Annotated in this window: 57 protein-coding genes (2 of these 57 running past the window's edge); 17 read left to right on the plus strand and 40 right to left on the minus strand. The window is 69.7% G+C overall.

What is annotated here, in order from left to right:
• Positions 1-532, minus strand: the 5' portion of a protein-coding gene (locus FHU39_RS14330; protein ID WP_183321284.1) for an SDR family NAD(P)-dependent oxidoreductase. The gene continues 212 nt to the left of window position 1, outside the view; only the first 532 of its 744 coding nucleotides appear in the window; it begins with the start codon at positions 530-532; the stop codon falls past the left edge of the window.
• 90 nt (positions 533-622) lie between these two features.
• On the opposite strand from FHU39_RS14330, the gene menE reads away from it, so the two are divergent.
• The gene (gene menE, locus FHU39_RS14335; protein WP_343065903.1) at positions 623-1,780 is read left to right on the plus strand and encodes an o-succinylbenzoate--CoA ligase; all 1,158 of its coding nucleotides are present in this window, start codon (positions 623-625) and stop codon (positions 1,778-1,780) included.
• A 38-nt stretch (positions 1,781-1,818) separates the two neighbouring features.
• Positions 1,819-2,700 (plus strand): 1,4-dihydroxy-2-naphthoate polyprenyltransferase, encoded by an 882-nt coding sequence (locus FHU39_RS14340; RefSeq protein ID WP_183321285.1) that lies wholly within the window; start codon positions 1,819-1,821, stop codon positions 2,698-2,700.
• A 142-nt stretch (positions 2,701-2,842) separates the two neighbouring features.
• Here FHU39_RS14340 and FHU39_RS14345 read toward each other — a convergent pair whose 3' ends face one another.
• A complete protein-coding gene (locus FHU39_RS14345; protein ID WP_183321286.1) occupies positions 2,843-4,099 on the minus strand; it encodes a S1C family serine protease in 1,257 nt (418 codons plus the stop codon).
• A 44-nt stretch (positions 4,100-4,143) separates the two neighbouring features.
• Positions 4,144-5,130: an EamA family transporter gene (locus FHU39_RS14350; RefSeq protein ID WP_246336578.1), complete on the minus strand. Its 987-nt coding sequence runs from the start codon at positions 5,128-5,130 to the stop codon at positions 4,144-4,146.
• Positions 5,131-5,147: 17 nt separating this feature from the next.
• Here FHU39_RS14350 and FHU39_RS14355 point away from each other — a divergent pair, with 17 nt between their 5' ends.
• On the plus strand, positions 5,148-6,053 hold the full coding sequence (locus tag FHU39_RS14355) for a LysR family transcriptional regulator (protein WP_183321287.1): 906 nt from the start codon (positions 5,148-5,150) through the stop codon (positions 6,051-6,053).
• A gap of 17 nt (positions 6,054-6,070) precedes the next feature.
• On the opposite strand, the gene FHU39_RS14360 is transcribed toward FHU39_RS14355, so the two are convergent.
• From FHU39_RS14360 to FHU39_RS14395, 8 genes are all read right to left on the minus strand, one after another.
• A complete protein-coding gene (locus tag FHU39_RS14360) occupies positions 6,071-6,319 on the minus strand; it encodes a DUF4229 domain-containing protein (protein ID WP_183321288.1) in 249 nt (82 codons plus the stop codon).
• Positions 6,319-7,353, minus strand: coding sequence for a c-type cytochrome biogenesis protein CcsB (gene ccsB, locus FHU39_RS14365; protein WP_183321289.1), 1,035 nt, complete (start codon positions 7,351-7,353; stop codon positions 6,319-6,321). Before ccsB ends, FHU39_RS14360 begins: the two co-directional genes overlap by 1 nt.
• Positions 7,350-9,026 (minus strand): cytochrome c biogenesis protein ResB, encoded by a 1,677-nt coding sequence (resB, locus tag FHU39_RS14370; protein ID WP_246336579.1) that lies wholly within the window; start codon positions 9,024-9,026, stop codon positions 7,350-7,352. Before resB ends, ccsB begins: the two co-directional genes overlap by 4 nt.
• Complete coding sequence (locus FHU39_RS14375) at positions 9,027-9,770, minus strand: cytochrome c biogenesis CcdA family protein (protein ID WP_183321290.1); 744 nt, start codon at positions 9,768-9,770, stop codon at positions 9,027-9,029.
• 10 nt (positions 9,771-9,780) lie between these two features.
• Complete coding sequence (locus FHU39_RS14380; RefSeq protein ID WP_183321291.1) at positions 9,781-10,377, minus strand: TlpA family protein disulfide reductase; 597 nt, start codon at positions 10,375-10,377, stop codon at positions 9,781-9,783.
• Positions 10,374-11,033: a histidine phosphatase family protein gene (locus tag FHU39_RS14385; protein WP_183321292.1), complete on the minus strand. Its 660-nt coding sequence runs from the start codon at positions 11,031-11,033 to the stop codon at positions 10,374-10,376. The genes FHU39_RS14380 and FHU39_RS14385 overlap by 4 nt, the downstream gene beginning before the upstream one ends.
• Before the next feature lie 66 nt (positions 11,034-11,099).
• Positions 11,100-12,431, minus strand: coding sequence for a glutamate-1-semialdehyde 2,1-aminomutase (gene hemL / locus FHU39_RS14390; protein WP_183321293.1), 1,332 nt, complete (start codon positions 12,429-12,431; stop codon positions 11,100-11,102).
• Positions 12,432-12,465: 34 nt separating this feature from the next.
• Positions 12,466-12,969, minus strand: a complete 504-nt coding sequence (locus FHU39_RS14395) for a MarR family transcriptional regulator (protein ID WP_183321294.1) — start codon at positions 12,967-12,969, stop codon at positions 12,466-12,468.
• Between the two features lie 131 nt (positions 12,970-13,100).
• On the opposite strand from FHU39_RS14395, the gene FHU39_RS14400 reads away from it, so the two are divergent.
• On the plus strand, positions 13,101-13,649 hold the full coding sequence (locus FHU39_RS14400) for a YceI family protein (RefSeq protein WP_183321295.1): 549 nt from the start codon (positions 13,101-13,103) through the stop codon (positions 13,647-13,649).
• 284 nt (positions 13,650-13,933) lie between these two features.
• Here FHU39_RS14400 and hemB read toward each other — a convergent pair whose 3' ends face one another.
• From hemB to FHU39_RS14480, 16 genes are all read right to left on the minus strand, one after another.
• Positions 13,934-14,992 (minus strand): porphobilinogen synthase, encoded by a 1,059-nt coding sequence (gene hemB / locus FHU39_RS14405; protein ID WP_183321296.1) that lies wholly within the window; start codon positions 14,990-14,992, stop codon positions 13,934-13,936.
• Positions 14,989-16,626, minus strand: coding sequence for a uroporphyrinogen-III synthase (locus tag FHU39_RS14410; RefSeq protein WP_183321297.1), 1,638 nt, complete (start codon positions 16,624-16,626; stop codon positions 14,989-14,991). The genes hemB and FHU39_RS14410 overlap by 4 nt, the downstream gene beginning before the upstream one ends.
• Positions 16,623-17,636 (minus strand): hydroxymethylbilane synthase, encoded by a 1,014-nt coding sequence (gene hemC / locus FHU39_RS14415; protein ID WP_183321298.1) that lies wholly within the window; start codon positions 17,634-17,636, stop codon positions 16,623-16,625. Before hemC ends, FHU39_RS14410 begins: the two co-directional genes overlap by 4 nt.
• Positions 17,633-18,931 carry a glutamyl-tRNA reductase gene (locus FHU39_RS14420; protein WP_183321299.1) on the minus strand — a complete coding sequence of 433 codons (1,299 nt, stop codon included), beginning with the start codon at positions 18,929-18,931 and terminating at the stop codon, positions 17,633-17,635. The genes hemC and FHU39_RS14420 overlap by 4 nt, the downstream gene beginning before the upstream one ends.
• Complete coding sequence (locus tag FHU39_RS14425) at positions 18,928-19,599, minus strand: redox-sensing transcriptional repressor Rex (RefSeq protein WP_183321300.1); 672 nt, start codon at positions 19,597-19,599, stop codon at positions 18,928-18,930. The genes FHU39_RS14420 and FHU39_RS14425 overlap by 4 nt, the downstream gene beginning before the upstream one ends.
• A 412-nt stretch (positions 19,600-20,011) precedes the next feature.
• Entirely contained in the window at positions 20,012-20,275 is a 264-nt protein-coding gene (locus tag FHU39_RS14430; protein ID WP_183321301.1) for a glutaredoxin family protein, read from the minus strand.
• 2 nt (positions 20,276-20,277) lie between these two features.
• Positions 20,278-21,672 carry a lysophospholipid acyltransferase family protein gene (locus tag FHU39_RS25000; RefSeq protein WP_343065904.1) on the minus strand — a complete coding sequence of 465 codons (1,395 nt, stop codon included), beginning with the start codon at positions 21,670-21,672 and terminating at the stop codon, positions 20,278-20,280.
• Positions 21,665-22,651 carry an NAD-dependent epimerase/dehydratase family protein gene (locus tag FHU39_RS14440; protein ID WP_183321303.1) on the minus strand — a complete coding sequence of 329 codons (987 nt, stop codon included), beginning with the start codon at positions 22,649-22,651 and terminating at the stop codon, positions 21,665-21,667. The genes FHU39_RS25000 and FHU39_RS14440 overlap by 8 nt, the downstream gene beginning before the upstream one ends.
• Before the next feature lie 116 nt (positions 22,652-22,767).
• Positions 22,768-22,866 (minus strand): 30S ribosomal protein bS22, encoded by a 99-nt coding sequence (locus FHU39_RS14445; RefSeq protein WP_082775156.1) that lies wholly within the window; start codon positions 22,864-22,866, stop codon positions 22,768-22,770.
• A 172-nt stretch (positions 22,867-23,038) separates the two neighbouring features.
• Positions 23,039-23,239 carry a helix-turn-helix domain-containing protein gene (locus FHU39_RS14450; RefSeq protein ID WP_183321304.1) on the minus strand — a complete coding sequence of 67 codons (201 nt, stop codon included), beginning with the start codon at positions 23,237-23,239 and terminating at the stop codon, positions 23,039-23,041.
• A gap of 757 nt (positions 23,240-23,996) precedes the next feature.
• Complete coding sequence (locus FHU39_RS14455; RefSeq protein WP_183321756.1) at positions 23,997-25,130, minus strand: acetoin utilization protein AcuC; 1,134 nt, start codon at positions 25,128-25,130, stop codon at positions 23,997-23,999.
• Between the two features lie 91 nt (positions 25,131-25,221).
• Entirely contained in the window at positions 25,222-25,755 is a 534-nt protein-coding gene (locus FHU39_RS14460; RefSeq protein ID WP_183321305.1) for a GNAT family N-acetyltransferase, read from the minus strand.
• A gap of 82 nt (positions 25,756-25,837) precedes the next feature.
• Positions 25,838-26,677, minus strand: a complete 840-nt coding sequence (gene proC, locus FHU39_RS14465) for a pyrroline-5-carboxylate reductase (protein WP_183321306.1) — start codon at positions 26,675-26,677, stop codon at positions 25,838-25,840.
• 5 nt (positions 26,678-26,682) lie between these two features.
• Positions 26,683-27,645 (minus strand): proline dehydrogenase family protein, encoded by a 963-nt coding sequence (locus tag FHU39_RS14470; protein WP_343065905.1) that lies wholly within the window; start codon positions 27,643-27,645, stop codon positions 26,683-26,685.
• An 82-nt stretch (positions 27,646-27,727) separates the two neighbouring features.
• Positions 27,728-28,540: a sugar phosphate isomerase/epimerase family protein gene (locus FHU39_RS14475; protein ID WP_183321307.1), complete on the minus strand. Its 813-nt coding sequence runs from the start codon at positions 28,538-28,540 to the stop codon at positions 27,728-27,730.
• Positions 28,540-29,466, minus strand: a complete 927-nt coding sequence (locus FHU39_RS14480) for a Ppx/GppA family phosphatase (RefSeq protein ID WP_183321308.1) — start codon at positions 29,464-29,466, stop codon at positions 28,540-28,542. Before FHU39_RS14480 ends, FHU39_RS14475 begins: the two co-directional genes overlap by 1 nt.
• A 64-nt stretch (positions 29,467-29,530) precedes the next feature.
• Between FHU39_RS14480 and FHU39_RS14485 the strand changes: the two genes are divergently transcribed.
• The 9 genes from FHU39_RS14485 (at position 29,531) to FHU39_RS14525 (ending at position 38,252) form a co-directional block, all read left to right on the plus strand.
• Positions 29,531-30,340, plus strand: a complete 810-nt coding sequence (locus tag FHU39_RS14485; protein ID WP_183321309.1) for a DUF3109 family protein — start codon at positions 29,531-29,533, stop codon at positions 30,338-30,340.
• A complete protein-coding gene (locus FHU39_RS14490) occupies positions 30,337-31,050 on the plus strand; it encodes a class I SAM-dependent methyltransferase (protein WP_343065906.1) in 714 nt (237 codons plus the stop codon). Before FHU39_RS14485 ends, FHU39_RS14490 begins: the two co-directional genes overlap by 4 nt.
• 265 nt (positions 31,051-31,315) lie before the next feature.
• Complete coding sequence (gene radA / locus FHU39_RS14495; RefSeq protein ID WP_183321310.1) at positions 31,316-32,701, plus strand: DNA repair protein RadA; 1,386 nt, start codon at positions 31,316-31,318, stop codon at positions 32,699-32,701.
• Between the two features lie 108 nt (positions 32,702-32,809).
• Positions 32,810-33,886: a DNA integrity scanning diadenylate cyclase DisA gene (disA, locus tag FHU39_RS14500; RefSeq protein WP_183321311.1), complete on the plus strand. Its 1,077-nt coding sequence runs from the start codon at positions 32,810-32,812 to the stop codon at positions 33,884-33,886.
• A 13-nt stretch (positions 33,887-33,899) separates the two neighbouring features.
• Positions 33,900-34,802, plus strand: coding sequence for an HhH-GPD family protein (locus FHU39_RS14505; RefSeq protein WP_183321312.1), 903 nt, complete (start codon positions 33,900-33,902; stop codon positions 34,800-34,802).
• Between the two features lie 49 nt (positions 34,803-34,851).
• The gene (locus tag FHU39_RS14510; protein WP_183321313.1) at positions 34,852-35,403 is read left to right on the plus strand and encodes a gluconokinase; all 552 of its coding nucleotides are present in this window, start codon (positions 34,852-34,854) and stop codon (positions 35,401-35,403) included.
• A gap of 47 nt (positions 35,404-35,450) precedes the next feature.
• A complete protein-coding gene (locus tag FHU39_RS14515; RefSeq protein WP_343065907.1) occupies positions 35,451-36,305 on the plus strand; it encodes an ABC transporter permease in 855 nt (284 codons plus the stop codon).
• Between the two features lie 118 nt (positions 36,306-36,423).
• The gene (locus FHU39_RS14520; protein WP_343065908.1) at positions 36,424-37,197 is read left to right on the plus strand and encodes an ABC transporter permease; all 774 of its coding nucleotides are present in this window, start codon (positions 36,424-36,426) and stop codon (positions 37,195-37,197) included.
• A 95-nt stretch (positions 37,198-37,292) separates the two neighbouring features.
• Entirely contained in the window at positions 37,293-38,252 is a 960-nt protein-coding gene (locus tag FHU39_RS14525; protein ID WP_183321315.1) for an ABC transporter ATP-binding protein, read from the plus strand.
• 214 nt (positions 38,253-38,466) lie between these two features.
• Here the strand turns inward: FHU39_RS14525 and FHU39_RS14530 are convergent, their stop codons facing one another.
• The 4 genes from FHU39_RS14530 to ku form a co-directional block, all read right to left on the minus strand.
• Positions 38,467-38,823, minus strand: coding sequence for a UBP-type zinc finger domain-containing protein (locus FHU39_RS14530; protein WP_183321316.1), 357 nt, complete (start codon positions 38,821-38,823; stop codon positions 38,467-38,469).
• A 156-nt stretch (positions 38,824-38,979) separates the two neighbouring features.
• A complete protein-coding gene (locus FHU39_RS14535; RefSeq protein ID WP_183321317.1) occupies positions 38,980-39,492 on the minus strand; it encodes an amino-acid N-acetyltransferase in 513 nt (170 codons plus the stop codon).
• Between the two features lie 201 nt (positions 39,493-39,693).
• The gene (locus FHU39_RS14540; RefSeq protein WP_183321318.1) at positions 39,694-42,219 is read right to left on the minus strand and encodes an ATP-dependent Clp protease ATP-binding subunit; all 2,526 of its coding nucleotides are present in this window, start codon (positions 42,217-42,219) and stop codon (positions 39,694-39,696) included.
• A gap of 220 nt (positions 42,220-42,439) precedes the next feature.
• Positions 42,440-43,414 (minus strand): non-homologous end joining protein Ku, encoded by a 975-nt coding sequence (gene ku / locus FHU39_RS14545; protein ID WP_183321319.1) that lies wholly within the window; start codon positions 43,412-43,414, stop codon positions 42,440-42,442.
• 46 nt (positions 43,415-43,460) lie between these two features.
• Here ku and ligD (FHU39_RS14550) point away from each other — a divergent pair, with 46 nt between their 5' ends.
• Together ligD (FHU39_RS14550) and ligD (FHU39_RS14555) are read left to right on the plus strand one after the other, a co-directional pair.
• Positions 43,461-44,477 (plus strand): non-homologous end-joining DNA ligase, encoded by a 1,017-nt coding sequence (gene ligD, locus FHU39_RS14550; protein ID WP_183321320.1) that lies wholly within the window; start codon positions 43,461-43,463, stop codon positions 44,475-44,477.
• Positions 44,470-45,381, plus strand: coding sequence for a non-homologous end-joining DNA ligase (gene ligD / locus FHU39_RS14555; protein ID WP_183321321.1), 912 nt, complete (start codon positions 44,470-44,472; stop codon positions 45,379-45,381). The genes ligD (FHU39_RS14550) and ligD (FHU39_RS14555) overlap by 8 nt, the downstream gene beginning before the upstream one ends.
• A 125-nt stretch (positions 45,382-45,506) precedes the next feature.
• On the opposite strand, the gene FHU39_RS14560 is transcribed toward ligD (FHU39_RS14555), so the two are convergent.
• The 5 genes from FHU39_RS14560 to FHU39_RS14580 all read right to left on the minus strand — a co-directional run bounded on the left by FHU39_RS14560 (position 45,507) and on the right by FHU39_RS14580 (position 48,732).
• On the minus strand, positions 45,507-45,833 hold the full coding sequence (locus FHU39_RS14560) for a histone-like nucleoid-structuring protein Lsr2 (RefSeq protein WP_183321322.1): 327 nt from the start codon (positions 45,831-45,833) through the stop codon (positions 45,507-45,509).
• 155 nt (positions 45,834-45,988) lie between these two features.
• Complete coding sequence (locus FHU39_RS14565; RefSeq protein ID WP_183321323.1) at positions 45,989-46,168, minus strand: hypothetical protein; 180 nt, start codon at positions 46,166-46,168, stop codon at positions 45,989-45,991.
• 52 nt (positions 46,169-46,220) lie between these two features.
• Positions 46,221-46,730, minus strand: a complete 510-nt coding sequence (locus tag FHU39_RS14570; RefSeq protein ID WP_183321324.1) for a methylated-DNA--[protein]-cysteine S-methyltransferase — start codon at positions 46,728-46,730, stop codon at positions 46,221-46,223.
• Complete coding sequence (locus FHU39_RS14575; protein ID WP_183321325.1) at positions 46,727-48,229, minus strand: AlkA N-terminal domain-containing protein; 1,503 nt, start codon at positions 48,227-48,229, stop codon at positions 46,727-46,729. The genes FHU39_RS14570 and FHU39_RS14575 overlap by 4 nt, the downstream gene beginning before the upstream one ends.
• Positions 48,202-48,732 carry a hypothetical protein gene (locus FHU39_RS14580; protein WP_183321326.1) on the minus strand — a complete coding sequence of 177 codons (531 nt, stop codon included), beginning with the start codon at positions 48,730-48,732 and terminating at the stop codon, positions 48,202-48,204. The genes FHU39_RS14575 and FHU39_RS14580 overlap by 28 nt, the downstream gene beginning before the upstream one ends.
• Between FHU39_RS14580 and FHU39_RS14585 the strand changes: the two genes are divergently transcribed.
• On the plus strand, positions 48,710-50,950 hold the full coding sequence (locus FHU39_RS14585) for a S53 family peptidase (RefSeq protein ID WP_183321327.1): 2,241 nt from the start codon (positions 48,710-48,712) through the stop codon (positions 50,948-50,950). The genes FHU39_RS14580 and FHU39_RS14585 overlap by 23 nt on opposite strands.
• Before the next feature lie 46 nt (positions 50,951-50,996).
• Here FHU39_RS14585 and panC read toward each other — a convergent pair whose 3' ends face one another.
• Both panC and FHU39_RS14595 read right to left on the minus strand, forming a co-directional pair.
• Complete coding sequence (panC, locus tag FHU39_RS14590) at positions 50,997-51,860, minus strand: pantoate--beta-alanine ligase (protein WP_183321328.1); 864 nt, start codon at positions 51,858-51,860, stop codon at positions 50,997-50,999.
• A gap of 114 nt (positions 51,861-51,974) precedes the next feature.
• Positions 51,975-52,865, minus strand: a complete 891-nt coding sequence (locus FHU39_RS14595; RefSeq protein WP_183321329.1) for a Rossmann-like and DUF2520 domain-containing protein — start codon at positions 52,863-52,865, stop codon at positions 51,975-51,977.
• 71 nt (positions 52,866-52,936) lie between these two features.
• Here FHU39_RS14595 and FHU39_RS14600 point away from each other — a divergent pair, with 71 nt between their 5' ends.
• Positions 52,937-53,884 carry an SAM-dependent methyltransferase gene (locus FHU39_RS14600; RefSeq protein ID WP_183321330.1) on the plus strand — a complete coding sequence of 316 codons (948 nt, stop codon included), beginning with the start codon at positions 52,937-52,939 and terminating at the stop codon, positions 53,882-53,884.
• Between the two features lie 6 nt (positions 53,885-53,890).
• Here FHU39_RS14600 and FHU39_RS14605 read toward each other — a convergent pair whose 3' ends face one another.
• Together FHU39_RS14605 and FHU39_RS14610 are read right to left on the minus strand one after the other, a co-directional pair.
• The gene (locus FHU39_RS14605) at positions 53,891-55,141 is read right to left on the minus strand and encodes a DUF8017 domain-containing protein (protein ID WP_183321331.1); all 1,251 of its coding nucleotides are present in this window, start codon (positions 55,139-55,141) and stop codon (positions 53,891-53,893) included.
• Positions 55,142-55,198: 57 nt separating this feature from the next.
• A protein-coding gene (locus tag FHU39_RS14610; RefSeq protein ID WP_183321332.1) for a DUF8017 domain-containing protein crosses the window boundary here: on the minus strand, positions 55,199-56,051 show its 3' portion. The gene runs 152 nt beyond the window's last position; the window shows 853 of its 1,005 coding nt (coding positions 153-1,005); the start codon falls outside the window, past its right edge; the stop codon is at positions 55,199-55,201.

Below are 56,051 nucleotides of genomic sequence, written 5' to 3' on the forward strand. Positions count from 1 at the left end.
CCACCAGTCCGGGGTCGATCTCGCAGACCCGCACCGGTTCCTCCACCAGCTCCAGCCGCAGCGACATCATCAGCATGCGGGCCGCAGCCTTCACCCCGCAGTAGCCCGCACCGCCTTCGTAGGCGACCAGCCCCGCGACGGATCCGACGGTGATGATCGTGCCGCGCCCCGCGATCAGCGCCGGCAGCAGTGCCTGGATGGTCGCGGCGACGCCGAGCACGTTGGTCTCGTACATCGTCCGCCACTCGTCCAGCGCGGCGTCGGCAACCGTCTCGGTGCCGATCGCGCCCCCTGCGTTGGCGACCAGGAGCTTCACCTCACCACCGGCGGCCGCCGCGAGTGCGGCGACGTCTTCGGCCCTGGTCACGTCACAGGTCACGGCGCGACCGTCGATCTCGGCCGCCAGCGCCTCGACCCGCTCGGTACGCCGCGCCGCGCACACCACCTCGAAACCCTCCGCAGCCAGCCTGCGGGCCGTCGCCCGGCCGATACCGCTGCTCGCCCCGGTCACCACTGCGATCGGCCGGCTCATCGGGTGTCTCCTTCGTCGCTGTCGGGTGTATGGCGCCCGCGGCGCCACGCCACACGATAGGACCGCGGGCGGAGTATCTACTCTGGGTGGGTGCCTGACCTGCAACCCTTCCGCGTGCGCGCCGCGGACCTGACCGGTTATCGCGATGCACTGGCGGCAGCACTGGACGGTGGGTCCGCCGTCGTTCCCTACACCGGCGATCACGCTCCCGAGCTCGACCCGACAGCACCGGTGCCGGACGGCCTCGCCCTCGTGGTGAGCACCTCCGGCTCGACCGGCACCCCGAAGCGAGCGATGCTCACCCGCGACGCCCTCGTCGCGAGCGCCGACGCCACCCACGAGCGGCTCGGTGGGCCCGGCCAGTGGCTGCTGCCGATGCCGGCGCAGCACATCGCGGGCACGCAAGTCCTGATCCGCAGCCTGCGCGCAGGGACGACCCCGGTCGCGCTCGAGAAGTTCGACGTGCGCGAATTCATCGACGCAGCAAGCAATCTCACTCACGAGCGCCGCTACACAGCACTCGTGCCGACGCAGCTGCACCGGCTGCTGGACGCCAGCGACGAGGCTCGCGCCGCAGTCGCCGGGTTCGACGGCATCCTGCTCGGCGGAGCCGCAGCAGATCCGGGGATGCTCGAGGACGCCGACCGGCTCGGCGCCACTGTGCTCACCACCTACGGCTCGAGCGAGACCGCCGGCGGCTGCGTCTACAGCGGGTCCCCCCTGGCCGGAACCACCGTCGAGATCGCCGAGGACGGACGGATCACCCTGTGCGGCAACACCATTGCGTCGGGCTACCTGGGTCGGCCGGAGCTCACCGCCACCACGTTCGCCCACCGCGAGAACGGCACCCGCACCTTCCGCACGGACGATCTGGGTGAATGGAGCGGCGGCCGCCTGCACGTGCTCGGCCGGGTCGACGACCTGATCAACACCGGTGGGGTCAAGGTGGCGCCGCGTGTCGTCGAGACCGCGGCGACACAACACCCGGACATCCTCGAGGCCGTCGCGCTCGGGGTGCCGGACGACGAGTGGGGGCAGGCGGTAGCGCTCGCCATACGAACCCGGAAGGGACTGCAGTTGCAGCAGATCCGGGAGGAACTGCGCGACCGGCTCCCGGCATACGCCCTCCCGCGACGGTTGCTGATCGTCGACGAGTTGCCGTTGCGCGGTCCGGGCAAGCCGGACCGCGCAGCGCTGGCGGCCCGCGACGGATGGCAGACTTTGGCTGCGCAACCAGTGGCCGACTGACGGCCGCCCTCTCCTCGAAAGTAGCTCGACGTACGCCCATGGCCACGCTCAACGAATGGATCGCCGGATCCCGCCCCCGCACCCTCCCGGTCGCCGTCGCACCCGTCGCGGCGGGCACGGGCGCGGCATACGCCCTCGGTGACGGCAACCCCGCCTATGCGCTGCTGGCGTTGCTCGTCTCGTTGCTGCTGCAGATCGGCGTGAACTTCGCCAACGACTACTCCGACGGCATCCGCGGCACCGACGAGGTCCGGGTGGGACCCGTCCGCCTGGTCGGCCAGGGTCTCGCCGAGCCGTCCAGCGTCAAACTCGCCGCGTTCACCTGCTTCGGCGCGGCGGCGGTGTGCGGTCTGGCGCTCGTCGCACTGTCCGGCACCTGGTGGCTGCTGGTCGCCGGAGTGCTCGCGATCATCGCCGCCTGGAAGTACACTGGCGGCGAACACCCCTACGGTTACATGGGACTCGGCGAAGTCTTCGTCTTCGTCTTCTTCGGGTTGGTCGCAACACTGGGTACGACGTACACCCAGGCGGGATCGGTCGATCTCAGCGCGGTCGCCGCATCCGTCGGCATCGGCGCCATCGCCTGCGCGATCCTGGTCGTCAACAACCTGCGTGACATCCCCGGCGACACCGAGTCCGGCAAACGCACCCTGGCGGTGCGTATCGGCGACGCGGCCACCCGGCAGCTGTTCACGGCGCTGTTCCTCGTGGCACTGGTCGCGGTCATCGTGGCCGGCATACAACGCCCGTGGGCGTTCATCGCACTGGTCGGCCTCGCACCCGCGGCCCAGTCGGCGCGCACGGTGGCCGGGGGCGCCAAGGGACGCGACCTGATCCCGCCGCTGGCCAGCACCGGTATGACGATCCTGCTGTACGGCGTGCTCTTCGGCCTCGGCCTCTTCCTGGACCACCAGCTCTGAGCGGACCGCTCACGCGGAATCGCCCACCGTCACCAGCATCACGAGTTGCGCCAAACTCGCGGTCCGCTGACGACAGTGGGCGATTCAAGGTTCGGGGAGCGCGGAAAAGGAGGAGGAAAACCGCGCACCCCGGGCTTGGGGGTCAGTTCTCGGGCGACGTTCCGAGCGTGACGGTGGCCGTGTGCGACTGACCCTGGGCGTCGACCCAGGTCACCGAGACCTTGTCTCCCGGGTACTTCGTCTCCAGCACGTCGGTCAGGGTGCTCGCCCCGGTGACGGTCTTGCCGTCGATCCCGGTGATCGTCGAACCCGAGGTGATGCCCGCGGCTGCCGCGGCACCACCCGAGGTCGTACCGACGACCGCGGCACCGGACGTCTGGGTGTCGCCGGACCCGTACCCGTAGCCGGTCGACGACTGGGTGCTGATCTCGACACCGAGGGCCGCGCGAGAGCCGATGTGGACGGTGGACGACTTGCTGCCCGCCTCGATCTGGTTGGCGATCTTCACCGCCGAGGAGATCGGTATGGCGTACCCGGTGACCGGAGACCCGGACGAAGCAGCCGTGTCGATCCCGATGACCTCACCGTCGGAGTCGACCAGCGGTCCGCCGGAGTAGCCGGGGACGATCTGCGCATCCGTCTGCAACAGGCCCTTCAGCGTCTCGGCGTCCGAGCCGCTGCCGTCGTCGGAGGCGGTGATCCGCTGGTTGGTGGCGGTGATCGAGCCGCTGGTCTTGTAGAGCGTGCCGAGGCCGCCGCCCTGGCCGACCGCGGTGACCTTCTCACCGAGGATCGCCTTGCCGGTGTCCAGCGACGCCGTCTTCAGGCCGCTGGCACCCTGCAACTGGATGACCGCGATGTCGTGCGTCTCGTCCGATCCGAGGACCTTCGCCGTGTAGGTCTCGCCGTTCGCCGCCTTGACACGGATCGAGGTGGAGCCCTCGACCACGTGGTAGTTGGTGAGCACGATCCCACCGGAGGTCAGCACGATGCCGGTGCCGGCACCTTCCCCGTTGGTCAGCACGGTGTCGACCATGACCACGCCGGGCCAGGACGAGACGGGCGTGCCGGAGACCTGGCTGCTGGAGGTCTGCGACCAGGGCCCGAAGCCGCCGCTGCCGTCGGAGCCGGACGACCCGCCCCCGCCGTAGGTGTCACCGCCGGATCCGGTGCTGCCCGAGCCGTTCGAGCCCGAGCCGTTCGAGCCGGACGACCCCGAGCTGCCCGAACCGGACCCGGACGAACCGGTCGACGGGCTGCTGCTGGGAATGGACACGGACGGCGCCGCACCGGAAACGGTGACGCGATCCGCGAACACGTGCTGCGTGGCGACGGCGCTGGCAGGGGCGACCACTGCGACGGCAAGTGCCGTGCTGACGGCTACGAGACGACCCTTCATGTCTTGGCTCCTCAAGTTCTTCGACTACGCCAAGACTCGCCCTGTCACTGATGCGTTACCGGGCAACCAGTTGTGGCCTTGCTGTGAACCGCCAACTCCGGTTGCGCCGGCGCGGGAGCCGATCCCGGTGCCCTGGAGGTGAGCAGCACACCGACGACGACCACCAGGGCGCCCACGAGTTCGACCGGCCCGGGCCGCTCACCGAGCACTGCCCAGGCGGTGCTGAGTCCCACGACCGGCACGAGCATGGAGTATGGCGCCACGGTGCTCGCCGGGTGCCGTGCCATCAGCCAGGTCCAGATACCGCTGCCCGCGACGCTGCCGAGCACGCAGGTGTAGATCAGGCCGGACCAGGCGACCCAGGCGTGCCCCGAGGTGGTGATCGAGTCGACGATCTGTCGCGGTCCCTCCACGAGCAGCGAGAGGCCGAGCATCGGCACCGGAAGCACCACGGTCATCCACAGCGTGAGGTGCAGCGGTTTGGGCGGGTTCGCCAGTCTGCTCGACAGGTTGCCGAACGCCCAGCCGAGACCGGCGCACAGGCTGAGCACGAACGGCCACCAGGTGGCCCCGCCGACACGCTGCGACCCGACGATGGCCAGCCCCGTGACCGCGACGACGACGCCGAGTGCCCGGGCCGGTGTGAGCCGCTCCCCCACGAGCACACCGAGCAGCACGGTGAACGGTGCCGAACACTGCAGCACCAGCGAGGCCAGGCCGGTCGGCAGACCCGCGTCCATCGCGCTGTAGAGGAAGGCGAACTGCAGCACGCCGAACCCGATGCCGTACCCCAGCAGGTAGCGCAGCGGCACCTGCGGGCGTGGCACGAACAGGACGGTCGGCACCGCGATCAGCGTCCAGCGCAGCGCCACGAGGAAGTATGGCGGGAACTGCTCCAGCGACGCGTGGATCGCCAGGAAGTTCACGCCCCAGAGGACGGCGACGAGCCCGGCGAGCAGGCGGTGACGGATCGGCATGGGTCGATCGTGCGCCCGAACACTCTTCAGGTCCAGCAAGAATTTGTGGATCATCTCGTTAGGATCCCTTCATGGAGTCAAGACATCTGACCCTGCTGCGCGAGCTGCGCGACCGCGGCAGCGTCGCCGCCGTCGCGGCCACGACCTGGCGCACCCCGTCCGCGGTATCGCAGCAGCTGCGCACGGCCGAACGTGATCTCGGCGTCCGTCTGGTCGAACCGGACGGTCGCGGGCTGCGGCTCACCGACGAGGGCCGTGTGCTGGCCGAGGCCGCCCTCGATGTCGAGACGGCGCTTGCGCGGGCCCAGGCTCGCCTCGACGAGTTCCGCGATCGGCTCGCCGGGGAGGTGCGGGTCGCGGCGCTGCCCAGCGCCATCGAATACCTCGCGCCACGGCTGCTGACCGGGCTGCGCGACGTGCCGATCGACGTGCGACTGGACGACGTCGACGTGGCCGAGGAGGACTTCGTCGGCCTCGCCGACGACTACGACGTCGTGATCGGGCACACCGTGCGCGCCGTGCCGCAGCGCCGGCGCGGCCTGGCGATCGAGGAAGTGGTGCGGGAGCCGCTCGACATCGTCATACCCGTCGATCACCGGTGGGCGACCCGGCGCAGCATCGCACCGGACGAGGCGATCGGCGAGCCGTGGGTGGCGACTCCGCCCGGGTATCCGTTCCGCCGGCTGCTGGAGCGCATCGAGCGCGCCGCGGGCCGGCCCGCCGAGGTGGTGCAGGAGGTGCGCGACAACCGGGTGGTGGAGGCGCTGGTCGCGGCGGGTGTCGGCATCGCATTGCTGCCGCGCTTCACCACCCGCCCGAACCCGGCGGTGCGGCTGCTGCGGTTGCGCGACGTCGACAGCGCACGGCTGGTGCTGGCGATGGCCCGGCGCGACCGGGCGGAGCGGGCGGCGGTGCGGCGCGTCATACAGGAGCTGATCGCGATCGGGGCCGGCCTGGGCGCCGGGTCCCGCGAGTAAGTGACGACAGTAGTGGGCTACTCGTCCTCGTCGAGGTCGTCGTCGTCCGCGTTGCGGAACGCCTCGACGCGCGCGCGGCGCTCGGACACCTTGCGGTCCACCTGCTCGGCGAACTGCTCACGCGCCCCGCTCAACGCGAAGAACGACACGACCAGCGAGATCAGCGCGGACAGGATGAGCAGCGCCCAGCTGCGGAAGCCGACGGCGAACAGGACGAGCAGTACGACCACGAAGATGAGCAGTCGCCAGATGGTGTAGCGGATCATCACATACCCGAGTAGGAGTGCATGCCGACGATGAAGACGTTGACGACGCAGAAGTTGAACAGGACGCAGCCGAAACCGGCCAGCGACAGGTAGGCGGCCTTCTTGCCGCTCCACCCGGCGGTCGCGCGGGCGTGCAGGTAGGCGGCGTAGACGACCCAGATGACCAGCGTCCAGACCTCCTTGGGATCCCAGCTCCAGTAGTGGCCCCAGGCCTTCTGCGCCCAGATGGCGCCGGCGATCAGGGTGAACGTCCACAGCGGGAAGGCGATGATCAGCAGCCCGTAGGTGGTGCGGTCCAGGACCTCCGAGCCGGGCACGGCGTCCATGAACGTGTACTTCGTGTCGTGGATGTCCTCGCGCCACTTCTGCACGAAGTACAGGATCGTGGTGGAGAAGGAGATGGTGAAGAACGCGACCGACAGGATCGCGACGGTGACGTGGATGGTCAGCCAGTAGTTCTTCAGCGACGGCATCAGCTCACTGGCGGCGGTGTAGAAGACCAGCGCGGCGAGCATCTCGGTCAGCAGCGTCGGACCGACCACGAAGATGCCGAGCGACCGGATGTCGCTCTTCAGGCTCCAGACCAGGAACGCGGTCATCACGAAGAACGCCCCGACGATGGCGAACTCGTACATGTTGCCCAGCGGCGGGCGCCCCACGGACGCCGCGCGGAAGACCACGCACGCGGTCAGCAGCAGCCAGCCGAGCCACGACAGGGACATACCGATGCCGGCCCACTGCCGCTTCTCCGGTGGTATGGCGCCCTCGGCCTGTGCCGTGCGCTCCAGGACGGTCGTGTGACCGCTTCCGTCGGCCGCCGCGGCCGCGCCGCTGCCCGACGCCAGCTGCGCCTCGCGCTCCTCCGCACGCGCCACCCGGCCCGGGTGACCGGCCAGGTCCAGCGCGAAGGACAGCATGGCCAGCGCCAGCACGACCGCCGAGGCGTAGAGGAAGTTGTTGGACAGGTTGGACAGTCCGACGTCGGTCGCGTGACCGCCGAAGGAGATGCTGGGCGTGGACGTGAAACTGATCATCGAGCCGGACCTGCCTGGGATGTGGGGGTTGTTCCTAGTCGTCCCTCGACGCCGTCGAGGAGGTTGTCGAGCGCGACCTGGAGACGCGGGTCCTCGCCCTTGGCGAGAGCCCCGGCCGTGATCAGACTACGCCCGTCGCCCGCGGAGCCTTCGGGGTCGTCGCCCCCGCCGGTGCTGACCTTGACGAAGATCCGGCGCCGACGCAGGGTCATCGACATGATGAGGCCGGCCAGCCCGATCAGTGCCGCGAGCAGCGCGGTGCCCTTGCCCGGGTCGTAACGGGCGGACAGGCCCGCCCAGCGCGGGATGGTCTTGCTCATCGAGATCGTGGTGCCGTCCGGCAGTTTGACGGTCTGCCCGGGCCGCACCACGGCGCTCCACGGCTTGTTCCCGTCCATGATCCGGGTCATCTTCGCAATGTTGAGCGTGTAGACCGACTGCGGCTGGCTGTCCGGGAAGAGCTGACCCTGGTAGGCGCCGAGCACCAGGGCCGGGTCGTCCAGGCCGGCGTAGGTCGAGATCGGCCCCTGGCTATTACTGAACGATGCGGTCGGCAGGAAGAACCCGTAGAAGCCCAGCTCCTTCGGCGACGCCGCCGGCACCTTGATCGCGCCGACCGACCGGTAGCCGTTGTCCTGCGGAAGGAACGGCGTCTCCTGGTGGTAGAGCACCTTCCCGGTCGGGCTCTTGACGGTGATCATCGGCGCGTAGCCGTTGCCGAGCAGGTAGACCGAGGTGCCGTCCAGCTTGACCGCGTCGTTGACCGCGAGCCGGCGGGTGGTCTTGGTCCCGTCCGGTGTCGCGCTGGTGGTCACCGTCGCGCGGAAGTCGCGCGGCTGGCCGTACTGCGGCGAACTCTTCGGGACGTTCTTCTCGAAGGTGACGTCGAGGTTGTCGACCTTCATGCTCCAGGGCTTGATCGCCTTGTCGGTGTCGACCCACGGGCCGAGGTCGAGGGTGTTGTAGCTGCCGACCGCGCTCACGAACGGTTCGCTGCCCTCGGGCACGATCACGTCGCCGCGCCAGCCCAGCAGGTGGTCGGCCGCGACCGCGAGGACGAGCACCAGCAGGCACAGGTGGAACAGCAGGTTGCCGGTCTCGCGCAACCGCCCGCCCTCTGCGGTGACCGCCTGCACGCCGTCGACCGGGTCGTCGACGCGGACGCGGTATCCCTTGCGCCGCAACGTTTCCCGCGCCGCCGTGACGACGTCCTCGGGTCGTGCGTCGATGTTGCGTTCCGCGGTGGCGGGCAACCGGGTGAGCCGTTTGGGCACCCGCGGCAACGGCGAGCGCAGCGCCTTCAGGTGTATGACGCAACGTGGCAGCACGCACCCGACGAGCGAGATCAGCAGCAGGATGTAGATGGCGGCGAACCAGGGGGCGCCATACACGTCGAACATCGACAACTTGTCCAGCCACGGCCCGATCGCTTTGTGGTCCTGCAGGTAGGTGGCGACGCGGGAGGCGTCGATGCTGCGCTGCGGGAAGATCGACCCGGGCACCGCGGCCACCGCGAGCAGCAGCAGCAGGAACAGCGCTGTGCGCATCGAGGTCAGCTGCCGCCACAGCCAGCGCAGCATGCCGACGACGCCGATCTTGGGCGCCAGCACCGGCTGCTTGCGGCCGGGCTTCGGGCGGGCCTTCTTGCCCGGCTTGGTGGTGGTTTCAGCCAATCAGATCACCGGAACAAACGTGTCGGAGCCGGTCAGCCGGATCTGGATCCAGGAGATCAGGTGCAACCACTGCCCCGACACCATGATCAGTCCCACGACCAGCATGAGGATGCCACCGACCAGTTGGATCGGCCGGTGGTGGTCACGCAGCCAGCGCGACCAGGACTCCGCGCGCGACCAGCCGGCCGCGATGAGCAGGAACGGGATGCCGAGCCCGAGGCAGTAGAACGCCGCAAGGGTCACCCCGCGCGATGCGCAGGAGTCACCGATCGGGTTGGCAAGATTGAGGATCGCGCCATACACGGGTCCGACGCAGGGGCTGGCGCTGAGGCCGAAGACCGCGCCCAGCAGCGGGGCGCCGACCAGCCCGGCGGACGGCTTCCACCGCACCGGGATGCCGCGCTGGCCGATGAAGCCGAGGTAGACCAGGGCCAGCAGGATCACGATGACACCGCTGACCCGGATCATCACGTCCTGGTGGAGGTACTTGAGGTTCAGCACCCAGCTGTATGCCGCGGCGACGCTGACCAGCACCACGGAGAAGCCGAGCACGAAGAGCAGCGCGCCGGTCACCAACCGGGTCTTGCGCCGCTCGTCGGTCAGCCCGGTGACGTAACCGAGGAAACCCGGCACCAGAGGGAGCACGCACGGCGACGCGAACGACACCACACCGGCAGCGACCGCCAGCACGACGGCGATCGGCAGGCTGCCCGTGGCAACCGTCTGCGCGGCGTTCGCGGTCATCGGAGTGCGGTCACCCCTTCGCGAGCACGTCGTCGACGAGCCCGGTGAGCGTGGCGGTGGTCGTCGGCCCGGAGACCCGGGCGGCGATGCGGTGCTGCTTGTCGAGGACGAGGGTGGACGGGGTCGCGGAGGCCTTGCCCTGCAGCGCGACCAGTGCCGCTCCCCCGTCGTCGCGCAGCGACGGGTAGGTGACACCGGCGGACTGCAGGTAGGCCGCTGCGGTCTGCGGGCCCTCCTGGCGGTCGACGCCGACCATCAGCACGCCCTTCTTCTTGAGCTTGACCCAGGCCTTCTCCAGGTCCGGGGTCTCGGACTTGCACGGCGGGCACCACGAACCCCAGACGTTCACGACGATGACCTTGCCCGGGTAGTTCCTGGTCGACCAGGCCGCGCCGTCCAGCAGCTTCCCGGACAGGACGACCGGCTTGCCGCGTTGGCCCGGCGCCAGCTGGGCGAGGGTGCCGTCACCGGCCAGGTAGTTCTTGTCGTCCCCCTGGTTGGCCTGTTTGGTGATCGAGTTGCCGTCGCTGCTGCAGGCAGCGAGGCCGAGGGTCGCCAGGCAGGTCAGCGCGAGCGCTGCCGCCATACCCCTCCTGCGCGCGGTCATTTCCGACCACTTCCCAACGCAGAGCCGGCCGCCTCGATGGCGTCGGGCAGCAGCTCCCGGGCGGGTTCGGCGTAGTCGATGCGGACGAACCGGTCGTCGTCGAACACCACGCTGGTCACGGACGCGAGCGTGCACTGCCGCCGGCGCGGGTCGTGCCACAGCCGCTTGCCCTCGAAGTGCAGGCGCGCGATCCAGACCGGCAGCTGGTGGCTGACGATGACGGCCTCGTGGCCCTCCGCCTGCGCGCGCGCATCCCGGGTCGCGGCGTCCATGCGCTCGGCGATCTCGGCATACGGCTCACCCCAGCTGGGCTTGAGCGGGTTGGTCAGCTTGCTCCAGAACCGCGGGTTGAGCAGTTGCTTGGGGTTCTTGCCGACGGTCAGGCCCTCGAAGTCGTTGCCCGCCTCGATCACCCGGTCGTCCAGCTCCACGGGCAGCTTGAGCGCCTCGGCGAGCGGTTCGACGGTCTCCTGGGCGCGCTCCAGCGGCGAGGAGACCAGGTGGGTGATGTCGCGGTCGGCGAGGTATGCCGCCGTCAGCTTGGCCATCTGCCGGCCGAGCTCGGACAGGTGGAAGCCCGGCATCCGGCCGTAGAGGACACCACCGGGGTTGTCCACCTCCCCGTGCCGGACCAGGTGCACGACGGTCTCAGTCACCGGTCACCGCCGGTCGGCTCACGGAAATCACGCTGGGAGTGTCGCATCGGTTTCTGTGTCGCCCTCTCAGGAGCCGGCCGCGGCCGCCGCGGCTGCCGGGAGCGCGGCCAGGACGTGCTCGACCGCGGCGTCGTCGTGGGACGCGCTGACGAACCACGCCTCGTACGAGCTCGGCGGCAGGTGCACACCCTGATCCAGCATCGAATGGAAGAACCGGCCGAACGCGGCGGTGTCCTGCGCCTTGGCGTCCTCGTAGTTGCGGACGGCGCCCTCGCGGAAGAAGACCGAGAACATCGAGCCGGCCCACTGGACGGTGTGCGGCACCCCGTGCGCGGTGAGGGCCGCGGAGGCGCCGTCGGCGATCGCGTGCGCGACGACGCCGATGCGGTCGTAGACCTCGGCGGTGCAGCCGCGCAGCGTCGCCAGCCCGGCCGCGGTCGCGACCGGGTTCCCGGACAGGGTGCCCGCCTGGTAGACGGGCCCGTCCGGCGCGAGGTTGGCCAGCAGGTCGGCCCGGCCGCCGAAGGCCGCGGCGGGGAAGCCACCGCCCATGACCTTGCCGAAGGTGAACAGGTCGGGGGCGCCGCCCTCGGGCTCCCCCTCCAGGCCGTACCAGCCGGCGGCGGAGCAGCGGAAGCCGGTCATCACCTCGTCGGAGATCAGCAGCGCACCGTGCTCCTTGGTGATCCGGCGCAGGGCGCTGGTGAAACCGGGTGCGGGCGGGACGACACCCATGTTGCCCGGGGACGCCTCGGTGATCACGCAGGCGATCTCGTCGCCGTGCTCGGCGAACGCGGCCTCGACGGCTGCGACGTCGTTGTAGGGCAGCACGATCGTCTCGTGCGCGGCCGAGGCGGGGACGCCGGCGGAGTCCGGCAGCGCGAAGGTGGCCACCCCGGAACCGGCCGCGGCCAGCAGCGGGTCGACGTGGCCGTGGTAGCAGCCGGCGAACTTCACCACGGTGCTGCGGCCGGTCGCGCCACGCGCCAGCCGCAGGGCGGACATCGTCGCCTCGGTGCCGCTGTTGACCAGCCGCACCTGCTCCAGCGGCGCGACGCGGGAGACGATCTCCTCGGCGAGGGCCACTTCGTTCTCGCTCGGCGTGCCGAAGCTGAAGCCCTGGGTCGCGGCCTGCTGCACGGCGGCCAGCACGTCGGGGTGGGCGTGGCCGAGGATCATCGGACCCCAGGAGCAGATCAGGTCGACGTAGCGGTTGCCATCGACGTCGGTCAGCCACGGACCCTTCGCGGAGGCGATGAAGCGGGGTGTGCCGCCGACCGCGCGGAAGGCGCGGACCGGCGAGTTGACGCCACCCGGGGTGACCGCCCGGGCGCGCTGCAGCAGCGCCGCCGACGCCTCGTCGTGAACAGTCGGGTGCTCGGTGGGCGTGCTCGTCATACCGCCATTGTCTCAGGCGGCCGAGCGCGATCTCCTACGGGTTGTAGTGGACTCCGAGGAGGTGGTCGCGGACGCTGCTCATGGCCTCGCCGAGCGAGGCGAACAGCTGCGGGTCCATCTGCCGGATCAGGTGGTTCTGGACGCTCGCGACGTGCACGCGGGCGGCGTCCTGGACGGCGGCCCAGCCCTCGTCGGTCAGCTTGAGTTCGATCCCCCGGCCGTCGTCGACCGCCTTGCGCCGCTCGACCCAGCCGCGCCGTTCCAGCCGGGTGGCCGAGTGGGTGACGCGGCTGCGCGACTGGACGGTGAGGTCGGCGAGTCGGCTCATCCGCATCACGTGGCCGGGCGCCTCGGACAGCATCGACAGCAGTTCGTACTCCGCGAGGGACATCCCGGCCCGCTGCAGCTCCGCGTCGAGCACGAACTCCAGCAGCCGGCTGCCGCGCAGGTAGGCGCGCCAGGCCGCCTGCTCGTCATCGGTCAGCCACGACGCGTCGGTCTGCGGCGTCGCGGCTTCGGGTACGGCGGGCTCGGGCACGGTCACAGCATAGGTGGCCGGATTTCTTCGCGCACCGAGGGAATAATTGAAATATCAATCATTGTTGGACATGATGGCTACCGACACGGCGGCCACGCCATACCACCAGATCGTCCTCCCGAAGGAGCGCAATGAGCACCACGACCACCACCCTCGATGGCCTGAGCACCGGCACCTGGAACATCGACCCCGCACACAGCGCCCTGGGCTTCCAGGTGCGCCACATGATGGTGAGCAAGGTCCGCGGCAAGTTCGACGAGTTCACCGCGACCCTCACCGTCGGCGAGTCCCTCGAGGACTCCAGCGTGGCGGCCGAGGTCACGATGGCCTCGATCAACACCGGTGTCGCCGACCGCGACAACCACCTGCGCACCAACGACTTCTTCGAGGTCGAGACCTACCCCACCATGACCTTCAGGTCCACCAAGCTCACCCCGACCGAGCTGACCGGTGACCTGACGATCAAGAATGTCACCAAGCCCGTCACCTTCGACGTGGAGCTCGGCGGCATCGGCCCCGACCCGTACGGCAACACCCGCGCCGGGTTCGAGGCCACCCTCGAGATCAACCGCAAGGAGTTCGGCGTCGACATCGAGATGCCGCTGCAGGGTGGCGGCGTCGTCGTCGGCGACAAGGTCAAGATCACCCTCGACCTGGAGTTCGTGAAGGCGCAGGCCTGAGCGAGTCCGGCTGCTGCGCGGCCACGGCCCGCAGCGGTGACGAGTCACCCGCTGCGGCGTCGCCCGTGGCGTCCAACGACGCTGCGGCAGTTGCCCGTAGCCTCCGACTACCGCTGAGGCGCTCCAGCCCTTAGCCTCTATCCGCGAGCGGAACCTGACAGACCCCCGAGTGTCAGGTTCCGCTCGTCTTTGCCGACAGGCCCACAAACACACTGACAGGCCCACTAGATCGAGCGGAGATCGCTCGATCTAGTGGGCCTGTCGATCGTTTGTGAGCCTGTCGGTCAGACGCCGTGCAGGCGCTGGGCGACCTCGGTGGCGTAGTAGGTCAGCACGGCCTGGGCGCCGGCCCGCTTGATCGAGGTCAGCATCTCCAGCACCATCGCGTCGCGATCGATCCACCCGTTGGCGGCGGCCGCCTCGATCATCGCCATCTCGCCGCTGATCTGATAGGCCACGACCGGCACATCGCTCATCTCACGGACGTCGCGCACGATGTCCAGGTAGGGCAGCGCCGGTTTGACCATGACCAGGTCGGCGCCCTCGTCCAGATCGAGCTGCACCTCACGCAACGCCTCGGTGCGGTTGGCGCTGTCCTGCTGGTAGGTGCGCCGGTCGCCCTGCAGGGTGGACTCCACTGCCTCACGGAACGGCCCGTATGCCGCGGAGGCGTATTTCGCGGCATACGCGAGGATCCCGACATCGGTGTGACTGGCGTCGTCCAGGGCCCGGCGGATCACCGCGACCTGACCGTCCATCATCCCGGACGGGCCGACCAGATGCGCGCCCGCTTCCGCCTGGGCGACGCCCATGTCGGCATACCGCTCGAGCGTCGCGTCGTTGTCGACCCGACCCTGCGCGTCGAGCACACCGCAGTGCCCGTGCGAGGTGAACTCGTCCAGGCACAGGTCCGACATCAGCACCGTGTCGTCGCCGAGTTCGTCCCGCAGGCGGGATAGCGCGACGTTCAGGATGCCGTCGGGATCGGTTCCGCCGGAACCGATCTCGTCGCGCTTCTCCGGCACGCCGAAGATCATCAGCCCGCCGACGCCGGCGTCGACCGCCTCGCGGGCCGCCTTCACCAGCGAGTCGAGCGTGTGCTGCTGGACACCCGGCATGGACTGCAGCGCGATCGGGTCCTGCGCGCCCTCCTTGACGAACATCGGCAGGATCAGATCGGCCGGGTGCAGCCGGGTCTCGGCGACCAGCCGGCGCATCGCCGGGGTGGTCCGCAGGCGGCGGGGACGGGGGGAACCCGCGGGCAGTGCCCACGGGTTCCCGATCGCCGCGCGGTGCCGGGCGGCCGCCCTGGTCTGCGCGGTGTCGCCGCTGCTGTCGATCATCGAGACGCCTTGGCCTTGCGCCGCGACGAAGCCTTCCGTTCGCTCGGGCGACGGACCGGTTCGCCGGCCTCCTGCGCCGACAGCGCGAGGCTGCGGCCGTAGTCGGCGAGCGCGTCGACCAGTGCCTCGGCGTTCGGCTCGGCGGCCAGCACGTCGACCCGCAGGCCGTGCTCCTCGGCGGTCTTGGCGGTCGCCGGGCCGATACACGCGATCACCGTGGTGGCGTGCGGCTTGCCGGCGATGCCGACCAGGTTGCGCACCGTCGAGCTGGAGGTGAAGCACACCGCGTCGAACTTGCCGGTCTTGATCGCCTCGCGCACCTCGGGCGCCGGCGGGGCGGCGCGGACGGTCCGGTATGCCGTGACGTCGTCGACCTCCCAGCCCATGTCCTGCAACCCGGCGACGAGCGTGTCGGTCGCGATGTCGGCGCGCGGCAGGAAGACCCGGTTGATCGGGTCGAGCAGCTCGTCGAACGGCGGCCAGTCCTCCAGCAGCCCCTTGGCGGACTGCTCGTTGCTCGGCACCAGGTCGGGCTCCAGGCCCCAGACGCGCAGCGCCTCGGCGGTGACTCCGCCGACCGCGGCGATCTTCAGACCGGCGAACGCCCTTGCGTCCAGGCCGAATTCGATGAACTTCTCGCGCACCGCACGTACGGCGTTCGCCGAGGTGAAGCCGATCCATTCGTAGCGGCCGGTCACCAGACCCTTGATGGCGCGTTCCATCTGCTGCGGGGTCCGTGGCGGTTCGACGCTGATCGTCGGGACGACGTCGCTGGACGCGCCGTGTGACGCGAGCCGGTCGGTCATCGTGCCCGACTGCTCCTTGGTGCGCGGCACCAGGACGTTCCAGCCGAACAGCGGCTTGGTCTCCCACCAGGACAGCTGGTCGCGCAGGCCGACCACCGAACCGACGACGCCGACGACCGGGTTGGTCAGCGGGTGGCCCTTGAGCGCGGCGCTCACCTCACCCAGCGTGGTGACCCGGGTCTGCTGCCGGATGGTGGTGCCGTCGGTGCTCAGCGCCACCGGAGTCTCCGGGTCGCGGCCGGCGGCGGCCAGCTTGGCGAGGCCGACGGGAACGGTCTCGGCGGTGCCGAGCACCACGGCGGTGGCGTCCTTGGCGACGGCGCTGCTCCAGTCGGTCCGTTCGTCGGCCGCGGACAGCACGTGCACGGTGCGGGCACCGCTGCCGACCAGCGGGATGCCGGCGTATGACGGCACGGCGGTCACCGCGCTCACGCCCGGCACGATCTCGAAGGCGATACCCGCCTTGTGACAGGCGAGTGACTCCTCCGCCAGACCGTTGAAGGTCGCCGGGTCGCCGTCCATCAGCCGGACGACGAGCGCCTGGGTGCCGTCGGTGCGGGCGGCGGCCTTCGCGGTGCGGACCACCAGCTTGGCCCTGGACGCCGTGGTCAGCTTCTGCCCGGTCTCACCGTGCCCGGCGTCGACGATCTCGACGTCGGGGCGGGTGAACGCCGCGACGAAGTCCTCACGGGCGATCTGGTCGATGATGACCACGTCCGCAGCCTCGAGCAGCCTCGCCGCCCTGACGGTGACGAGGGACGGGTCCCCCGGGCCTGATCCGATGAATGCGACCTGGGGCAGTGTCTTGGGTGTTCTGGTTGTACTCACGTGTTCACGCTCCGCGGCGCTGGGGGGTGGTTGTCGGTGACGGGATCTGCGCCCCTTGGTAAGTGCCCGCCGGGTGCCGGATCCGGTGGGCTGTCACTCGACGCAAAGGCTTCGGCAGCCCCGTCGTCGAGCAGTAGTTGTGCGACGTCGTGACCGAGTCGCTCGGCATCCTCGAACGGGCCGGTCTTGGACCGGCGCAGGTCGAAGCTGCCGTCGGTGCGGCCGACGAACGCCCGCAACGAGATCTCCAGGCCGCCGTCGACGTCCTCGCTGACCTCGGCGAGCGCTCCCAGTGGTGCCGAGCAGCCCGCTTCGAGCCGGGCGAGCACGGCGCGCTCCGCGGCGACGGCGGCGCGGGTGTCGGGGTCGTCCAGCTGCTGTATTACGTCGTGCAACGCGGCGTCGTCCGCGCGGATTTCGAGGGCGAGGGCGCCCTGGCCGGGTGCCGGCAGCATCTGCAGGGGGTCGATGGCCTCGGTGACCTCGTCGAGGCGGCCGAGCCGCGCCAGGCCGGCGCGGGCCAGCACCACCGCGTCGACCTCGCCGCTGCGCACCAGGCCGATGCGTGAGTCGACGTTGCCGCGGATGTCGCGGAAGGTCAGCCCGAGACCGAGGGCCGCCAGCTGCGCGACGCGGCGCGGCGAGCCGGTGCCGACGACCGCGCCCTGCGGCAACTCGCCCAGGGTGAGGCCGTCACGCGCGACCAGGACGTCACGTGCGTCCTCGCGCGGCGGTATGGCGGCAATCGTCAGACCACCGGCCGGTGCGGTCGGTAGGTCCTTGAGCGAGTGCACGGTGAGGTCTATCCGGTTGTCGCGCAGGGCGTTCCGGATCGCGGTGGCGAAGACCCCGGTGCCGCCGAGCTGGCTCAGCGAGGCGCGGTTGGTGTCCCCTTCGGTGACGATCTCCACGATCTTGACCTCGTGGCCGAGCGCACGCAGCCGGTCGGCGATCAGGCCGGTCTGCGTCAACGCCAGCTTGCTGCGGCGGCTGCCGACACGAATCCTCATCGGCCACCTCCAGCGGCTTCGCCGTGGGGAATCTGGGAGACGCGCGACTCGTGCGGGTTCAGGTCGAAGAGGGTCCGCAGCAGCGCGGCGTAGTCCTGGCCGCCCTGCTCCTCCCCCGCGAGCTGCTTGATGCGGACGGTCGGCGTGTGCAGGATCTTCTCGACCACGCGGTGCACGGTCATCTGGACCTGTGCCTCGTCGTGCTCGGACAGCTCGACCCGCTGGGCGAGTCGGGTCAGTTCGGCGGCGACGACGTCGGCGGCGCGGGCGCGCAGCTCGGCAACCGCGGGTGCGACGGCTGCGGCACGGCGCGCGACGAGGAATTCGGCGACCTCCGCGCTGACCAGGTCGTGCGCGGCGGCCAGTTGGGTCTTCTCGGCGTCGTCCGTGACGGAGGCGTTGAGGTCCTCCAGCGAGATGAGGGTGATGCCGGGCAGGTCGGCGAGTGCCGGGTCGATGTCCCGCGGCAGGGCGAGATCGACCAGCAGGGTGGCCTTCTCGGATGTGTCGACGTTGTCCAGGTCGAGGACGTGGCCGACGGCGCCGGTGCAGGAGATCACCAGGTCGGCCTCCGCGACGGCGGCGGTCAGCTGCGTCCAGTCCCCCGCGACACCGCCGGTCGCCTCCGCGAGCCGGGCGGCCTTGGCGGGGGTGCGGTTGATGATCGTGAGGTTGCCGACCCCCGCACGCGCCAGGGTGTGCGCGGCCAGCCCGCTCATCGCGCCCGCCCCGACGACGAGGGCGCGTTGCGCACTGAGCTCGCCGAGGGTGGACTGCGCGAGGTCGAGGGAGCGCTCGACGAGGGACCGGCTGACCGAGTCGATGTCGGTCTCGGTGTGCACCCGCTTGCCGACCCGCAGTGCGTGCTGCATGAGCGCGGACAGGGACGGGTCGAGGTGGTCGCCCTCCTGGGCGGCGCGCAGGGCGTCCCGCAACTGGCCGAGGATCTGCGCCTCTCCGACGGCGACGGAGTCGAGACCCGACGCGACCTGGAAGGCGTGTGCGACCGCACGGTCCTCGAAGTGGACGTAGAGGTGCTCGCGCAGCTGCGGCACGGCCAGTCCGGTTGCGACGGCAAGGGATTCGGTGATGCCGGTGACCGCACCGTGGAACGTCTCCACGTCGGCGTAGATCTCGACCCGGTTGCAGGTGGACACCACGACCGTGGCGTTGACGTGCTCGTTGCGCTCGAGGGCGACCTCGAAGTCGTCGATCCGGTCGGCGCTGAGGGCCACCTGCTCGAGGAGTTCGACGCCGCTGGTGCGGTGCGACATACCGATCACGATCAGGCTCATCGAGCGTCACCCCACTTGCCGAACTCGTCGTCCCGGCCACGCTGTTCGTGGAAGGCGAGGATCTGCAGCTCGGTGGCCAGGTCGACCTTGCGGACCTCGACCCCGGGCGGGACGGTGATCATGCACGGCGCGAAGTTGAGGATGGATCGGACACCGAGTGCGATCGCCTGGTCGGCGGCCTGTTGCGCGGCGTGCGGCGGGGTCGCCAGCACCGCGATGATGCTCTCGGGCGCCTGCTGGGCCAGCTCGGCGAAGTCGATCACCTGCAGTCCGGCGATCTCGGTGCCGATGATCGCCGGGTCCTCGTCGACCAGCCAGCGGACGCTGAAGCCGCGGGTCGCGAAGCCGCCGTAGGCCGCGAGCGCGTGACCCAGGTTGCCCATCCCGATGATCGCGACGGACCAGTCGTGGTGCAGGCCGAGTTCGCGGGAGATCTCCTCCGAGAGGCGCTCGACGTCGTAGCCGACACCGCGCACGCCATACGATCCGAGGTGGGAGAGGTCCTTGCGCAGTCCCGCGGAGCGGACGCCGGCCGCCTCGGCGAGTTCTTCGGAGGAGACGACCTCGACGCCCCGGGAGTCCAGGGCCGCCAGAGCACGCAGGTAGAGCGGTAGCCGAGCCACGGTGGCTTCGGGAATCTCCCGACGGGCGGCCGATGCGGTGCTCACTGGCGCTTCGACTCCTCATGCGTCTCGGGCAGGCGTATACCAAACGCCGGCCACAGAGGATCAATGACCCCCTGACTCTAGGTCTTTGTGAACGCGGGCACAAAGTCGCAAATTCCCGGCAAAAGTGCTAGGCGGGGGTCGGGTCGTGCCGCGAGAGCCGCTCGTGATAGCGGAACTCCGCACGGCACAACGATTTCGGCCGTGTTCGGGCAGCCGCGGCGCCGGACCGCACCCGGTCGTCATCTACCGTCGAGTAGCCGTTCGCGCCGCCCGTCCCGCAGGTCCCCCGCACCCATTTCGCCGAGAGGCTCACAAACGACCGACAGGACACGTAAATTCGCGACTCCGAGGCCGTGCATGGGCGGTTTTCTGGGCCCCTCGGTGCGTTGCTGAGCCTGTCGGCATGGTGGGGTCAGCGTTTGCCGAAGATCCCGCGCCGGGCGAGCGCCTTGCGCAGCCGCTGCTCGTCGACCCGCCAGTAGTCGTGCTGCTTGCCGTCGACCAGGGTCACCGGGATCTGTTCGGCGTATGTCGCGAGCAGCTCGGGCTCCTCCAGGATGTTGCGCTCGGTGAAGCTCTCCCCGGTGTCCGCGCAGACCCGCTCGATCACCGCACGCGCCTGGTCGCACAGGTGGCAGTCGGGCTTGCCGATGAGGGTGATGCGCGGGGTCGTCATACCTAGAAGAAGACCGAACGACGTTGCAGCAACAGCGAATAGAGCGACTGCTGGATCGTTTCGCGGACCTGGTCGGTGAGGTCGAAGACCAGCATCGGGTCGTCGGCGGCGGCCGCACCGTAGGAGTCCGTCGCGATCGGCTCGCCGAACTCGATGATCCACTTGCTGGGCAACGGGATCAGCCCGGCCAGCCCGAACAGCGGGAACAGCGGGGTGATCGGGAAGTAGGGGAAGCCGAGCAACCGGGCCAGGCCCTTGAGGTTGCCGATCATCGGGAAGATCTCCTCCGCGCCGACGATCGAGCACGGGATGATCGGGACCTCGGCGCGCAGCGCAGCCGCGACGAACCCGCCGCGCCCGAAACGCTGCAGCTTGTAACGCTCGGCGAACGGCTTGCCGACGCCCTTGAACCCCTCGGGGAAGACGGCGACCAGCTCACGCTGGGCGAACAGCCGCTCGATGTCCGGGTTGGATGCCAACGTGGTGCCCGCCTTGCGGCTGAACTCACCGATCAGCGGCGACTCGAAGACCAGGTCGGCACCGAGCATGCGCACGTGCCGGTGCCTGGGGTGTTCGTCGTGAATGGCGACCTGGGTCATCAGCCCGTCGACCGGCAGCGTGCCGGAGTGGTTGGCCACGACCAGCGCCGGCCCGTCGTCCGGGATGTTCTCGACGCCACGCACCTCGACACGGAACCAGCGCTTGTAGAGCGGGCGCAGGATCGGCAGCCAGACCTTCTCGGTGAACTCGGGGTCGAACCCGAAGTCGTCGATCTCGTAGTCGCCGGTCAGCCGGCGACGCACGAACGCCAGCGCCGCGGCGATCCGCTGCTCGAGGTCCTCGCCCTCGATGCCGACCATCGAACCCGCCTTGCGCAGCGCCTCGATCAGCAGGTTGACCAGGCCCTCGAAGTCGCCCGGCCGCAGCGCGGGTGTTGCGGTGTTCTGCTCCGGGGCCTCCGGCGGGTCGGGCACCACCCGCAACGGCGAGGTCGCCGCGTCATACGCCGGTCGGTCCGGGCGGCGACCCGCACTGTGTCGTGCCGCCGCGCCGATGCTGCGGCGGGAGGGGCGTCCCGCCGGGGTTGTCGGTGCCTCGGCCGTCGTACGGCGCTCCGGCGTACGGCGCTCCGGCGTCGCGGTGGGGGGCTGCTCGGGTGCCTTCGTGGCCGCGGCCTTCTTCGGCGCGGGCTTCTTCGCGGTGGCCTTCTTGGTGGTGGCCTTCTTGGTGGCCTTCTTCGCCGCAGACTTCGCAGCGGGGGTCTTCTGGGTCGTCGACTTCGCGGCCGGGGCCTTCCGGGCTGCAGCGGCCTTCTTGGCCGGTGCGGACTTGGCAGCGGTCCGCTTGCGTGTCGTGCCGCCGGTCTCGCCGGTGCCGGTCGGCTGCTCCTCAGACACGTGCTTCTCCCAGGTTGGCGGTGGCCGAACGGGCGGCCCCGAAGATCTCCCGGAACGCATCGCGGGTGGTGTGCTCCGGCTCGAAACCGAGCAGCTCGCGCATCCGGGTGGTGTCCATGCCGCGGCCGAACTGCAGGAACTGCATCTGCTCGGCGTCGAACGATCCCGCGCCGCCGAGCAACCCACTCAGCTGTTGCATCAGGCCGCCGGTCTTCGGAAGCACCCGCAGCACCGGTTTGCCGGCGATCCGGGCAGCCTGCCGCACCGTCAGCAGGCCGGGGCAGGCAACGTTGACGGTGCCGGACAGGCCCTCGGCGTGCGCGGCGCGCTGCAGCACCGCGACGGCGTCGTCGATGTGCAGGACCTGGAAGCGTCCGTCATACCCGAGCGGGACGGGCAGCACCGGCAGCGAGAAGTACTCCGAGAACGTCGTGCGCAGGCCGGGGCCGACGAGGTTCGCCATCCGCATCAGGGTGACGTCGATGTCGGGGCGACGGCGGGCCAGCCCGCGCACGTAGGTCTCGACCTCGACCGAGTCCCGGCCGAAGCCGCCGGTCGGGTTGCGGCGGGCACTCATGTCCTCGGTGAACATCGCCGGGTCGCGCGGGGAGGAGCCGTAGATGGCCGACGAGGACTTCACGATCAACCGCTGCACGGAGTCGGCCTTCTGGCACGCAGCGAGCAGCTGCATGGTGCCGATGACGTTGATCTCCTTCTGCAGGGTGCGTCCGCCGGCCTGCTTGGGGGTCATGATCACGCCCAGGTGCAGGACGGTGTCGACCTTCTCCTGGGCCAGGATCTTGCCCATGATCGGGTTGCGGATGTCGGCCCGGATGAAGTCGGCGCGACCCAGACTGTGCAGCGGCGGCACCGTGTCGACCGCGATCACCCGGTCGAGGGTGGGGTCCGCGGCGAGCGCGCGGCACGTCATACCACCGACCAGCCGGGACACACCGGTGACCAGGACAACCCGACCCACATGCCCTCCTCGACGCCGATTCACCTGCAGCACGATCCTAATCACCCCGCTCAGGGGTATGACGAAGCCCCGGTGCCGCGATCCTGCGGTCCGGGGCTCGTAGCGGTCGTCGCGCCTTACTTCTTGTTGCGGCGCTGGTGACGCGTCTTGCGAAGCAGCTTGCGGTGCTTCTTCTTGGCCATCCGCTTACGGCGCTTCTTGACGACTGAACCCATGCGTACGCTCTTCCTGAAAATCGCTGATGTGGAACCGGTGGGCTGCGCCCCATCCGGCACGCGAAGCCTTGACGTTGACCCCGCCCGGAGGTGGGACACGATCGACGTCCAAGGCTACGCCATTGCCCCGACGGCCGACGAATCGAGTCGGCCGCGGGCCCTCCCCTCTCGGTCAGGCAGTGCCCATGTAGGACTGGCTGAGGTATTCGGTGACGGCGTCCTCACGGACCCGGAAGGACCGCCCGACGCGCACCGCCGGCAGCTCACCGGAGTGCACCAACCGGTAAACCGTCATCTTCGACACCCGCATGATGGCGGCTACCTCGGCGACGGTCATAAATGTGACGTCGCCTGGCTGACGCTCTTCGGCCATGGCTTGTGCCAACCCTTCTCCCACGACGGTTTCACCCCCTGCGGCCGGCTGGAACCGGTCGACACAGGTGTACTGCTGGGCAACTTTAGGGGGTCGAGGCGCTGTCTGGAAAGTCCGAGACGATGAAATGTCCACCTGACACGCCGATACGGGTGAGAAAAATGTTGCGTATGGCGCGCTGTGCCGCATGTTCCGGGCGGTGCGGGTGGGACCAGATTTTCCTGGGGTTCGGGGCCTGTGGGGCGTCGCGGGCGGGCGTTGGTCGCCCCAGTGGGGACTCCGGTGCGCCGCCGGCCGCAAAACCGGGCATACGTCGCCCCAGTGGGGACTCCGGCACGCCCCGGGCCGCATACCCGCGCGTAGGTCGACACCGGGGGGACTCCGGCACGCTCCGGACGCCATACCCGCGCATACGTCACCCCAGTGGGGACTCCGGCACAGCCTCGGACGCCATACCCGCGCATATGTCGACACCGGGGGGACTCCCGCACGCCGCCGGCCGCCATACCCGCGCATATGTCGACACCGGGGGGACTCCCGCACGCCGCCGGCCGCAAAACCGGGCATACGTCGCCCCAGTGGAGACTCCGGCACGCTCCGGACGCCATACCCGCGCATACGTCACCCCAGTGGAGACTCCGGCACGCTCCGGACGCCATACCCGCGCATATGTCGACACTGGGGGACTCCGGCACGCCCCGAGGTCGCCCCAGTGGGGACTCCGACGCGCGCCAGGCCGGGCCACCCCAGAGCACCGTCAGTCGAACCAGACGTCCAGTCCGTGCAGGGGGAAGACCGCGGTCCGGGTGGCCAGCACCGACTGGTCGATGGCGTCGTCGGGGTCGACACCCGACTCCCAGGAACGCCACCAGACATGACCGTTCTCGGCCTGCCCGTCGCCCATCCGCGGCGGACCCGGCCGGTCGAAGGTGCGTTGCACGTGCTCTCGCCATACGGCGGGCAGTTCCGTGTCCAGGTCGATCGGCCGGTGCGCGGCGATCGCGGTCAGGTGGGTCCAGGCGCGCGGCACGACGTCGATCAGCTCGTAACCCCCGCCGCCGAGCGCCAGCCACTTGCCCCCGGTCACCTCGTGCGCCAGATCGTGCAACGCTGCGTAGGCGGTGCGTTGCGCGTCGACCGACAGCGCCATGTGCGCGAGGGGGTCGGCGTAGTGGGAGTCGCAGCCCTGCTGGGTCACCAGCACCTGCGGCCGGAACTGCCGCACCAGTGGTGGTACGACCGCGTGCAGGGCGCGCAGCCACGCGCCGTCCCGGGTGCCGGGCGGCAGCGCGATGTTGACCGCGGTCCCCTCCGCGTCCGGGCCGCCGATGTCACCCGGGAAACCGGTGCCGGGGAACAGGACCCGCCCGGTCTCGTGGATGGAGATCGTGAGCACGCGGGGGTCGTTCCAGAAGACACGTTCGACGCCGTCGCCGTGATGCACGTCCACGTCGACGTAGACGATCCGCTCGGCCCCGTTGTCCAGCAGCCACTGGATGCCCAGCGCCGCGTCGTTGTAGATGCAGAACCCGGACGCGCTGCCCGGCATCGCGTGATGCAGGCCGCCGCAGAAATTGACGCCGTGGTCGATCTCGTCACGCCACAGGTCCTGCGCGAGCCCGACCGTCGAGCCCGCGATCAGCGCCGACACGTCGTGCATGCCCTCGAACGCGGGGTCGTCCTCCGTCCCGAGCCCGTATGCCGTGTCGGCCGAAGCCGGATCCGCCGAGGCGGCACGCACCGCGTCGACGTAGTCGGCGGTGTGCACCCAGGACAGGAAGTCGTCGACGTCATCCGGCATGGACGGCTCCACGACCTGCACGCCGGGAACATCGAAAACGCCGAGTTCCCGGCACAATCGGGCCGTCAGGTCGAGCCGGATCGGGTTCATCGGGTGCTGGGGACCGAAGTTGTAACCGGTCAGGGCCTCGCCCCACACGACTCGCACGCGGGGTGCGTCGGCGGCCACCAGCGTCAGCCGATCAGAGAACCGAGCTCGGCACCGCGCCCGGGTCGTCCCCGAGCGGGTAGATCATCGCCATCTCGTCCTCGGGGTCGTCCTCGGTCGAGTTGTGCATCGCGCGGCGGCCATCGGTCGGCCGGAAGCCGTAACTGGACGCGAACGCGACGGCACGGCCGTTGTCGGTGCCGACCCAGTAGAGGACGAAGCCGTAGCGGTCCTCGCGGGCCTGCCGCACACCGGCGTCCACCAGCTTCCAGGCGACACCCTTGCCGCGCAGGTCGGGGCTGACCCACAGGCCGAACAGCTCGCTGACCTTGTCGTCGCCCTCCGGGACCCGCCCGACGGAGACGACGCCGACGATCTGGTCGCCGTCCTGGGCCACCAGCCGACGGGAACGCTTCACCCGGGCCTGCCAGAGTTCTTCGTCGAAGGCCTCCTCCTGCGCCGCCGTCGCAGCAAAGGCGTCGGGTGATTCACGCAGAGCAGCCAGTCGAACGTCGCGGTAAACCTGCCATTCCTCTTCCCCGAGGGCGCGCACCGTGATGTCAGTCATGGGCACAACTCTCGCATGTATCGATGCGCCGTGGTCATCAGGTGCGGTGAACTCGCAGCTGCCGACGGAAAAACGATCGGCTTCACAACTGCCCGGACGCCAGTTCCGCGGAGCGTCGTGCCGCGGCTTCCATCGCGGTCAGGAACGCCGCGCGGACACCGTGGTCGTCCAGTTGCCGCAGCGCCGCGACCGTGGTGCCTCCGGGGCTGGACACCCGCTCGCGCAACAGCACGGGGTGGTCCTGCGTCTCGGCCAGCATGGTCGCCGCGCCATACATGGTCTGGACGGCGAGCTCGGTCGCGGTCGTCCGTGGCAGGCCGAGCAGCACACCCGCCTCGACCATCGCGTCCACCACGTAGAAGACGTATGCCGGGCCGCTGCCGCTGACCGCGGTGACCGCATCGAGCTGGCTCTCCGGGACGGCGACGACCTTGCCGCAGGTGCGCATCAACTCCTGGGCCTGCTGCACGTCGCCGTGCGACGCGTGGGTGCCGGCGCTGACCGCGGTGATCCCCTCACCGACCAGGGCCGGGGTGTTGGGCATGGCGCGGACCACGGCGGTGCCCTCCGGCAGCCGCTGTTCCAGGTATGCCGCGGTGATGCCGGCGGCGATGGACACCACCAGAGCGCCGGGCCGCAGGTGGGCGCCGATCTCGTCGAGCAGCTCGGCCATGCTCTGCGGCTTCACCGCCAGCAGGACGGTGTCGGCGGCCGCGACCGCCTCGGCCGCGGGTGCGGCTGTGGCGCCATACTTCTCGGCGATCTGCGCGGCACGCTCCTCGTCCCGGTCGGAGACGACGAACCGCAGCACCCGGCCGTCCCGGACGAGCCCGGACAGCAGTGCCTCCCCCATCATGCCGACACCGAGGAACGCGATCCGGCGCGCATCGGGTTCTGCTGGGGCTCCACTGGTTTCGGACATCTGAGTCATCCTTTCGTCGTACCGGAGCGGAACAGGAACCTGGTGTCGGCGGGGCGCTCGGCTATCCGGTGCATGGCGTAGCGGTACCACCGCGAGCGATCGCCGTACGGGACGTAGACACGCACCGTGACGCCGGCGCGGGCGAGACGCAGCTGCTCCTCGGGTCGGATGCCGAAAAACATTTGCACCTCGAAAGATTCGGGCGACCGCAGCTCCTTGTCGGCGATCGAACGGGCGATGTCGACGAGGTCCGCGTCATGCGTGGCCAGCATCGGGTGGCCCTCACCCTCCAGCAGGATCTTGGCGCAGCGCACGTAGGACAGGCGCACTTCCTGTTTACCCTGATAGGCAACGGATCCCGGCTGCGACACAGCCGATCCCTTGCACAGCCGGACGCGGCTCCCGGGGGTCGCGAGGTCACGACAGTCGGCCTCGGTGCGACGCAGGTCGGCCAGCAACACGGCACCGACCCAGGGGAAGTCCGCCCGCAGGTCACGCACCACCTCCAGCGTCGCGTCGACGACGGTGCGGTGCTCCATGTCGACGGTGACCGTGGTGCCGGCGGCAGCGGCCGCCTCGCAGATCTGCCGGGCGTTGTCGAGCGCGATCTTCTCGCCGTCCTCGGGCAGCCCGCGGCCGAGCGCGCTGAGCTTGATGCTGAGTTCGGCGGCTCCGCCGTCCGTCGCGCCCGCCTCCCGCAGCGCCGTCAGCATCGCCAGGTGGGCGTCCCGGTTACGGCTCGCCTGTGCGACGTCGACGGTCTCCTCACCGAGGTGGCTCAACGTCGCCAGTCGCCCGGTTGCCAGCAACCCGGTGGCGGCACCGACCCCGGCCACGACATCCTCCCCTGCGACGAGGCGCAGCAGCGCCGAGCGGCTGACCGGCGTGCGCTCGACCGCACGCCGCACGGAATCGCTGCGGCCCAGACCGAGCAGTCCTTGTCGCAGCGCCGCGCTGGGGTCGATCACGGCAGTGGTCTCCTTCGGGTGTTCCGCTTGGTCGATGACGACCTGAGCGTATGGCGGAAGCCGTCGACCGTGTCCGGCGGCCTCAGCCGGTCGGGAACGGCGCCGCGAAGTGCAGCCGGGCGAACGCCAGCGCCTCGGCCAGGTCGAGCTCGCGCTGTGCCCGCGACAGCTTGCGGGTGCCGACCTCCAGCACGACGTCGCCGGTGTAACCCCGTCCGGCCAGCGACTCCAGCACCTGGGCGCACGGCTGGTGTCCGCGCCCCGGGACGAGGTGCTCGTCCTTGAACGACCCCGAACCGTCGGCGAGGTGCAGGTGCGCGAGCCGGTCGCCGAGCGCCTCGACCATGCCCATCGCGTCGGATCCGGCGGTCGCGGTGTGGGACAGGTCCAGCGTCACGTGCTCGTAGCCCAGGTCCACCGGGTCCCAGCCGGGCAGGTACGCCTGCATCTCCCGGCCGCGGGCGCGCCACGGGAACATGTTCTCCACCGCGATGCGCACCCCCGTGCGTTCGTTCCGCTCGGCGATGCCCTCGACGAACTCGGCGGCATACTCCCGCTGCCAGCGGAACGGCGGGTGCACCACGACCGTCTCCGCGCCCACCTCCTCGGCGAGCGCCACCGAATTGTCGACCTTGGGCCACGGCTCCGGTCCCCAAATACGTTGTGTCAGCAGCAAGGTCGGCGCGTGGATCGAGACGATCGGGATGCCGTAGTGGTCCATGAGCTTGCGCAGCGCCCCGGCCTCCTGGCTCACCGGGTCGGTCCACACCATGACCTCCACCCCGTCGTAGCCGAGCCGCTCGGCCATCGCGAAACCGTCGACGATGCCCAGCGGATAGACCGACGAGGTGGACAGTGCGATGCGACCCTCCGGGAGGGTCAATCGCGCGGCCATCAGGTGTCCAGCCAGTCCAGGCGCCGGAGTATGACGCCCTCACGGAGCGCCCAGGGACACAGGTCGAGCCGGTCCACCCCGAGCAGCTCCATGGCGCCGTGCACGACCATCGCGCCGGCGAGCAGCTGCCGCGCACGGCTCACCGACACCCCCGGCAACTCGGCGCGCTGCGCGGCCGTCATACCGGCCAGCCGGGGCACCAGGTCCCCCAGCGCATCCCGCTCCAGCACCCGCTCGACCCGTGGGCCGTCCGCGCGGGGTGCTGCACCGAGCACCCTGGCGAGCGACCGGATCGTCTTGCTGGTGCCGACCACCCGGTCCGGCTCCCCGACCTTGTGCAGCTCGCGGATCACCCGCGCGATGTCGGAGCGGATCTGCTTGCGCAGCACCTTCAGGTCCGCGGCTCCGGGCGGGTCACCCGCCAGGTCACGGGTCAGCCGCCCGGCACCCAGCGGCAGACTCAGGGCGACGTCCGGCTCCTCGTCGATGCCCGCGGCGAACTCCAGCGACCCGCCGCCGATGTCGACCACCAGCAGCCGGCCGGCGGACCAGCCGAACCAGCGCCGCACCGCCAGGAAGGTCAGCCGCGACTCGTCCGGGCCTTCCAGGACCTCGAGTTTGACGTTCGTAGCGTCGTGGACCTGGGCCAGGACCGCGTCCCCGTTGGGCGCCTCCCGGATCGCGCTGGTCGCGAAGGTCAGCAGGTCCTGGCAGCCCTGGTCGTCGGCGATGGTGAGGCATTCGCGCACGAAGCTGGTCAGCTGCTCGACGCCCTCGGCCGAGATCGAGCCGTCGTCGGTGGTGTGCTCGGACAGCCGCAACTCGCGCTTGTGGGACATCGCAGGCAGGGGATGCGCGCCACGGTGCGCGTCGACGACGAGGAGATGCACAGTGTTGGATCCCACGTCGATCACGCCGAGCCGCATGGGTTCACGCTATCCGACGACCGTGCGTCGACCCGACCGGAGCACCGCGACCTACGATGTGCGCGTGGTCGAGACAGCACTGGAGATCCCCCGCACCTGGGTGGAGTTCGACAACCCGGACGACGCCGAGGAGCGCTTCCGGTGTGACCTCACCTGGCTGACGTCGTCCTGGACCTGCATCTTCGGCGCGGGCTGCCAGGGCATCTACGCCGACGCCCCGGACGTGGGCTGCTGCACCCTCGGTGCGCACTTCTCCGACAAGGACGACCTGAAGAACGTCAGGGCCGCGGTGCGCGAACTCGGGCCCGACGAGTGGCAGTACTACGACGAGGGTCACTCCAAGGACGGCTGGCGGGAGAAGGAGGACGGCGACTGGAAGACCCGCGTCGTCGACGGTGCGTGCATCTTCCACAATCGCCCGGGGTTCCCGGCCGGGGCCGGTTGCGCGCTGCACCAGCACGCGCTGCTGACCGGGATCGCGCCGCACACGGTGAAGCCGGACGTGTGCTGGCAGCTGCCGATCCGCCGGACCTACCGCACCGTGGAACTGCCGGACGAGACGTCATACCTGGAGATCTCCATCGGCGAGTACGACCGGCGCGGATGGGGACCGGGCGGCCACGACCTCGACTGGTACTGCTCCGGCAATCCCGAGGCGCACGTCGGGAGTTCGCCGGTCTACGTGTCCAACGAAGGCGAGCTGCGGCACCTCATGGGCGACAACGCGTATGACGAGCTGGCCCGCCACTGCGAAGCGCACCTGCTGCAGGCGACGGCCCTGCGGGAGGCCGGCCCGGCCGGCCGGAGACTGTTGCCGCTGTTCGTCCACCCGGCGACGCTGCTGGCCGAGGACGACGCACGGAAATCGCAGTGACGGAAGGGGGTTCGGCGCAGGACGCGATTCCGTCGCCGAACATCTGGTACCACCCGACGTCCTACGAGATCGAGAACCGCGGCGCCGACCCGGACGGCGCCATCTGGGCCGCCATGCGTCGGGTGCGCGACTGGGGCGGCGCCGACGTGCTCGACATCGGCTGCGGCAGCGGCTTCCACCTGCCGTTCTTCGCGCGCTCGGCCCGGTCTGTCGTCGGCGTCGAACCCTATGAGCCGTTGGTGGGTATGGCGCGGCGGCGCGTGCAGGAAAGCGGCCTGTCCGACACGATCGACGTGCGGTCCGGCGGCGCGGAATCCCTGCCGTTGCAACCGGATTCGATCGACGTCGCACATGCCCGGTGGGCGTACTTCTTCGGCGCCGGCTGCGAACCGGGTCTTGCCGAGCTCGAGCGGGTGATGCGACCGGGCGGCGTCGCGTTCGTGATCGACAACGACGCGTCCCGGTCCACCTTCGGCGGCTGGTTCCGGCAGGCGCTGCCGTCATACGACCCGGTCGGCGTGGAGCGGTTCTGGCGGCGGGTGGGTTTCACCTCCGAGCCGGTGATGATGCGGTGGGAGTTCGCGACGCGTCCCGACTTCGAGGCGGTGGTGCGGATCGAGTTCACCCCCGGGCAGGCCGACCGGATCCTCGCCGAGCACCCCGGGACCGGCGTCGACTACGCGGTCTTCGTGCGCCACCGCCGCTACTGACGTCCCCGCCGGCGCCGGCCGAGTCCACGACCCCACGTCCCCGCCGGCGCCGGCGCCGGCCGAGTCCACGACCCCAGGTTCTCGCCGGCGTCCACCTCCCCGGGGACGCACCTTCTCCCGAGAGGCCCAGTTAGCGCCGAGAGGCCCAGCAATACGCCCCCATTTCCGCTCGTTCGGGCGTGAATTACTGAGCCTTTCGCGACTTTGTGGGCCTGTCGGCGAGTGGGGCCGGGGTGTGTCGGAGGCGCCGTCTATCGTCCGGGGTATGGCGAGCAGCACCCGCAAGAAGGCACCCGCACCGACCTACCGCTGCACCGAGTGCGGGTGGCAGGCGATCAAGTGGGTCGGCCGCTGCGGGGAGTGCCAGGCGTGGGGCACCGTCACCGAGGTCGGACAGCAGCAGGTGCGCACCGCGCCGGCTACCACCATCGAGCGCCCCGCCCGGCCGATCGGCGAGGTCGACGCGACCCGGGCGCAGGCCCGGCCGACGGGTGTCGGCGAGTTCGACCGCGTGCTCGGCGGCGGGCTGGTCACCGGCGGCGTCGTGCTGGTGGCCGGCGAGCCCGGCATCGGCAAATCCACGCTCCTGCTGGACGTGGCCGCGCGCTCCGCCCGCGACGGGCAGACCGTGCTCTACGTCAGCGGCGAGGAGTCGGCGGCCCAGGTCCGGCTGCGCGGCGAGCGCATCGAGGCACTCGCGCGCGACCTCTACCTGGCCAGCGAGACCGACCTGGCCACCGTGCTGGCGCAGATCGACAAACTGCACCCCGACCTGCTGATCGTCGACTCGGTGCAGACCATCGCCTCCGCCGAGGTCGACGGCGCGCCCGGCAACGTCAGCCAGGTCCGCGAGGTCGCGGCGGCGATCATCCAGGTCGCCAAGCGCGAGGGCATCGGCACCCTGCTGGTCGGGCACGTCACCAAGGACGGCTCGATCGCCGGCCCGCGGGTGCTGGAGCACCTGGTCGACGTCGTGGTGCAGTTCGAGGGCGAGCGGCACTCCCGGCTGCGGCTGGTCCGCGCGATCAAGAACCGCTACGGCCCTACCGACGAGGTCGGCTGCTTCGACCTGACCGAGATGGGCATCACCGGGCTGCCCGACCCGAGCGGACTGTTCCTGTCCCGCATGGACGAGCCGGTCCCGGGCACCTGCGTCACCGTCACCCTGGAGGGCCGCCGCCCGCTGGTCACCGAGGTCCAGGCCCTGCTCGTGCCTGGCAACGGCGGGTCGGCGCGCCGCACCACCAACGGCGTCGACAGTTCCCGCACCGCGATGATCCTGGCCGTGCTCGACCGGCGCGCCGGTGTGCGGCTGCGCGACGACGACTGCTACGTCTCGACGGTCGGCGGCGCGAAGCTGTCCGAGCCGGCCGCCGACCTCGCGATCGCGCTCGCCCTGGCGTCTGCCAAGGACGGCTGTCCCCTGCCGCCCGGGACCCTCGCGGTCGGCGAGGTCGGCCTGGCCGGTGACGTCCGTGCCGTCGGCGGCGTGCCGCGCCGGCTCGCCGAAGCCGCGCGGATCGGTTTCAAACGGGCCATCGTGCCGGCCGGCTCGATGGGCACCGAGACCGCTCCCGACGGCATGCGCGTCCTCGAGGTGCGCGACGTCCACGCTGCGACCCGGGCGATCGCGATGCGCGTCGCGCGCTGACGCGGCACGTCATACCGCACCGACCCGGTTCGAACACATAGCCTTCGGACAGGCGGACCGCCGCGCGTTGCGGTCCGCGCGGTCATCGCCCCCACTTAGACTGACCGCGTGACCCGCACCCCCGAAGTCGTCCTCCGCGAAACCCTCGCCGCCGTCGCGCCGGGCACCGACCTGCGTGACGCCCTCGAGCGGATCCTGCGCGGCCGCACGGGTGCGCTGATCGTCATCGGCCACGACTCGGTCGTCGAAGCCATGTCATCCGGCGGCTTCCCGATCGACATCGAGTTCACCGCCACCCGGTTGCGCGAACTGGCCAAGATGGACGGCGCGATCGTCGTCAACAGCGACGTCACCCGCATCCTGCGCGCCGCGACCCAGCTGGTGCCCGACCCGAGCATCGAGACCAAGGAGTCCGGCACCCGGCACCGCACGGCCGAACGGGTCGCCAAACAGACCGGTTTCCCGGTCATCTCGGTCAGCCAGTCCATGCAGATCATCGCGTTGTATGTCGAAGGTGTGCGCCACGTGATCGAGGGCTCCAACGCGATCATGTCCCGCGCCAACCAGGCGCTGCAGACCCTGGAGCGTTACAAGGCCCGCCTGGACGAGGTAACCGGCACCCTGTCCGCGCTGGAGATCGAGGACCTGGTCACCGTGCGTGACGTCGCCAGCGTGCTGCAACGGCTGGAGATGGTGCGCCGGATCAGCGAGGAGATCAGCGAGTACGTCGTCGAACTCGGCACCGACGGCCGGCTCATCTCACTGCAGCTCGACGAGCTCGTCGGCGGCCTGACCGACGACCGCGAACTGGTCGTGCGCGACTACGTGGGCGCGGCCCGGGCGGACATGACCGTCGAGGAGGCGCTCACCCGGCTGGGCGACATGAGCTCCACCGAGCTGCTCGACCTGGCCGCCGGCGCCCGCGCCGCCGGCTTCTCGGTGGTCGGCGACCTGCTCGACCTGTCGGTGAGCCCGCGCGGCTATCGCTTGCTCACCAAGGTGCCGCGCCTGCCCGGCACCATCGTCGAGCGGCTGGTCGACCACTTCGGCACCCTGCAGAAGCTGCTCGCGGCCGACTTCGACGACCTGATGGCTGTCGAGGGCGTCGGTGAGAGCCGGGCCCGCGCCGTGCGTGAGGGCCTGTCACGTCTCGCCGAGAGCAGCATCCTCGAACGCTACGTCTGAACCGAACCCCCGCATGAGCGACGTCGAGATACTCCACTCCCGCATCCTCACCTGGTATGCCGCCAACGCACGCCACCTGCCCTGGCGCATCCCGGCCAGCGAATGGCCGTGGCCGGGCGTCGACCGGCCCTGGGCGGTGCTGGTCTCCGAGGTCATGCTCCAGCAGACACCGGTCGCCCGGGTCGAGCCGGTGTGGCACCGCTGGATGGACCTGTGGCCGACACCGGCGGCGCTGGCCGCGGCCGCTCCTGGGGACGCCGTCCGCGAGTGGGGCCGGCTCGGCTACCCCCGGCGTGCGTTGCGGCTGCATGCTGCGGCCACCGCGATCACCCGCGACCACCGTGGCGCCATACCTGCGGATCTGCTGCAGTTGCAAGCACTTCCGGGCATCGGCAGCTACACGGCGGCGGCGGTCGGCGCGTTCGCCTTCGGCATCCGGTCGGCCGTGGTCGACGTGAACGTGCGGCGGGCCGAAGCGCGGCTGGTGACCGGCGCCCAGCACCCGGCGCCGAGCCTGACCGCCGCGGAGACCCGGCTGGCGAACGAGCTGCTCCCCCGGGACAACGCCGACGCAGCAACCTGGAACGTCGCGGTGATGGAGCTGGGTGCCCTGGTGTGCAAGGCGTCCACGCCCGCCTGCGGCGAATGCCCGGTGCAGGCGCAGTGTGCCTGGGTGCTCGCCGGCCGGCCCGCGCACGACGGACCACGGCGCACCCCGCAGAAGTGGCACGGCACCGACCGGCAGGTGCGCGGCAAGCTGCTGCAGGTGCTCCGGGACGCCTCCGCGCCCGTCCCGCGGGCGGCGCTCGACGTGGTCTGGCACGACGAGGGTCAGCGCGATCGCTGCCTCGCGTCGCTGGTCGAGGACGGCCTCGTGGAACCGTTGCCGCGGGAGTTGTTCCGCCTGCCGATATGAGCGGACGTTCGCCCGACGAAACAGCCCACGGCACGGTTAGAGTGACCGCATGACTGAGCACCCCGCGGTGAGTGCCGCCGACCGGCCCCAGTTCCTCATCGTGATGGGGGTTTCCGGCTCCGGCAAGACGACTCTCGCCGAAGGGATCGCCGCGCGGATGGGCTGGTTGTATGCCGAGGGCGACGACTTCCACTCCCAGGCCAACGTCGACAAGATGGCCTCCGGCACCCCGCTCACCGACGAGGACCGGTGGCCGTGGCTGCGTGCCATCGGCACCTGGATCGACGAGCACGAGCGCGACGGACGCAGCGCAGTGGTGACGTGCTCGGCGCTGCGGCGCGTCTACCGGGACCTGCTGCGCGAAGGCCGCGAGCACATCCGGTTCGTCTACCTGGAGATCCCCGAGGAGATCCTGCGCGACCGACTCTCCCACCGCACCGGCCACTACATGCCGCCGTCGTTACTGCCGTCCCAGCTGGCGACCCTCGAGCCGCTGGAGCCGGACGAGCCGGGTGTTGTCGTGCACGCGCACGACAATCCGGAGGACTCGGTGCGCGAGGCCCTCGACAAGCTCGGCCTGACCGCCGCGGTGACCGACTGACATATCCCGTTGCCGCGCCTCGGGACGGCTGGTAAGTTCTTGCGTTTGTGCGCGCGGCCGGTCTTGAATCCCCATCACTCCTGCGCCGCGCCCGTGCAGGGGGTGCGGCCCGCGCCTACCTGCGCCTCTTCGTCGCCGGTTTCCGGGAGCAGGCCGCTTACCAGCTGGCGATGTTCGGCGGGCTCGTCGCCAACGTCACCTTCGGCTTCCTGAAGGTCGCCATGCTGTTCGCCACCGTGCGTGCGGCAGGTGGCACGGTCCAGGGTTACGACATCGGCGCCATGAGCGCCTACATCTGGATCTCGCAGGGGATGCTCGGATCGATCAACCTCAACGGCCGCATCGACCTCGCCGACCGCATCAAGACCGGGGACGTCGCGGTCGACTTCCTGCGTCCGATCAACGTCCAACTGGCAACAGTTGCAACCGAAGCCGGTAAGGCCGTCTTTGCGCTGATCCCGCGTGGGGTGCCGAGCGTGGCGATCGGCGCCCTGGTGGTCGGTATGTCGGCGCCGGGCACGGCGGCGCCATACCTGTTGGGGGCGGTGAGCCTGCTCATCGGCATCACCGTGTCGTTCTCGACCGTCTACCTGGTTGCCGTCGTTGGCTTTTGGCTGATCGAGACGCGCGGGATCCAGATCTTCTACATGGTGATCTCGGGCTTCTTCGCCGGCCTCTACGTGCCGATCTCGCTCTTCCCGACCTGGTTGCTGGTGGTCGCGCAGGCGACGCCGTTCCCGTCGATGATGATGTACCCGATCGACGTGCTGACCGGCCGGGTCACCGGTGCCGCGTCCTACGGGCTGGTCTGCGCGCAGCTGGGCTGGCTGGCCGTGACGCTGCTCGCCGGTCATCTGCTCACCGTCGCCGGCCGCCGCAAGCTGGAGGTGCAGGGCGGATGATCCGTACCCCACGAAGTTTCTCCTCCGCCCCGGTCCCCCGAACACTTCGCGGGGGCCCCGAATGAGAAATCCAGCCGAAACTGTCAGCGCACCAAGTCAATTCGCCGGTTACCGTGCAGTGCTGGCATCCCGGATCCGGTCCCAGCGCAGCTACCGCAGCAACTTCGCCTTCGACCTGGCCAGCTCCGGATTCGTCGGGCTGATCGAGCTTGCCGAAGTGTGGCTGCTGTTCCACCAGGTGACCGTGCTGGGTGGCCTCACCTTCCAGCAGGTGCTGCTCGTCTTCGGCATCGCGGACCTGTGCAACGCGGTGGCGGACCTCTTCGTCGGGCACTGCGACACCCTGCCGACATACGTGCGGGCCGGCACGCTCGACGTGTTCTACCTACGTCCGCAACCGCTCCTGCTGCAACTGATGACCAGCGACATCTCGCTGCGCCGACTCACCCGCGCGGGCGTCGCCCTGGCGTCCCTGCTGATCGGCCTGTCGATCAACGACATCCACTGGTCGGTCGGCGCGGTCGGCCTGCTCGTCCTGACCATCGTCTCAGCGGTCGCGATCTTCGCGGCGATGTACGTCTGGGCCGCCGGGGTGCAGTTCTTCCTGATCCAGGGCGCCGAATTCACCAATGCCTTCGTGTACGGCGGCCGGTATGCCGCCACCCAGCCCGCAGCGGTCTGGTCGACACCACTGAAGGTGCTGTTCGGGTTCGTCTTCCCGATGGCGCTGTCGGCATACGTCCCGGCGCTGCGGCTGCTCGGTCTGCCCGGCCCGGCCGGACTGCCCACCTGGCTGGCGTGGTGCACCCCGCTGGCCGCGCTGTGGATCTGGGGTTTCGCGCTGCTGATGTGGCGCCTGGGTGTGCGGCACTACCAAGGAGGGGGCGGCTAGTCACCCCACGAAGTTCTCCCCCGCTTCGCTCCTCCGATACTTCGTGGGGACCCCGACTCTCGTGACAGCGCAGTACTTGAGAGGACAACCTAGACATGATCATCGAAACTGACCGACTGACAAGGGAATTCCGCGTCCGTGGCAAAGGTGCTGCTGCCCTCAGGCGCAACACACTGCGTGCGGTCGACGAACTCCAGCTGCGAGTGTCACCCGGCGAGTCGCTCGGTTACATCGGTGCCAACGGCGCCGGGAAGTCGACGACGATCAAGATGCTGGTCGGCATCCTGGTGCCGACCAGCGGATCGGTCCGCACCTGCGGGCTGGATCCGCACCGGGATCGCCGCCGCCTCGCGGCCGAGGTCGGGGTCGTCTTCGGGCAGCGGTCCCAGCTGTGGTGGGACCTGCCGGTCCGCGAGTCGTTCGACATCCTCGCCGCGATCCACCGGCTGCCCGGGTCGGACGCGCGGAGTCGGACCGCCGAGCTGATCGAGCAACTCGAACTGACCGACTTCCTCCTCACCCCGGTGCGGCAACTCTCCCTCGGTCAGCGGATGCGCGCCGAGGTGGCGGCCGCGCTGCTGCACCGACCCCGCCTGGTGATCCTCGACGAGCCGACCATCGGCCTGGACGTGCTGTCCAAGCAGCGGTTGCGTGAGTTCCTCATCACCGAACGCCAGACCCACGGCACCACGTTGTTGCTGACCACCCACGACATGGGCGACATCGAGCGGCTGTGTGAGCGAGTGCTCGTCGTCGACCACGGCGCGACGGTGTATGACGGCAGCCTGGACGGCCTGGCCCGCGCTGCCGGGTCGGACCGCACCCTCGTGCTGGACTTCGTCGACGCCACGCCCGATCTGACCGGCATACCGCACACGACCCACCTCGGCAGCGAGGTCGCCGGAGCACGTCAGCGGCTCGCCTTCGACTCCGAGCGGACCACGGCCGCGGCGGTGCTCGCCGCCGTCGGTCAGCAGGCGGAGTTGCGTGACCTGTCCATCGAGGAACCGGACATCGAGGACGTGGTGCGGCGCATCTACCAGGCGCGCCGCTGACACCCGGCCGGCATACGCACCCTCGCTCGCCCCGCCCGCACCAAACCACGCTCGCCGGTCCACGCCCGCAGCAACCCACCGAGAGGACAACATACGCACCGACAGGACACGAAACACGCCGTGGAAAGCGACTTCCCGAGGGGTTTTTCGTGTCCTCTCGGGAGTTTGTTGTCCTGTCGGCAAGAGGGCGTCGGGTGGTGCGGACGGGCACGAGTCAGCGGTGGATGAGCTCGGCCCAGTTCGCCGGGACCCGTCCGTCCGGACCCGGGACGCTCTGCGCGTCCGGCCGGCTGGTCGGCTCCGCAAGCTCCGGCCCCTCGGCGAATTCCTTCGTCTGATAGTCGAAGAACCAGTCCTCGCCCGGTTCGAAGCTCTGCACGAAGCGGTGGCCCGTGTCGGTCGCATGGTGCGTGGCGTGCTGGCTCGGTGAGGTGTCGCAACATCCCACGTGCCCGCAGGCGGCGCAGCGGCGCAGGTGCACCCACCAACCGCCACTCGCCTCGCAGTCCGCGCACCCGGTACCGCTCGGTGCGGCGTCGACGTCGATCTGACTGCTGGTGTTGTCGCTCATCGTCACGACGCTAGCGCGTTCCGCCTCGCCGAGGGGCTCAGCAAATGCCGACAGGCCTAGAAATGCGGGCGAATAGCCGTCTGGAATACCCGCATTACTGGGCCTGTCGGTGGTTTGTGGGCCTGTCGGCAAAGGGGTGGCGGGAGGGCGCGGCGGTCAGAGGGTCAGCAGCATGCGGTGGTTGCCGAGGGTGTTGGGCTTGACCCGGTCGAGGTCGAGGAACTCCGCGACGCCCTCGTCATACGACTGCAGCATCTCGGCGTACACATCCGGGGTGACCGGCTCACCGTCGATCTCGGAGAACCCGTGCTTGGCGAAGAAGCCGACCTCGAAGGTGAGGCAGAAGACGCGCTTGACCGAGAGTTCGCGCGCCCGGTCGAGCAGCTGTGCGAGCAGCGTGCTGCCGATGCCCTGCCCCTTCTCCATCGGGTCCACGGCGAGGGTGCGGACCTCGGCGACGTCCTCCCACATCACGTGCAACGCGCCGCAGCCGACCATCCGGTCGCCGCGTTCGACGACGAGGAACTCCTGCACACCCTCGTAGTAGGCCACCGCCGGCTTCGGCACGATCGCGCGCGCATCGACGTACGACTTCACCAGGGTGCGGATGCGACGCACGTCCGTGGCAACGGCCGGACGGATCGTGAGCTCGGGGTCGCGCAGTGTCATGACGACATCTTTCCGCAACGGCGGGTATGACGTGACAGGTGCCCAACCAGCGACCGTCGCCGGCTGCGCACGGGTCCCGGCGCGAACCGCGCACCCAACCAGCGACCGTCGCCACCTCGGCACCCCGCGCGAAGCGGGTATGACGAAGGGGCCGCGCGGATCAACTCCGCGCGGCCCCTCGGCAGACAGCTACGCCGATCGTCAGTCCTTGCCGAGATCGATCCCACCGGCGGTCTCGACGGTCAACGCGTCGGGAGCCTGCGGCTTCGGGCTGCCGGTGAAGGTGAAGGTGGCCTCCTTGCCCTCGCCCTCGACGTCGACCAGCACGATCTCACCGGCCCCGAGCTCGCCGTAGAGGATCTTCTCGGACAGCATGTCCTCGATCTCGCGCTGGATGGCGCGGCGCAACGGACGGGCACCGAGCGCCGGGTCGTAACCCCGCGTGGCCAGGAGCTGCTTGGCGGAAGCGGTGAGCTCGATCGCCATGTCCTTGTCCTTGAGCCGGTTGTCCAGGTCGGCGATCCGCAGATCGACGATCTGCACGATCTCGTCCTGGGTCAGCTGCGGGAAGACGATCGTGTCGTCGACACGGTTGAGGAACTCGGGCCGGAAGTGCTGCTTCAGCTCGTCCTGGACCTTGGCCTTCATCTTCTCGTAGCCGGTCGCGGTGTCGTTGCCGGACGCGAAGCCGAGCGAGACACCCTTGGCGATGTCGCGGGTGCCGAGGTTGGTGGTCATGATGATCACGGTGTTCTTGAAGTCGACCACCCGGCCCTGGCTGTCGGTCAACCGGCCGTCCTCCAGGATCTGCAACAGCGAGTTGAAGATGTCCGGGTGGGCCTTCTCGACCTCGTCGAACAGCACGACGGAGAACGGCTTGCGGCGGACCTTCTCGGTCAGCTGGCCGCCCTCTTCGTAGCCGACGTAACCGGGGGGCGAACCGAACAGCCTGGACACGGTGTGCTTCTCGGAGAATTCCGACATGTCGAGGGTGATCAGCGAGTCCTCGTCGCCGAAGAGGAATTCGGCGAGCGCCTTGGCCAGCTCGGTCTTACCGACACCGGTCGGACCGGCGAAGATGAACGAACCACCGGGACGGCGCGGGTCCTTCAGCCCGGCGCGGGTGCGCCGGATCGCCTGGGACAGCGCCTTGATCGCGTCGTCGTTGCCGACGATGCGCTTGTGCAGCTCGTCCTCCATCCGCAGCAGGCGGCTGGACTCCTCCTCGGTCAGCTTGAAGACCGGTATGCCGGTCGAAGCGGCCAGCACCTCGGCGATCAACTCCTCGTCGACCTCCGCGACGACGTCGATGTCGCCGGCCTTCCACTCCTTCTCGCGCTGCTCCTTGGCCTGGATCAGCTTCTTCTCGTCGTCGCGCAGCGCGGCGGCCTTCTCGAAGTCCTGCCCGTCGATCGCCGACTCCTTCTCACGGCGGACGTGCGCGATCTTCTCGTCGAACTCGCGCAGGTCCGGCGGAGCGGTCATCCGGCGGATGCGCAACCGGGCGCCGGCCTCGTCGATCAGGTCGATCGCCTTGTCCGGCAGGTGCCGGTCGTTGATGTAGCGGTCGGCCATGTTGACCGCGCCCACCAGCGCAGCGTCGGTGATCGTCACCCGGTGGTGCGCCTCGTAAAGGTCGCGCAGCCCCTTCAGGATCTCGATCGCGTGCGGGATCGTCGGCTCCTGCACCTGGATCGGCTGGAACCGGCGCTCCAGCGCGGCGTCCTTCTCGATGTGCTTGCGGTATTCGTCGAGGGTGGTCGCACCGATCGTCTGCAGCTCGCCCCGGGCCAGCATCGGCTTCAGGATCGAGGCGGCGTCGATGGCGCCCTCGGCGGCACCGGCGCCGACGAGCGTGTGGATCTCGTCGATGAACAGGATGATGTCGCCGCGGGTGCGGATCTCCTTGAGCACCTTGCGCAGCCGCTCCTCGAAGTCACCGCGGTAGCGGCTGCCCGCGACCAGCGACCCGAGGTCGAGGGTGTAGAGCTGCTTGTCCTTCAGCGTCTCGGGGACCTCGCCGCGGACGATGTCCTGGGCAAGACCCTCCACGACGGCGGTCTTGCCCACACCGGGCTCCCCGATGAGGACAGGGTTGTTCTTGGTGCGTCGGGACAGCACCTGCATGACCCGCTCGATCTCCTGGTCACGCTGGATGACCGGGTCGAGCTTGCCCTCGCGGGCGGCCTGCGTCAGGTTGCGGCCGAACTGGTCGAGCACCAGCGAACCGGCGGGCGTGCCGGTCTCCTGCCCGGGCTGACCAACACCGGCACCCTGCGGCTCCTTGCCCTGGTAACCGGAGACGAGCTGTATGACGACCTGGCGCACCCGCGACAGGTCGGCGCCCATCTTCACCAGCACCTGCGCGGCGACGCCCTCGCCCTCCCGGATCAGGCCGAGCAGGATGTGCTCGGTGCCGATGTAGCTGTGGCCCAGCTGCAGGCCCTCCCGCAGCGACAGCTCGAGCACCTTCTTGGCGCGCGGCGTGAACGGGATGTGTCCGGACTGCGTCTGCTGGCTCGGGCCGATGATCTCCTGCACCTGCTCACGAACGGCGTCCAGCGAGATGCCCATGCTCTCCAGAGCCTTGGCCGCCACACCCTCCCCTTCGTGTATCAGGCCGAGCAGGATGTGTTCGGTGCCGATGTAGTTGTGGTTGAGCATGCGCGCCTCTTCCTGAGCGAGCACCACAACTCGCCGGGCGCGGTCGGTGAACCGTTCGAACATCTCTAACTCCTCGGGTAGCTCTCGCCACCATCGATGCTAACTGCAGCGACTGGGGTTGGGCAGCGCTGACCACAGCGCGACACAGTGCCACAGCTGGTCTTGACGCGAACAACGCCAACGGCGGTCAGCATGTTCCAGCCACGGGCGCTGGTCACGCGTGTTCGCGCAGAGCGCAACGGCGGTGCGCGCGCTCCGTGCCATACCCATGCCGGACCGTCGGTCAGCCGGCCTTCTTCGCGGGCTTCTTCGCGGCGGACTTGGCCGCCGACTTCTTGGTCGCGGTCTTCTTACCGGACGACTTCGCGCCGGTCGTCTTCTTCGCCGCTGCCTTCTTCGCCGCGGCCTTCTTGGCGGGCTTCTTCGCAGCCTTCGTCGCGGCCGGCTTCGCACCGGCATCCGGCTCGTCCACCGGCTCACCCCGGGACGCCTTGGCCCGGTTGACGCTCTGCTGCAGTGCGGCCAGCAGGTCGAGCACCTCGCCGCCCTCGTCCTCCTCCTCGGGCACCGCCTGCACCTCGTGGCCCTCGAGCTTGGCCTCCACGACCGCCTTGACCGCCCGCTCGTAGTCGTCGGTGTAGTCCTCCGGCTCGTAGTCGCCGGACAGCGACTCCACGAGCATCCCCGCCATCGCCAGCTCCGCGTCGCTGGTCTCGACACTCTCGTCCAGCACCCCGAAGTCGGCGGCGCGGACCTCGTCCGGCCACAGCAGCGTCTGCAGCACGATCACCTCGTCGTGGACGCGCAGCAACGCCACGGTGGACCGGGTCCGCAGCGACACCGTGACCAACGCCACCCGGTCCGTGGACCGCAGCGCGTCCCGCAGCAGCGAGTAAGGCTTCAGCGCGCCCTTGTCCGGCTCCAGGTAGTAGCTCTTGTCCAGCAGCATCGGGTCGATCTGGTCGGTCGGGACGAACTTGTCGACCGCGATCTCCTTGCTGTTGCTGATCGGGAGCTCGGCCAGGTCCTCGTCGGTGAGCACGACCATCTGGCCGTCCTCGGTCTCGTAACCCTTGGCGATGTCGTCGTACGACACCTGCTCGCCGTCGATCGAGCAGACCCGCTGGTACTTGATGCGGCCACCGTCCTCCCGGTGCACCTGCCGGAACTGCACGTCGTGGTTCTCCGTGGCGGAGTACAACCGCACCGGCACGTTGACCAGGCCGAAGGAAACTGCGCCCTTCCACATCGCACGCATCGAACGATTATCCGCACCGGATTCCTCTCAGGGCAAGATTGACCGCATGCGTCCCATGCTCGCCACCCCCGCGAACACCGTGCCGGAGGGCGACGAGTGGGTGCACGAGGTGAAGTGGGACGGCATGCGGGTGCTCGCCCACGTGTCGGGTTCGTCGGTGCGTCTCACCTCCCGCACCGAGCGGGACGTGTCGGTCGCCTTCCCCGAGCTGCTGCGGCCCGGCGCCGGCCTACAGGGGTATGACGATCTGCTCCTGGACGGCGAGGTGGTGGTGATGACCGACGGCGTCCCGTCCTTCGCGGCGCTCGCCGAGCGCTTCAACGTGTCCGACGCGGCGATGGCCGCGCGGCTGGCGAGCGCTGCACCGGCCACCTACCTGGTGTTCGACGTGCTGCAGGCGATGAACCGCCCGACCCTGGCGATGCCGCTGCGGCAACGCCGGCAACTGCTGGAGGGGCTGGACCTGCAGACGGGCGTGGTGCAGACGCCGGCGACGTTCACCGACGGCGCGCAGCTGGCGGAAGCGACCGCCGCCCAGGGGCTGGAAGGCGTGGTCTCCAAGCGACTCGGCTCGCCATACCGGCCGGGGCGGCGCAGCCCCGACTGGCGCAAGATCGTGCACCGGCGCACCGACTCGTTCCTGATCTGCGGGTGGCTGCCGGAGCGCGACAACGCCCGCGCGCTGGGGTCGGTCTACCTGGCGACGCCCAGCCCGGACGGGCCGCTGCTGTTCCGCGGCCGGGTGGGATCCGGGCTGGCGGGCGGGCGGGGCGCGGACCTGCTGGACCGGTTGCGTGAGATCCCCTGCGAGACACCGCCGTTCGACGAGGTGCCGGTCGGCGAGGCCGATCGTGGCGCGATCAACTGGGTGCGCCCGGAGCTGATCGCGGACGTGGAGTTCCTCGGCATCTCCGAGGCCGGTCAACTGCGGCAGCCGTCCTGGCGCGGGCTGCGCTCCGACCTGACGCCGCAGGACCTGGTGCGGACGGAGACCGCGGGGTCCCCGCGAAGCATCGAAGCGAGGAACGAGCGGAGAACTCCGGGGGGTGGGGCCGATGGCTGACGGGCAGATCATCACCGAGGTCGACGGACGCCGGCTGAAACTGGGCAACCTGGACAAGGTGCTCTACCCGGGCACCGAGACCACCAAGGGCGAGGTGCTGCACTACTACACGCAGGTCGCCACGGCCCTGCTCCCGGTGGTCGCCGACCGACCGGCCACCCGCATCCGGTGGCCGCACGGGGTGGCGGACCTGTCCTTCTTCGAGAAGAACCTGCCACCGGGCGCGCCGACCTGGCTGCCCCGGGTCAGCCTGCCGTCGTCCGGTTCGCGCGGCACCGGCGATCAGGTGACCTACCCGGTGATCGCGTCGCTGGCCGAGCTGCTCTACCTGGTCAACCTGGCGTCGTTGGAGTTCCACGTGCCGCAGTGGCGGTTGGCCGAGGAGGTCCCGGCACACCCCGACCGGTTGGTTATCGACCTCGACCCGGGTGCTCCGGCCGGACTGGGCGACTGCGCCCGCCTCGCCCTCATCGTCCGGGACCGGTTGGCCGGCATCGGCCTGGACCGTTGTGTACCCGTCACGTCCGGCAGTAAAGGCATGCAGGTGTATGCCGCCCTGGACGGCAGCCAATCCAGCGAAGCGATCCGGGATGCAGCACGCGAATTGGCGCAACAACTCACCCGTGAGCACCCGGATCTGGTCGTCTGGAAGATGACGAAGTCGAAACGCCCGGGGAAAGTGTTGTTGGATTGGTCACAGAACACCGCCGCCAAGACCACGATCGCGCCGTATTCGATGCGCGGCAAGGAACGCCCGACGGTCGCCGCGCCGCGCACCTGGGATGAGATCCAGCAGGGCGCGGAGAAAGCCGGCACCCTGCGTCAACTATTGTTCGACGAGGTCCTTGATCGGCTCGACAACCTTGGCGATCTCTTCTCCGACGGGATCCTGGACAGTCGGTAAAACCGGCGAGTACAGCCACTATTCACAGACAGCAGAAGACCGCCCATCGCGTGGAATTCACGCAATGGGCGGCTTCACCGCGAGTGCGCGGCCGTGACCGGAAAGGCCGCGGCCGCGGGCACCGGTCAGGAGTTGGCGCGCGCGTATGCCTCCTGCACCTCGGCCGACACCCGGCCGCGGTCACTGACCTTGAAACCGTTCTTGCGGCCCCATTCCCGCACCTTGTTCAGATCGGTGCGTCCGCTGGCGACCCGACTCGGGGCCAGCCGCTGACGACCCCGAATGGAACGGGCATGGCCGATCCATTTCGCGAGGTCATCGCGCAACTGTGCAGAATTTGCGGCCGAGAGATCAATCTCGTATGCCTTGCCGTCAAGCGCGAAATTGACTGTCTCGGTCGCCTCGGATCCGTCGAGGTCGTCCTCGAGCAGAATTTGAACACGCTGAGCCATTGTGCATTCTCCTACCGTGGATTCACTGGTTTCAACGCAACGCTAACACAACGTAAGTTAGGTGCCACGAAACCAAGACGGGCAATTCCGGCGGGATTAATGCGGTGCGTGCGATCGGGCGGTCCGGCCGTTAAGCAGCACGGCGCGGACCGGAGTCAGTGCTCCTGATGTTCGGAGTCCTGCCCGGCGAGGCGATCTTGTTCGCGCTCCCACTGAGCGTGCGCAATGCGTTCGCGCCGGTCGCCTTCCACAATGTGCTTGAGAATGACGTAAAGCAGATAGAGCAACCCGATCGACGGGATCAGAGTCTCGATGTAGGGCCACACGTCTTCCATGGTAAGCCAGTCGACCGAGTGCCCGAATCATGGCCGGTGCGGGCACCGGGCTTCAGAACAGTTGTTGTTGCGGGTCCTCGACGGCCTTCTCGTGCGCCAGCAACCACTGCTTCCGGTGAATACCGCCGCCGTAGCCGGTCATGCTGCCGTTGGCGCCGATCACCCGATGGCACGGGATGACGATGGAGATCGGGTTGCGGCCGTTCGCCAGCCCGACGGCCCGGCTGGCGGTCGGGCTGCCGATGTGCTGCGCCAATTCGCCGTAGCTCCACGTCTGTCCGTACGGGATCTCGCGCAACGCACGCCATACCCGCTGTTGGAATTCGGTGCCCGCTGGGCGCACCGGGAGATCGAATTCCTCGCGTTCGCCGGCGAAGTATTCGCGCAGTTGCTGCGCGACCGTGGAAAGCACCGGGTCGCCGTCGACCCGTTCGCCGAAATCGTTCGCGGCCGGCGCGTGCTGGTGGGTCTCCATGTAGACGCCGACCAGCTCTTCACCGTCCGCGACCAGTGTGAGCGGTCCGATCGGTGTTTGTTCCAGCACCGCGTGCCGTGTCGTCATCCGTCGCTCCTTGCCTGATCGGGAAGTCGATTGATCTCGTGGCTGCCGCTGGCCCACAGGTGTTGTACGGCGTAGGCGCGCCAGGGCCGCCACGGCGCGCTGGCCCGCAGCTGCGCGGTGCCCCGGTCGGGCAGGCCGAGTGCGGCCATCGCCTGCCGGACCCCGAGGTCGCTGGCGGGAAAGGCGTCGGGGTCGCCGAGTGCGCGCATGGCGACGCCCTCGACGGTCCACGGGCCGATGCCGGGCAGCGCGAGCAGGCCGTCGCGGGCGCGTTGCCAGTCGGCACTGGTCGAGACATAGAGGTCACCGCTCGCCAGCGCCACCGCGAGACCGCGCAGGGTGTCGCGGCGACGTTGCGGCATGGCGAGGGTCGCGTCGTCGGCATCGGCGACGACGGCCGGGTCGGGGAACGTCGCGGTGAGTCCGCCGTCCGGGTCGGCGACGCGCACCCCGTATGCCGCCACGAGCCGGCCGGCGTGGGTGCGGGCGGCACGGGTCGAGATCTGCTGCCCGATCACCAGGCGCAGTGCCAGCTCGGCGCCGTCGACGGTCCGGGGCACCCGTCGCCCGGGTGCGCCGGCCACCATGGCCGCCAGTCGTGGGTCACGGCCCAGGTCGGCGTCGATCGCCTCCGGGTCGGCGTCCAGGTCGAGCAGCCATCGACACCGGCTGATCGCGACCGGCAGGTCGCCGAGGTCGCGCAGCCAAACCCGGGCCGCGACGTGGTCCTGCTGCGGGCGCAGCGCGACGATCGCCGGCCCGGACGGCAGCCGCATCGTGCGTCGGTAGGCACCGTCCCGCCACTCCTCCACCCCGGGCACCGCGGTCGCCACGAGATGCCCGAAGAGGTTGTCGACACACAGGGGGCGGCGGAACGGCAACCGCAGCTGCAGGTGATGCCAGGCAGGGTCCACGCCGTCCGGGGTCACCGCGGAGATCCTTGCCTTGGCACGCAATTCACGCGGCGCCATGGCGAACACCTCCCGCATGGTGTCGTTGAACGACCGGATGCTGCCGAAGCCCGCGGCGTGCGCGACCTGGGTCAGCGGCAGGGTCGTGGTCTCGACGAGGACGCGCGCGGTCTGCGCCCGTTGCGCACGCGCGAGCGCGAGCGGTGACGCGCCGAGTTCGGCACGCACCTGACGTTCGATCTGACGAGTGCTGTAACCGAGCCGCCGCGCCAGTCCGGCGATCCCTTCCCGGTCCACCACGCCATCGGCGATCAACCGCATGGCACGCGCGACCAGATCGGCTCGGACGTTCCACTCCGGGGATCCCGGGCTCGCGTCCGGGCGGCACCGCTTGCACGCCCGGAACCCGCCGGCCTGTGCTGCAGCCGCGCTCGGGTAGAAGGTGATGTTGCGCGCCTTCGGCGGCGTCGCCGGACAGCTCGGCCGGCAGTAGATCCCGGTCGTGCGCACGGCTGTGACGAACCAGCCGTCGAAGCGCGAATCCCGCGCCCGCACGGCGGTCAGGCACGTCTGCGGATCGGTGAGCACGGGTCCAGTCTGCGCTCCGCCACCGACAATGACTCGCAGAAAAGCGACGTGTCGATTTTCTGCCAGTCCGGCAGGTCGGAGTCGGCATCCCGAGATCCCGCGTAACGGATCGAACGTCCCGCCGCGTCAGGACCAATACGAAGGTGCCCGGCGATCGGCCGAGGCACCGCGACCAGGGGAGGTCCGATGAACAGCTCACGCGCGCGCACCACCGGATGGGCGGTGGCCGCGGCCTGCGCCGTGGCGTGCTCGATACCCGCGGCGGCCAGTGCCACGGCGTCAGGGGCGGCGCCGAATGCCGGAACCACACAACTGTGCAACGGCACGTGGCAACCCGCGCCGACGAACGGCCTACCGAAGTCGTTCAGTGCCTGGGACGTCAAGGTCTTCGGCCCGAACGACGTCGTGTTGTCGGGCGCGTATGACGACTCGAAGAACGACCAGTCCGCCATTGCCCACTGGAACGGCACCCGGTGGACGATGACGAACATTCCGCGCGGCACGTACGGCGGCCACCTCGCCGGCTCGTCCTCCCACGACCTGTTCGTGGAGACCGAACTGCCATCGGGCAAGAGCATGATCGCCCACCTGCACGGCGACACATGGTCGATGATCCCCGAGGCCAAGGCGTTCGGCGGTGACGACGGGGCCATCAATGCGATGGTGTCCACCAAGCCGGGCGACCTCTGGGCGGTGGGGCCGCGTTTCACCGCGGTGGGCGCGACCGCGGTCGTCACCCACTACAGCGGGGGCACCTGGCACACCGTGGCCAACAACCTCGCGACCACACCGTGGTCGGTGCCGCTGTCGTTGAACGTGAGCCCGACGGGCGAACTCTGGGTGCTGGGCGAGGACATCACCAGCTCCGCGGAGGTCTCCGTCATCCGCAAGCCCTACGCCGGGAAGCTGGTGGGCAACCGGATGCGGCGCGTCGAGCTCCCCTCCGTGCCCGGTCAGGCCTCCACGATGGCGGAGAACATCAACTGGAGCTCGAACGGCACGATGGTCGTGAGCGGCTGGACGGGCAACGACGACACGTTCACCGGCTATCCGTATTCGTCCACGCGGACGACCAACGGCCAGTGGAAGTTGCAGTCCCGACAGGCGCTGACCATCGGCGCGATCTACACGAACGTGGCGGCCCGGGTCGGCAACGACGTGTGGTCGGCGGACGACAACCTGCTGTGGGACAAGGACTGGACCGGCCTCACCCGATGGAACGGCACCGGCTGGAGCACGCTGCACTCGCTGTCCGCCCTCGCCGGGTACCACCCCGGTTCGATGGACGGGGACAAGCGCGGCGACGGCTGGTTGGTGGGCTACGACCAGGACCTCGCATCCCGGCAATGGCGCATCTGCGGTAGCCCGCGGACCGCGTTGTCCGATAAGGGGACCGGCGACACCGGCACGCCGGTCACCGTCGGTCGACGCCCTGCGACCACCTCGGTCGGACCGCGGGTGCAACGCACTCACACCAAGCCGGCGAGCGGAGCGTATGACGGGCTGCCGCGTCCCGCCGAGGACCGGACCGCAGCCACCACCGGCAGCGGCACCAGCAGCAGCATCGGCAAGACCCTGCACGGCCCGGCGATCGACCGGCTCCGCACGGCCCAGCCCAGGACGCTGACCGCCTCGAGTTACGTCGCGGTCGATGCCTGCGCCGAGCCGAAACAGCCGCATTCGATGCGCTGCCAGGCGAAGGTCGTCGCCCGGAGGACCGGCTCCACGGTCCGTGCTGCGGCCACCGACATACCTGCGGGCTACGGTCCCACGGACTTCCGCGCGGCATACCACCTGCCGAAGTCGGGTGGGTCCGGACGCACCGTCGCTGTTGTTGCGGCATACGGATATCCAACGTTGGCAAAGGATCTCGCGGCCTACCGGAAGGCCAGCGGACTACCGGCGTGCACGGTCGCGTCCGGCTGCCTCACGATCGTCGGGCAGAACGGCGGTAAGCCACCGACCGATGTCGACGAGGGCTGGGCGCTCGAGCAGGCGATGGATGTCCAGGCCGTCTCCGCGACCTGCCCGGCCTGCAAGATCCTGGTCGTGCAGGCCAAGAGTCCGTCCGACGGGGATCTGGGGGCGGCCAACCACCAGGCCGCGAAGCGGAAGTCGTTCGTGATCACCAACAGTTTCGGCCGCTCGGAGCTGTCGACCGATCTGTCGAGCACTTCCACCGTGGTGCCGAAGGGGACGCCGCTCGTGGCCTCCACGGGGGATGTCGGCCTGCAGCCGAGCTTCCCGTCCACGGTGCCGTCCGTGGTCGGCGTCGGCGGCACGACCCTGCTGCAGACACCGGGCACCAAGCGCGGGTGGGCCGAACACCTGTGGTCGCTGAGCAGTGGCGGCTGCTCGGCGGTGCAGCCGAAACCGGCCTTCCAGCGCCAGTCGTTCTGTGTCGCGGGGAAGTCGAGCTCCGTTGCGATCGTTGCGGATGCGGACCCCGCGTCCGGGGCCGCTGTCTACGACAGCACCGGTTACGAAGGGCAGACCGGCTGGTTCGTCCTCGGCGGCACCAGCCTCGCGTCACCGCTCACCGCAGGCATGTATGCCGCCCGCGGCATCAAGCCGTCGGTGCGCCAACTGTGGTCGGGTCAGCGCACGACGAACCCGGTGACCGGGGCCGGCACCAACGGCTGGTGCACACCGAAGATCGAGTGCACCGCGAACGCCAACCGCTACAGCGGCGCCAGCGGCTGGGGCTCGTTGGCCCGGTGACGTCACGCACCTCCCGGGCGGTCACGAACTCGTGCCGCCCGGGAGGTCACACCTCGTGGGCTGGGCCGATCTCCAGCGGCAGGTTGTCGATCAGCCGGGTCGTGCCCACCTTGGCGGCGACCGCGAGCAACGCGGGGCCGCGGTACCACTCCGGCACCTGCTCGAGTGAGTCCGGATGCACCAGCACCAGATAGTCGACCAGCGCCAGCGGCTCGCGGACCAGCACCTCACGGGCGGCACGACGCACCGCCGCGGGACCAGCGACAGACTGGTCGGCGCCGGCCTGCAGGGCCCGCGAAAGACTCAGTGCCACTTCACGATCCGCGGCGCTGAGGTAGGTGTTGCGGCTGCTGAGCGCGAGGCCGTCGGTTTCGCGGACGGTGGGCACGGCGATGACCTCGACCGGGAAGTCCAGGTCGCGCACCATCCGCCGGATCAGCAGCAGCTGCTGGGCGTCCTTCTGCCCGAAGAACGCGAAGTCCGGCTGGACCAGGTGCAACAGCTTGGCGACCACGGTCAGTACACCGTCGAAATGCCCTGGGCGAGAGGCACCTTCGAGCACCTCGCCCAGCGGCCCGGCCGACACCCGGACACCGGGTTCACCCTGCGGGTAGACGACGTCCGGGGTGGGTGCGAACACGACCGACACGTCTTCGCGTGCGCAGATCGCCAGGTCGTCGTCGAAGGTCTGCGGGTAGCGCGACAGGTCCTCCCCGACCGCGAACTGTAACGGGTTGAGGAAGATCGTGACCACCACGTGATCGGCGGATTTCCTTGCGGTCCGGATCAGCTCGGCATGCCCCTCGTGGAGCGCACCCATCGTCATCACGACGGCGACACTGCCGTCCAGTGCCTTGCGTGCGGGGAGCAGATCTTCGCGCGTGTGAGCGACCACCGGTTGTGACGTCATCGGGGTCCCCGCGAAGTATCGGAGCGAGGTACGAGCGTAGAACTTCGAGGGGTGATCATCGGTGTCCTTGCGAAGTATCGGAGCGAGGTACGAGCGTAGAACTTCGAGGGGTGATCATCTGTCTTCTTTCGTGGTGAGCAGGTCGAGCATGGGTTGCACGGTCTCCGCGGGCATCGCCCGTCGTGCCGCCGCGCGGGTCGTGGTGGCGATGGCGAGCGCCCGGTAGGCGTGCCGGATGTCGTCGGGTTGTCCTTCCAGCGCCTCCAGGTGTGCCGCGACGGTGCCGACGTCGCCGCGCACGATCGGGCCGGTGAGGGCGCGGTCGCCGCGCTGCAGGGTGTTCTCCAGCGCCGCCTCGAGCAACGGCCGCAGCAGCAGATCGGCGTCGTCGATGCCCACGTCACGCAGCATCTGTGCCGACTGCGCCACCACCGTGGTCAGGTGGTTGGCGGCGTGCGACAGGGCCGCGTGGTAGAGCGCCCGGTCCTCGTCCGCGAGCCGGAACGGCTCACCGCCCAGGTCGAGCGCGAGCGCGTCGGCGACCAGGTCGGCGCCCATCGACGCGGTCACCGCGATCGGGGTCCCGGTGATGCGGTCGACGTCGCTCGGGAGGCCGGTGAACGTCATGACCGGATGGAGCACCACCGCGTCACCACCGACGTCGACGACCGGCTGGAGGACGTCGAGACCCCGGAAACCGCTGGTGTGCACGGCAAGTCGGCCGCCGTCCCATGCGCCCTGCGCCGCAAGACCCGACACCAGCGGACCGATCGCGTCGTCCGGCACCGTCAGGAGCACGACGTCCGCCGCGGCGACCACCTCCGGCACGTCCCGCACCGGCACCTCCGGGAGCAACAGCGCCGCCCTCTCCAGTGAGGCCTCGCTCACGGCGCTCACCGCCACGATCTCGTGCCCGGCGGCCCGCAGTGCCGCGCCGAGGACCGACCCGACCCGGCCGGCACCCACGACGCCCACCCGCAGGGTCGGTCGCTCCAGCCGGGTCATCGTGGTTCACCCACGCGAGTCCGCATCTTCACCCGCACGACGCTAGCGCCCCGGCCACGTAGGCTGCGACGGTGGTGTGGCGGACCTGGCAGACGGCGTGGCACGAGGCGCTCTACGGACCGGACGGGTTCTACCGCCAGTCCGCGGGCCCTGCGGGACATTTCGCGACCTCCGCACAGGGGATCCCCGGCGGCGGCCGGCTGCTCGCCCGCGCCCTGGTGGCACTCGCGGAACGGTCCGGGTGCAGCGACGTCGTCGATGTCGGCGCGGGTCGCGGCGAGCTGCTGGGCGAGATCGCCGCGCTCGCGCCGGGGCTCCGGCTGACCGGTGTCGACATCGTGGAGCGGCCGCGTGAGCTGCCCGCGGGGACGGACTGGTTGGTCGCACCCGGTGGTGAGCGGCTCCCGGACGGGCTCCGGGACCTCACCCGGGCGCTGGTCGTCGCGCACGAGTGGCTCGATGTCGTGCCGTGCCCGATCGTCGAATATGCCGACGGTGTATGGCGCGAGGTCGAGGTCGCGGACGACGGCACTGAGCGCCTCGGCAGTGTGGTCGAAGGCCCGGACCTGCAGTGGTTGCAGCGGAATTGGCCAGCCGGGTGTGACACGGGACGAGCCGAGGTCGGCAGGAGCCGCGAGGCGGCATACAACGACCTGCGGGCGCGCATCGGCACCGGACTGCTCGTCGTCGTCGACTACGGTCACCTGCGCGGGCGGCGGCCGGTCGGGGGCACGCTGACCGGCTACCGGGACGGCGTCCAGAGCGCGCCGCGGCCCGACGGTAGCACCGACATCACGGCACACGTGGCGATGGACACGTTGGGCTCGGACGAACTCGTGCAACAGCGGGACCTGTTGGAGCGGCTCGGGTTACGGCCGCCCCGACCGCCGATCGAGCTGGCGCGGGACGACCCTGCGGCATACCTCACCCAGCTGGCGGCGCGCGGCACGCACGCGGAGCTCACGGCACCGGGCGGTCTGGGCGACTTCTGGTGGGCGATCAGCACGATCACCCGGTGAACCGGATCAGCTGCTCGGACGGAAGGTGGTGATGATCTCGTCCAGCACCTTGGTCGACAGCGTCTTGCCGCCGGGCGCGTCGAGCTCCCGGATGGCGACCAGCTGGTAGGACTTGCCACCCGCCTGGAAGGTCACGGTCCGGATCTCGTAGTCGTGGCCCTTGTCGCAACCGTCCGGGTCGCCGACCGCGGTGGTGATCGTGTATTCGAGCGCGGGGATGGTGTCCTGGTTGACCTTGACCTGCTTGGCCGCCGACATCTTGCCCTGCTTGGCGTGCGACCCGTCCTTCTTCAACGAGATGGCGTCGGCGAACCGCTGCGCGAGGTCCGGGCCGGCATCGGCGGGATCGCGCTTGCCGACATTGACCAGCCCGAGCCAGGCGCTCTCGGCGGTCTTCTTGGCGGAGCAGAAGCCGACGCCGTAGCGCGCGGGCGCCTTCGCGACCACCAGCGGCTTGCCACTGCTGTCGGCATAGCCGAACAGGGTGTCCTTGCTCTCCAGCGTCCAGTCCTTGTTCTCCGGAACGTCGAACACGCCGCGCGGATCACTCGCGGACTGCGCCTGCCAGCCGGACTTGAGGGCGCGCTGCCCGGCGGCGAGGGTCGGGTTGACCCAGGTGGTCGCGGTGACCGGCGGCAGGCTGCTCGTGACGGGTGAGCTCGCGGCCGGGGTCGGGGTCTTGTCGCTGTTACGGGTGAAGGCGTAGATCGCCACCGCCGCGATGACCAGGACCAGCGCCGCGGCGATGCCGATCAGGATCTTCCCGCGGCCGCCGCCGGTGCCGCTGCCCTTGGGCGGCACCACCACACCCTCGCCCGACGCCTGCGAGAAGCGGTCGTAGTAGGAGCTCTGCGGGTTGTTCATCGTCGGGCCGACATTGGGCCCGGTCTCCCCCGTCGACCACGACGGCGGTTGGGCGGGTTGGCCCCCCGAGGACCACGGCTGCTGGCCCCCAGTCCACGGCTGCTGCCCGCCGGTGTTGCCCTGCTGCGGCGGCTGCCCCCCGGCCCACGGCTGTTGGCCTCCGGTGTTGCCCTGCTGCGGCGGCTGGCCGCCGGTCCACGGCTGCTGCCCTCCGGTGTTGCCGGGCTGTTGCTGGCCACCGGTCCACGGCTGCTGGCCGCCGGTGGCGTCCTGGCGCGGCTGGGCTCCCGACTGTCCCGGAAGCCGGTGCCCCCCGGACTGCCCCGGCTGCTGGTCGCTCGGCTGCTGCTCGTTCTCCGGCTGCTGCCCCTGGCCATCGTCGTGGTTGCTCACGGCTGAAAGGCTACCTATTGCTGCCCGGGACGCCGACGAACACTCGCCGCGGATCGATCAGCCACGGGTCCGGAAGGTGCTGATGACGTCGTTCAGGGTGCTCTCGGGCAGCTCCTTGCCAACGCCGAGCAGGCGGATGGTGACGAACTGGTAGGTCGTGCCCTGCACGGAGAAGGTGACGGTGCGAACCTCGTACTTCTTGCCTTTGTCGCACTTGGTGGGGTCGCCGGCCGTAGCGGTGATGGTGTATTCGACCGCCGGGATCGTCCCTTGGTCGACCTTGAGCTGCTTGGCGGCGGAGAGTTTTCCCGCCGTGCCCGGTGTGTGGTGGCTGCTCGTGCTGATCGCGTCGGCGAACTTCTGCGCCTCGTCCGCGCCCAGCTGGGTCGGATCCGACTTGCCGCCGCCGCGCATCCCCACCACGGCGAGCCATTGGTCCTTCTTGGCGTCGCAGAAGCCGACGCCGTAGGTTGACGTTGCGCCCATCCCGGCGAGGATATTGCCCTTCGAGTCCTCGTAGAAGCGGGTCATCGAGTCGGACTCGACCTTCCAGTCCTTGGTCTTCGGCACGTCATACACCCCGAAAACACCGTGTCCCGGTTGTGATTGCCAGCCATCCTTCAGCGGACGTACGCCGGCAGCGAGGGTCGGGTTGACCCACGTCGTGGCGGTCACCGGTGGCAGGCTGCTCGTGGCGGCCGAGCTCGCCGCCGGGGTCGGGGCTTTGTCACTGTTGCGGGTCAGCGCGAAGATCGCCACGGCTGCTATGACGACGACCAACGCCGCCGCGGTACCGATCAGCAGCTTGCCGCGGTTGCCACCGGGTTTTTTCGGCGTCACGACGACGCCTTCCCCGGACGCCTGGGCGAAGCGGTCGTAGTACGAGCTCTGCGGGTTGTTCATCGTCGGG

The sequence above is a fragment of the Flexivirga oryzae genome, from assembly GCF_014190805.1.
Lineage (GTDB): Bacteria > Actinomycetota > Actinomycetes > Actinomycetales > Dermatophilaceae > Flexivirga > Flexivirga oryzae.

Coding starts and splice junctions, on each gene's coding strand:
- FHU39_RS14340 (WP_183321285.1), top strand. CDS start 1,819: ATGGCCACGCTCAACGAATGGATCGCCGGATCCCGCCCCCGCACCCTC.
- FHU39_RS14345 (WP_183321286.1), bottom strand. CDS start 4,099: ATGAAGGGTCGTCTCGTAGCCGTCAGCACGGCACTTGCCGTCGCAGTG.
- FHU39_RS14350 (WP_246336578.1), bottom strand. CDS start 5,130: ATGATCCACAAATTCTTGCTGGACCTGAAGAGTGTTCGGGCGCACGAT.
- FHU39_RS14355 (WP_183321287.1), top strand. CDS start 5,148: ATGGAGTCAAGACATCTGACCCTGCTGCGCGAGCTGCGCGACCGCGGC.
- FHU39_RS14360 (WP_183321288.1), bottom strand. CDS start 6,319: ATGATCCGCTACACCATCTGGCGACTGCTCATCTTCGTGGTCGTACTG.
- ccsB (WP_183321289.1), bottom strand. CDS start 7,353: ATGATCAGTTTCACGTCCACGCCCAGCATCTCCTTCGGCGGTCACGCG.
- FHU39_RS14375 (WP_183321290.1), bottom strand. CDS start 9,770: ATGACCGCGAACGCCGCGCAGACGGTTGCCACGGGCAGCCTGCCGATC.
- FHU39_RS14380 (WP_183321291.1), bottom strand. CDS start 10,377: ATGACCGCGCGCAGGAGGGGTATGGCGGCAGCGCTCGCGCTGACCTGC.
- hemL (WP_183321293.1), bottom strand. CDS start 12,431: ATGACGAGCACGCCCACCGAGCACCCGACTGTTCACGACGAGGCGTCG.
- FHU39_RS14400 (WP_183321295.1), top strand. CDS start 13,101: ATGAGCACCACGACCACCACCCTCGATGGCCTGAGCACCGGCACCTGG.
- hemB (WP_183321296.1), bottom strand. CDS start 14,992: ATGATCGACAGCAGCGGCGACACCGCGCAGACCAGGGCGGCCGCCCGG.
- hemC (WP_183321298.1), bottom strand. CDS start 17,636: ATGAGGATTCGTGTCGGCAGCCGCCGCAGCAAGCTGGCGTTGACGCAG.
- FHU39_RS14420 (WP_183321299.1), bottom strand. CDS start 18,931: ATGAGCCTGATCGTGATCGGTATGTCGCACCGCACCAGCGGCGTCGAA.
- FHU39_RS14430 (WP_183321301.1), bottom strand. CDS start 20,275: ATGACGACCCCGCGCATCACCCTCATCGGCAAGCCCGACTGCCACCTG.
- FHU39_RS14445 (WP_082775156.1), bottom strand. CDS start 22,866: ATGGGTTCAGTCGTCAAGAAGCGCCGTAAGCGGATGGCCAAGAAGAAG.
- FHU39_RS14450 (WP_183321304.1), bottom strand. CDS start 23,239: ATGGCCGAAGAGCGTCAGCCAGGCGACGTCACATTTATGACCGTCGCC.
- FHU39_RS14455 (WP_183321756.1), bottom strand. CDS start 25,130: ATGAACCCGATCCGGCTCGACCTGACGGCCCGATTGTGCCGGGAACTC.
- FHU39_RS14460 (WP_183321305.1), bottom strand. CDS start 25,755: ATGACTGACATCACGGTGCGCGCCCTCGGGGAAGAGGAATGGCAGGTT.
- proC (WP_183321306.1), bottom strand. CDS start 26,677: ATGTCCGAAACCAGTGGAGCCCCAGCAGAACCCGATGCGCGCCGGATC.
- FHU39_RS14475 (WP_183321307.1), bottom strand. CDS start 28,540: ATGGCCGCGCGATTGACCCTCCCGGAGGGTCGCATCGCACTGTCCACC.
- FHU39_RS14480 (WP_183321308.1), bottom strand. CDS start 29,466: ATGCGGCTCGGCGTGATCGACGTGGGATCCAACACTGTGCATCTCCTC.
- radA (WP_183321310.1), top strand. CDS start 31,316: ATGGCGAGCAGCACCCGCAAGAAGGCACCCGCACCGACCTACCGCTGC.
- FHU39_RS14505 (WP_183321312.1), top strand. CDS start 33,900: ATGAGCGACGTCGAGATACTCCACTCCCGCATCCTCACCTGGTATGCC.
- FHU39_RS14510 (WP_183321313.1), top strand. CDS start 34,852: ATGACTGAGCACCCCGCGGTGAGTGCCGCCGACCGGCCCCAGTTCCTC.
- FHU39_RS14525 (WP_183321315.1), top strand. CDS start 37,293: ATGATCATCGAAACTGACCGACTGACAAGGGAATTCCGCGTCCGTGGC.
- FHU39_RS14530 (WP_183321316.1), bottom strand. CDS start 38,823: ATGAGCGACAACACCAGCAGTCAGATCGACGTCGACGCCGCACCGAGC.
- FHU39_RS14535 (WP_183321317.1), bottom strand. CDS start 39,492: ATGACACTGCGCGACCCCGAGCTCACGATCCGTCCGGCCGTTGCCACG.
- FHU39_RS14540 (WP_183321318.1), bottom strand. CDS start 42,219: ATGTTCGAACGGTTCACCGACCGCGCCCGGCGAGTTGTGGTGCTCGCT.
- ku (WP_183321319.1), bottom strand. CDS start 43,414: ATGCGTGCGATGTGGAAGGGCGCAGTTTCCTTCGGCCTGGTCAACGTG.
- ligD (WP_183321320.1), top strand. CDS start 43,461: ATGCGTCCCATGCTCGCCACCCCCGCGAACACCGTGCCGGAGGGCGAC.
- ligD (WP_183321321.1), top strand. CDS start 44,470: ATGGCTGACGGGCAGATCATCACCGAGGTCGACGGACGCCGGCTGAAA.
- FHU39_RS14560 (WP_183321322.1), bottom strand. CDS start 45,833: ATGGCTCAGCGTGTTCAAATTCTGCTCGAGGACGACCTCGACGGATCC.
- FHU39_RS14565 (WP_183321323.1), bottom strand. CDS start 46,168: ATGGAAGACGTGTGGCCCTACATCGAGACTCTGATCCCGTCGATCGGG.
- FHU39_RS14570 (WP_183321324.1), bottom strand. CDS start 46,730: ATGACGACACGGCACGCGGTGCTGGAACAAACACCGATCGGACCGCTC.
- FHU39_RS14585 (WP_183321327.1), top strand. CDS start 48,710: ATGACGAACATTCCGCGCGGCACGTACGGCGGCCACCTCGCCGGCTCG.
- panC (WP_183321328.1), bottom strand. CDS start 51,860: ATGACGTCACAACCGGTGGTCGCTCACACGCGCGAAGATCTGCTCCCC.
- FHU39_RS14595 (WP_183321329.1), bottom strand. CDS start 52,865: ATGACCCGGCTGGAGCGACCGACCCTGCGGGTGGGCGTCGTGGGTGCC.